This window comes from Gordonia zhenghanii, assembly GCF_021738965.1.
Lineage (GTDB): Bacteria > Actinomycetota > Actinomycetes > Mycobacteriales > Mycobacteriaceae > Gordonia > Gordonia zhenghanii.
In genome coordinates, this window is the sequence record NZ_JAKKOQ010000007.1 from 56,549 (window position 1) to 114,044 (window position 57,496).

Here is a 57,496-nt window from a genome sequence, read left to right on the forward strand (position 1 = left end):
CGTTCGTTGAATGCCCGGCTCGCCGCACCGGTTCTCCCGGGCGACACGCTGATCGTGCGCAGCGACGACGTCGACGGCGTGGTCTACTTCGACACCGTCGTCGGCGAGACGGCCGTGCTATTGAGCGGAACGGCCGAGTTCGGCTCGTGACGGAGCCGTGGATACTCACGACGGTGAGAGAACCGTGGCGGTCCCGCCGTTAGACGGAGCCCGGTTCGTCGCGGAGCTCTCGGTGACGAATAACTGATTTGTCTGTTTATTTCAGTGGGACGCACGGCGTGCCTGCGGACCGGCGTGACAATAATGGCTGGCCAACAGTGTTGCGAGGACTCTAGAAATCGCGAGTCCTCGCTGCGCTTTACTCTTCGTCGTCATCCGGGTTGAGCGCGGCTTCGATGCGTGTCCGCGCGCCTTCGAGGTGGGCGGTGCAGCGGGCGGCGAGGGCTTCGCCGCGTTCCCAGAGGGCGAGGGACTCGTCGAGGCCGAGGCCGCCGCGTTCCAGCGCGGTCACGACCTCGGACAGTTCGTTGCGAGCGTCTTCGTAGGCGAGTTCGTCGACGGGGGCGGGTTCGGTCATGGGTGGTCTCCTTCACGGATGGTCGCGTACACGGAGCCGTCGGCCACCCGGATGCGCACTGGCGCATCGGCGGGCAGTTCGTCGACGCTCGCGACCGCGTGCGGTTGGTCGATGTCGGTGCGCTGCACGACGGCGTAGCCGCGCGCCAATGTCTGCGCGGGTCCGAGGGTCGCGAGTCGCGAGGTGAGTTGCGAGTTGCGGTGCTCTTCGACGGTCACCAGATGTCGGACGCTGCGGCGGATGTCGACGAGGGCGGCGTCGACCCGCTCCTGCCGGCTGTCGATCATCGATAGCGGTCGTGCGAGCACGGGGCGGGCGAGTAGACCGTCGAGGACGCGCTGCTCGCGGTGGACCCAGTTGCGCAGGGCGTGCGCGCTGCGTTCGCGGAGTGACGCGATCGCCGCGAGTTCGGCGGTCACGTCCGGGACGACGCGTTTGGCGGCGTCGGTCGGGGTCGCGGCCCGCAGGTCGGCGACCAGGTCGAGCAGTGGACTGTCGGGTTCGTGACCGATCGCGCTGACCACCGGCGTCGAGCACGCCGACACCGCGCGCAGCAGCGTCTCGTCCGAGAACGGCAGCAGGTCTTCGACGCTGCCACCGCCGCGCGCGATGATGATGACCTGGACGCGCGGGTCGGCGTCCAACGCTTCGAGTGCGGTGATGATGGCTGGCACCGCCGTCGGTCCTTGCACCGGTGTATCCCGGATCTCGAAACGCACTGCTGTCCACCGCTGTTCGGCGACGGCGACGACGTCGCGTTGGGCGGCGCTCGCGCGTCCGCTGATCAGTCCGACGGTGTGCGGGAGAAAGGGGAGTGGCCGTTGGCGTCGGGCGTCGAACAGGCCTTCGGCGGCCAACAGTCCGCGAAGTCGTTCAATCCGCGCCAGCAGTTCGCCGATGCCGACCGGACGGATCTCGGTGATCCGCAACGACAGGGTGCCGCGTCCGGAATAGAAGTTCGGCCGTCCGCAGACGACGACGCGCGTGCCGTCCGTCAACGGGACGGGGCTGCGCCGCAACAGGTTCGGGTCGCAGGTCACCGAGATCGACATGTCGGCGGCCGGGTCACGCAGGGTGAGGAACGCCGTCCGAGTGCCCGGTCGGGCATTGATCTGGGTGAGCTGGCCCTCCACCCACACCTGCCCGAGCCGGTGGATCCACTCGCCGATCTTGAAGCTGAGCGTGCGCACCGGCCACGGCGCATCCGCCGAACTCGCCGGTGTCTGACCCGCTGACCCGGACGTCACTGGCCGGAGTCGGCCTTCTTCTGCTCACTGACGACGCGGTTGTCGATCATCGTCACGAACGGCGACCGGTTCCGGTTGTTCCGTTCGTACTCGGAGAGGACCTTCAGGTCGGCGAGCGCGAGCGTGCGGACCTTGGCGCGCAGCTGAGCGAGCGTCAGCGCGTCGTAGCCGAGGTCGGCGACGATCTGCGGGACCGGTCCGGTCGACGTGGCGGGCGTACCGGTCGGGCCGGGAGCGACGTCCGCGGTCGACGAGCTGTACAGCGCGAAGCGGCCCTCGGCAGTCGGTGTCTCAGCTTTCGCGGACTCTGCCTTGCCGGCAGATTTCGCGGCAGAAGCGGACTTGGCGGCCGGGGTGGCCTTCACGACTGATGTGTCTTTCGTGACAGTTGCGGGTTCGACGGCCTCGGTGGTCGCCGCCGCTACAGCCTTCACCGGGGTGGGATCGTCGTCCTCGTCGAATGTCGCCCACGCGGGCTCTTCTTCGGCCTTGTCGAAGATCGGCGCGAGCACGTCGTCGCCCTTGATGGCCAGTTCAGCGATGTTCTGCTGGAGACGCATGCCTGCCTGCAACGCGTTGCTGACCGCTGACATGGGCAGCGTGATGACTCGCGTCGGCAGTTTCCGGGTCTCCTCGACGGTCGTGGCCAGCAGACCGGCGACCACACGGGCGGGGTACGGAGGACGATTCATGTACTTAGCTTCTCACAGCCGTACGATTGGTGTTATGGCTGAATCGAAGCGTGTCCTCCTTGCCTCCCCGCGCGGCTACTGCGCGGGAGTCGATCGCGCCGTCGAGGCTGTGGAACGAGCACTCGACAAGCACGGCGCGCCCGTCTACGTCCGTAAAGAGATCGTCCACAACCGACATGTCGTCGACACCCTGACCGATCGCGGAGCGATCTTCGTCAATGAGACCGACGAGGTGCCCGAAGGCGCGATCGTCGTCTTCTCTGCGCACGGCGTGTCCCCGGAAGTGCATCGCACTGCTGCGGAGCGGAGTCTGCAGACCATCGACGCGACGTGCCCGCTGGTCACCAAGGTGCACCAGGAGGCCAAGCGTTTCGCGCGCGACGACTACGACATCGTCCTCGTCGGCCACGAAGGCCACGAAGAAGTCGAAGGCACCGCGGGCGAGGCTCCCGAACACATCCAGTTGGTCGACGGCCCGGACGCCGTCGACAACGTTGAGGTCCGTGACCCCGAGCGTGTCGTGTGGCTTTCGCAGACCACGCTCTCGGTGGACGAGACGATGCAGACCGTCAAGCGGCTGCGCGAGAAGTTCCCGAACTTGAACGATCCGCCGTCGGACGACATCTGCTACGCCACCCAGAACCGTCAGGTCGCGGTCAAGGCGATGGCGCCGAAATGCGATCTGGTGATCGTGGTCGGTTCGCAGAACTCCTCGAACTCGCAGCGCCTCGTCGAAGTGGCACTGCAGAACGGCGCGTCGGCGTCGTACCTCGTCGACTACGCCCGCGACATCGACCTCGCGTGGCTCGACGGCATCAGCACGATCGGCGTCACCTCGGGCGCCTCAGTCCCCGAGATCCTGGTGCGCGGCGTCATCGATCTCGTCGCCGAGCACGGTTTCGAAGACGTCGAGACGATCACGACCGCCGAGGAGACGTTGACGTTCGCCCTGCCGCGGGAGCTGCGGCCCGCGCGAAGCGCCAACTGACGGCGAGAGCGAGAGCGGCTAGCGCGACCGCGATCAGGATCCTTCCGGCGCCTCCCGCACCTTGATCCGGTGGTGCGGGTGCCGCGATCGCATGCCCGACAACGGGGTCGGGCCGAGTCGGCAGATGCGCGGTGAGGGCGGCGACAGGATCGACGACGCCGGCGCCGAGTGCGCCGTCGTGGCCACCCCCGTGGGCGGTCGCGACGATCCGTTCGATCACCTGCGCCGCCGACATCTCGGGGAACCGGGACCGGACCAGGGCGGCGACGCCTGCGACATACGGTGCGGCGTAACTGGTTCCGGCCAGCGGCACCGCGCCGTCGGCTCCGGCCAACGCGTACACCGGACGCGGGCCGTTGGCAGTCTGGGCGATGCTCACGACGTCGGTCCCAGGTGCGCCGACTGACACCCACGGCCCGCGCAGACTGAACGCCGCTGCCGTCCCGTCGGAGGCTTGGGCGGCGCCGACGGTGATCACGAGGGGAGCGAACCGCGCAGGTGTCGCGACCGTCGCCAACGCGGTGACCGGATCGGGATTCTGCTCCCGACAAGTCGTCGCGTCGGAGAGGTTGCCGGCCGCGACGACGACCACGATGTCCTTGGTCAACGCGTATTGCACGGCTCGGCCGACTGCGTCGTCGCCGAGTTCGCTCGCGGCAGGCAGGCATGCGGTCTCGGAGATGTTGACGACGTCCGCGCCCAGGTCGACGGCGCGAACCACGGCTTTGGCGAGCGTCGCGAGCGGCCCGTAGCCGACGCCGACTGTCGCATCGTCGCCGCGTGAGTTCTTCGCACGGAACGCGCCGCTCGACTGCCGGATGGAGATGATCCGCGCGGCGGGTGCGACGCCGACGAAACCGTCGCCGGGAGCGCTCCGTGCCGCGATGATGCCCGCGACGAGCGTGCCGTGGGCGTCGCAGTCGGACAAGCCGTCGCCGTCGGACACGTAGTCGCCGCCCGGCACGAGGCCGGGCAGTCGGCGATGCGGCGTGACTCCGGTGTCGATGACCGCGACGGTGACGCCGTCACCGCGACTGAACTGGTGGGCGGCCGCGACGTCGAGCAGGTCATGACCCGGCGGGACGTCCGTCGTCGACGCCGCGACTGGTCGTGCGCAGCGCGCATGCTGTTCGGTGGGCGTCATCGGGCCCAGGGGAGTGGCCGACGGCCTCGGGACCGCCAAGGCGATCGGCGGACAGCACGCCAGCAACAGGAGTGCGGCGACCGCCGCAGCAGCGATCCGCACGTCACAGCTCGCGGACGAGCCGATAGGCGTCGAGCACCCACAACAGCAGCGGAATCAGGGCGACGAGCACGCCGACCTGCACGATCTCGGCGGCACGTACCTGCAACGGCGAGAAGTCGCGCCCGGCGGCGACGGTTCCGACCAACAATGCCGCCGCACCGAGCGCGGCCGTCGTGCACATGACGACGACCGCCGTCGACGGGCCGACCGACGCCCATACAGCAGCGGCCGCGACCCCGGCGACCGTGCACGCTCCGCCCAGGATCAGGACGGTCGACTGCACACGATCGGTGTGCACCCGTCCGCGGACCAGGAGCGCGGCCGCTGCGACCGCGCAATACACGAGCACCATCGTGTCCCGTGCGCCGACGGCAGCTGTCACCGTCGCAGCGGCGACGATCCACACACCGACGCCTGCGAGCAGCCCGGTCAGGTACGACGCTGCCGCCGCCGTCGTCCTGGACAGTGTCGCGAGGTCGCCGAGCGCGAGGTCGGCGAGAGATCCGAGAGGATCGACCGGAACCGGGCCGAGGGCGTCGACACCGTCGACGACGGACCGGTGCGCCGTCGGATCTGCGGTCGGCGGCGCCGCGACCGGGACCGGAGGCAGCGGGAGACGGGCCAGGGCGATCGCGAGTCGTCCGGCCAGCGGTAGTGCGAGGACGCCGATCGCGGTGGACGTCGCCGCGATCGACAGGGTCGGAGCCGACCACATCGACGCGAGGCCGCCGGTGATCGCGGCTCCGACGCCGGTCGTCGCGATCGCGGTGTGGACGGCGGGCGCGGTGCCGGTCCCGCGGTGTCCGATCACGGCGAGCGTGGCCGCGGCGACTCCGGCGACCGCGATCGAGGCGGGCGCGCTGTCGCCGCCCGCCGACACTCCGGCCGCGGCCCCGAACACGCACGCCGCGATCGACAACGTCGCGCACAGTCGTGGGTCCACGCTCAACCTGCAAGCTGTCAACGCTGCACCGATGCAGACGACGGCCGCGACGCCGGTGAACAGCAGGGGAGCGAGCACATCGCCCGAGGTCGCCGCGACGACCGACGACGCCGCAGACACCACGGTCGCCAGCAGGACGCATGCGTACGCGGCCCAGCGTGCCGAGTCGGCTGTCCACTCGCTCCGGGACTCCCGCGTCAACGCCGCGACGCCTGCGGCGACGTCGTCGACCATCGCGCCGGGTGCGTCCGGGGAGTCGTCGGTCAGGACGAGGAGGTCGCCGTCGTGCACGTCGGCGTCCTGCAGCGTCCCGGTGATCGGGAGGGGCGGACCACCGATCTGAGCCAGCGTCCAGCACTGTCCGGTACCGCCCTCGACGTGCAAGAGAGCGCGTATGTCCGGGATCAGTGCTGCCAGTGGAACATCCGCAGGCGCGGCCACGTCGATTTGTGTGCGTCCCCCGACCACCGAGATCCGAACAGATCCAGTCACAACGGTCATTTCGCAAACCCTCCCCCGAGGTTCGGTGTACAACCAGTGCATCGCTGCGAGGCGATGGCGTCGAGATAATCACGTTCGGCGTCGCGCGGTGGGGGATTCGGGGGAATCGTGAACACTAAGGGTATTTCGACCGCACCGACGTGGTCGCCGAGTCGACCGCGGCGGTCGGATCGAAGCGGCCAAAGCGGCGGTGCGCACACGGTGTACTTCGTTCGTCGAATCAGTACGTGGTGCAGGAGCTCGCGAACGTTGGGCCGATCTGTCGATGATCGACCGATCCGGGTGCTCGTTTCGTCGACCACGATGTCGAGCATCGGACGCGGCCGGAAGACTTACAGCGACGGCGACGGTATTGCCATCAACTGGAAGTAGTCTGCGGTCAGCTATCGTCGCCCGCCTCGGGCGGGTAGTAAATGGCGAACGAACTTGAATCCGACTAGTGCTGGCGGCTGATGTGATCGCGAACGTCAGGACGCGCATAGTGCTTCTTGTCGAGTTGGTAAGGCAGGCAGGTCATACCACAGCTCGCAGCATGTCGACCGTCACGTTGATGCTCTACGTGCCGTGACTGCCATTCGGTCGGTGAACCTGCATTGCCGTCAAACTATAGGTTCAACAGCTTTGCCCTTTTGACGGCCACTTGATTCTGCTCACTTCTGGGGCTGTCGCTCGCTGCTTCCGATCCGGAACCAACGGTAGAACACGCCGCAGATGGCGAGCAGCGCAATCATTACGGCAGCGGTCTCGAAACCGGGGTGGGCTCCTCGCCGCGCCCAAACGAGTAATACCAGGGCGACGAACAGGACTGCCGCCCAGGCCCACCGCTCCATGGAGGCAAGCGGACGTGCCCTCGTGACGCCGATGACAACACCGATGAGGACGAGTGTGGTCACGCTCGCGAGCAAGTGCGCGAGAGCTCCCACTGCGAGCACCACGATCACGATGGCGACTGGGATGGTTGAGGCTCCGCCCCGGAGGAATGTCGTCATTCTTGTGGCACCTCGCCCGGCTCATCCCGTCCGTCAGCTGGCCAGTGTTCGACTAGTGTCGCGTGTCGTTAATTAGTTTATGGTTGCTGGGTTGAGATAATTAGCTATGGCGAATTCTCCGGCCCCTGCTTTGGAACTGCGCGATGGTGATGCGGACGAACTTGATCGACTCGTGAGGTCGACGTCGGCGGGGCTGGCGCGCCGGGCGCGGATCGTTTGCCTTGCTGCCGACGGGATGGCCAACATACGGATCAGTGAGGTCGTCGGGACGTCGGTACCGACCGTGCTCAAGTGGCGTGAGCGGTATCTTCATGACGGCCTCGACGGGCTCCTTGATGCCGAACGTCCTGGTCGACCACGGTATCTCGATCACGCCGAGGTCGTCTCGGCGACGTTGATGGCGCCGCCGAAGAAGTACGGAGTAACTCACTGGTCCTCGCGGTTGTTGGCTGGGCACCTCGGAGTCGGGAACGCCACGGTCGCGCGGGCGTGGCGCGAGTACGGCGTGCAGCCGTGGCGTTCTGGAACGTTCAAGTTCTCCACCGACCCGCAGCTCGTTGCCAAGGTCACCGATGTCGTCGGCCTGTATCTGGAGCCGCCAGAAAACGCGATCGTGTTGTGCGTGGACGAGAAGTCCCAGATCCAGGCGTTGGATCGGACCGCGCCGATGCTCCCGATGCAGCCCGGGCAGATCGAACGCCGCACCCATGACTACAAGCGGCACGGCACCACGACACTGTTCGCAGCCTTGGAGGTCGCGACCGGGCAGGTGACTGCGGCGGTCACACCGCGGCATCGCCACCAGGAGTTCTTGTCGTTTCTGAGGCAGATTGACCGCATCTACGGCGACCAGGAATTACACCTGGTGATGGATAACTACGCCACCCACAAGAAGGCCGAAGTCCGAGCCTGGCTCGACGAGCACCCGAACATACACGTCCACTTCACCCCGACCTCCGGGTCGTGGCTCAACCTCGTTGAGGTCTGGTTCGGCATCATCGACCGCCAAGCGATCCGGCGTGGTGTGTTCACTTCAGTCAAGGACCTCAACGCCAAGATCCGAGCCTTCATCAACGGCTGGAACGACCGCAAACACCCCTTCGTGTGGACTAAAACCACCGACGAGATACTGAAGAAAGCTCAACCGAAAACTAATTAACGACACGCGACACTAGGGGAGTGCCATAACGCTCGTGGTCTGCGGCCTGCTCCCATTCTTCAGCGGTCAGGAGGTCAGGCCGTTTCTCGCGCAGATATTGCGACAAGAAGGTGTGGCCTTGCCATGCGACAACTTGCAAGCCCTTCTCGGTGAAGTCTCCGAGGTCCGCGATCACGTCGGCGACAGTGACGGTTGGGCCGGTAGCTGCCCCGCTCGACGTCGTCGCGCCGCCGACCAGTGCGAGTGCGAGGAGGCTCCAGGATGCGATCTCAAGCTAATCCAGACAGAAGTTTGCGGGCTGATTCCAGCAGTTCGGGGTCCTGCGCCTGTCCCGCAGGGGATCCGAATTGCACTTCAGCGGAATCTGCGCGGAGCGTCCACACTTCGGGATCGTTGTGTTTCATGACTATAAATGCATACTCCCCGACCTCGGCGCAAAACTGAGGCTCAACCGGTGTTACAGAAAAAATCGGAGATCGATAGGCATTCGCTTCGTCCTCCATCTGTGATTCTGTGGACTTTGAATTCTGAAGACTGACTCTTACCCACGAGTCGAACGTCTTCTGCCCTTTCGTCCAAATCTTCGCATAGATTGCTGCGTCGGGATCCGGGTCGATAGAAACGATCAGGCCATCGACGAGACTACTTGGGAGGACTTTCCTGAGGTGATCTTCGGAGAGTCTTCCTTCTTGGCTCGTTGATGAATTCAGCTGCACGGTTGACCTCCAAGAACCGGGACTCTACCGCCTACGTTCCTATGGCGAGATGACTTCGAAGCTCTCAGTGAGTTTGGTCCAGAAACTACCATCGCCGCCCTTGAATAATGTGCACGAGTGGCTCGTCGTGGTTTTCCTCAAGTTTGAGGCGACATCGACGGTGTAGACCCAGTACGTGGCGCTCGGAGAGTTCTTGTCGACGACTTCGCCACTGTCCGTCCAGTTCATGAAATCGACCCGATCCGATGGCTCATAGAGTGGCCGAATCAAGACAGTGCACTCGCATACGGCGATCGCGTGACGGTCCAGCACGCCCTGCGTCGAAGTCGACGACGGTGCAGGACTGTCGTTGGGGCTCAGGGCCTTGCAGCGAGCGGTAGAGATGACGGCCAGCAGCAGGACGAATGTGTACGCGATTCTTCTGATGCGCTCCTTCATATGTCCCGTCTGTCCGCAGAAATTAGTCTACCCGGGCATTGAACTTGGTCGACGCAGAGTCGCCCTTTTCGAGACGATCCACCGCGACTCTATCGACTGCGGCGAACATTGGTATGTCAGTGACACTGGCCCTGTAATGAATGCTCCATTTGCCAGGGCCGCAATCTGTATCGTTCGAGTCGGCAACAATTGTGAGGACACGCCTGCGGCCCGCGCATGGTCAGATCTTCCTGGAGAGAGAAGCCACCGCGGTCCGCCACGGTGATTGCTTATTCATCTCTCGAACTCCTCGTCGTACTGGTCGATCGTTGCCGGCCCAGGCGGAAGGTCTCCGGCGACCTTCCATCGGATTTCGCTCAGGCCGACCGGGTGTTCGTAGCCTGGCTCTAATATTTCTGTGTGGATTAGATGGAGAGTAAATTCTTCCGGGCTTCCCGAGTACTCGCCGTCGTAGTTTCCTTTCCTGACGTCGTATCGCAGCCCCTGTGTGGTCGCCGCATTTCCTCCTGCGGCGAAGTTCTTAAATACTACGTACAACTCTGTGTCCGTGTTGTTTGCCCGAAGGATTTGTAGGTCTTGTCGATCAATGGAGCGTAGAATACGAACAACCTGTCGGGCAATACTAGTCCATTGTATGTCACTGAGGTCGCTTGTAGGTTGGAGGTCGCGGCTATCATGCTTGTGCTTTTCCATCATCAATTCCGCCCCTCCTCACGGCGCGCCGTTGATGCTTCGGATTTGATCTGAATTGTCGACCCGAGGATATCATCCACGATTCCCCGGATGGCGTTTTCGGGAGTGCATTTGCCTTCCTCGCTGCCGCACCCATCGAGGACGAAGATAGCCAGTAGTGTCGCGCCAAGTGAGCGGGTCAGCAGTACAGCCAATGGATCGTCGGCCGGTTAGGATCGTTTACCTTTGTAAATCTCATCTTCGAGGTAGTCGTAGGCCCAGTTGCATCCGTGGAGACAGTTGCGTGAGCGGTAGATTCGGATACCTCAACGAAATCGACAGACCGTAATTCACCGAGGGCGATCAACTGGGCGCGAATGCTGCTGACCTTCGGCCGTTTAGCGTTGCAGAGCATTCGGCCAAGACGTCCCTCCCCGTCTGCCGCGGCGGCGATGGTGAGCCGAGCCGATTCTGAGACGTTTGCGTATAGTCGGTGATGTTTCCACCTTGACCGCTAGGTGCGGGCGGGTCGCCATGTTATTCGGTCATCCCGCACGCTGCCGTGTCCCACATGATGGCGAATACCAAGAGCGCCCAAGGTGCGATTGACAGCGAGTCCGCCCTGTGTTCGGACATTACAGACCCGCGACGGCGAGCGGGGTATCTATTTCCGTAATTGTGTAGCGGTCGTCGATTTCCTCGACGACAAATACTCTCCGGAGCGACCCATTCACTCCGCCCACGGAAACATGGTGCTTACCGGCTGTGCGTTCAACCGCAATGTCGTGAACGTTCAACGCAGTGAAACGGTGTTTGTCCCGCTCCTCGTCCGTGTATCCATCAATCTCGGCTGCGCCGTACTTTTGTAATCGCTGGTCGAATTTCTCGGCAGACTTCACCGTTTGAAGTATCTGAGCCGAGTTGGTGAGATGCGGTATGCGATCGTATTTGGATTCGGCGACTGCGTTGAGAAACGATTGAACTGTCTCCCGGGTCCTGTCGTTGGTTTTGTGCCTTCTGGATCGGAGAAAACAGACCGCGACCAGCAGTGTGGGCCCCAGAATGGCGAGTCGTCGGGAGGGTGTCTGCATACGTCATACCTCCGAATATAAAGGGGGCGAGAGTCATCCCCAACCGGGAGCGGGGATGACTCTCTGTTTCGCGCGCCAGGGATTCAGTCGGGGGGACTAACTGTCCGGCGCACTTGCTGCCGCACAGGAGAGTACGGACAGCCAGATTGTAATATAACAGACCCGCGATATGGCGCGTCCGCACTACTAGGGTCATTTCGATTCTTGAGGGGGTAAAATGCTACTTGTCAGGTCTGTAAAGTCGCCGGTCCAAGTGGCGTCACCGATTCTTAGGGTCGCGTCCGTGAGTGTTTTGGAGTCCGCATCGAATTGAAGCCTCACGCGCTCCCTGCTACCAGGGTTCAGGGTGGCGATTGACGCGCAGCCGGTGTCGGGATGGTCACTCTGCCCGACGTGTAATGAGGCGCTGATTGTGCGGCCCTCGAAAACGTCCTCTGACTTGTTTGAAATTGTGATCGTGAGGCACGTCTGATCGCTTCCGTTCTGGGACGTACCGTATCCCAGCGCGGATACCCGTACGAACACCTCTTCAGCTAGGCGCTGTTCGCCGTGTACACTAACCGGACTATTGTTCACTGGTGAATCCTCCTAGGTTTCTGAGCATCCCGCCATTAGAAGTGCATGGTCGCGGACCGTGGATCTATCGCGTCGGACGTGCATGGTTTCCGCGCTCCGCCCCAGGTGCAATGAGTTCGGTCCAGAACCTACCTCCGCCGCCCTTGAACAGTGTGCACGAGTGGCTCGTCGTGGTTTTCCTCAAGTTTGAGGTGACATCGACGGTGTAGACCCAGTATGTGACACTCGGAGAGTTATTGTCGAAGGCTTCGCCACTGTCCGTCCAGTTCATGAAATCGACCCGATCGGATGGCTCATAGAGTGGCCGAATCAAGACAGGGCACTCGCGTACGGCGATCGCGTGACGGTCCAGCACGCCCTGCGTCGAAGTCGACGACGGTGCAGGAGTGTCGTTGGGGCTCAGGGCCTTGCAGCTAGCGATAGAGACGACGGCCAGCAGCAGGACGAATATGTACGCGATTCGTCTGATGCCCTCATTCATTTGTCCCTCCTATCCGTGGAACTCGCGCTTCAACGGGGTGCCTCGATTCTCCGGTCGCTGGCCCGCTCGACGTCGCTGCGACAACAAGTGCGAGCACCAGGTGAGGCCTCAAGATGCGATTGGCGGCGAGTTCGCCAAGTTATGCGAACACAGTAGCTGGAGCGCCGCCGATTCTCATGGACAGCGAGGGCCTCGACTGGAACACGATCTAACCAAGCTGCACGCCAAGCACTCCGAGTGGTGTCCTCGAGCAGGTGCTGCCGCCCAATCTCTATGGGCGGGTGACTCGTTCGCCATCTCCGGGCGACTGCAGCTGGCAGCAAACGTCACGCCGCTGCCTGGTCGCTCAACTTTCTGGCGGTGGCCTGCGACGACACGTTTCGGTAACACTACCGGTTTGCGGGAGTGTTGCTGTGGGTGTGTAATGGCGCGCAGGAGCAAAAGCTCCGGATAGACGGATCCACGACGTATGTCGCGGATTTGCGGGGAAGCGTTACAGACGCACATCACGAGAAACGGGGGACTCGTCGTGATTCGACGTATCACCACACCGCTGCTCCTACTTGCCATCGCCGCTGTCGCGATGGCATCAACCTTGTTTGCTGGGCCCGCAGAGGCCCGCACCCATCACACGCGTGAAGGTGTGGACATCACGCTGACCGCCAGCAAGTTGAACGTCCGCAAGGTCGCGCCGCTGGATGCATCCCCGCTATCGGGTGATGCGTTCCTGGCCTCGAACGTGCACGCGGCGCTTCAAGGCATCGAAGGCAAGACCGTCCGGGCCACCGTCGAGGTCGGCTACAAGGTCGGCTACCCGGTCTCGATCGCACCGAATGGGGTCAAGGTCACCGCCCACACTCCCGAACTCAAACTCTCGGGTGGGGTGAATGCCAAGATCGCGCCCGAGGTCACGATTTCGGGCTCCGGTGGCGGCGGCAAGATCGGTGAGATCGGTGCCGAAGCCGGTGCCGAAGCGACCGTGATTCCGTCCGCGGACATGGAATTCGAAGTCGGCGCAGGAAAGGTCACCAACGTGACCCTCGCGGAGATCGCACTGACTAAGCCGGTCGCGGACATCGTCTTGTCGGGCATCGAGATCAACACGTCGAACGCGATCGGTCCGATCGCAGTGCGCCCGTTCGCCAAGATCAGCGTCACCACCGACACCGGCGTGTACGTGTACTACGACCACGGCCCCACCAGCCGCATCTGAGCCGGGGCGACGATGAAACACCTGAACAGTATGATGACGAAGGTCCTCACTGGGCTGCTCGCACTCGTATCCACAATCGCACTGGTCGTTGTCCTCGCCCCGTCCGCGTCTGCAGAGACTCCTTCTGAGCGGTGCGCGCGCGAGACTTCCGCGTACAACGCCGCATGGGCATCGATCGGCAAGAAGCCGCCTGTCCCGTACAAGTGCGGAGGCAGCAACGAGCCGCCACCCACACTGTCGCCGGCGACACCCGAGGACGAACCCGACGAAACGGTGAAACCAACCACATCCACACCAGAGGGCGACGGTGACGGCCCTCGCGTGGAGGTGCCTACCGAACGCCGCGAGATCGAACATCCTGGATCCGGACAGCCAACGATCGGTCAGACGAATACTCCGAACGCCGGTCAGACGAGGACTCCGAACGCAGATAGTCCGGCGCAGAAGACCAGCGAAGTTCCGAGGACGTCAGCTGCCCGTCAATCGCCGGAGAAACGGGAGTTTGGCAAGAAGGCGGTTGCGGCAGAAGTGTCGCCCGCCGGTTGCGAGATCAACCTTGATAACCCACACGGCTCAAGCTCTGAGCCCGGCACCGTCGCGGGGAAAGGTCAGATTTACTGTGTCCGTCCAGTCGAGTCTCTTTGGATGCGGTTGAGGATCTGGGAAAACCGCTGGTATGGGTGGGATCGAATTACTGCAGGTAGGGAGGACGCTACTAACTCAGGGCAGAAGACGTTGAGACACCGCGTGAATAGTGACTTCTGCAACGTCGGCATGGACACCAGGACCACTGGCGATGGACGGTCTATCGAACTTGGCCGGACCTACGCTAATAGCGCGGATACTTCACTTGGAGGCCAGCGGCCGATTGAGATAAGCAGGTGTGGATGACTAGTAGGATGTCGTTGCGCGTTCTAGGGCTGGCGGTCATCCTCTTGGTTGGTGGCTGCAGTGGACAGACAGCCGGTGACGGCACGGGGGAATCGGTGGATTCGGTGATGGAACATCAAGAGCAAAGCGATCCTTTCGACAATTCGGTGCCCGATCCAATGCCCGAACGGCCGCCTGCCGTCTCGTTCTCTTGGGGGTCGCCCGCTGTGGAGCCAACGTTGACGGCCTGGCCGGATTCTCGCAGGGAGCCGGAGATCGTCACCTGGAATCCAGCTCCAAGCGTTTGGGACAAATCGCTCTATATCGCTGGGCGGTCGGCCCCGTATGAGGTGATAGTTTCCGCATACAACCAGGTCGATGCCCGTACTGGTCTACCTCGTGGCGAGATGCGTCGGGACAAATGTGGGCGAGGGAAGGCGTCGTGCCCAATAGTCCGGAATAGCGACGGAATCCGTGTAGACGTCGACAGTATTGTGCCAGACGACGCGGAATATGTTGCCATTCAGATGATTTGGATTGATCCCGCTATGTCGCAGGAATCCTCCGATGATCGATTCATGGTGCTAAGTATCCGGAAGTCGGTGGGATCCTGACTTCCGGAACCTGACCGGCATGACAACGCGCCCCGCAACCTACTCGGTTGCGGGGCGCGTTTCGTCGTTTCAGTGGAGAATCAGTCCATGCACATCATGACTGTCGCTGAGCTAATCTCTGAACTGCAGAAGTACCCCGGAGACCTTCCGGTCGTCGCCGCCGATCGGTGGGCGTACACAACGATCGCAATCGACCGCGGCGGAGTTGAATCGGTCGCAGACCATCGCACTGAGCAAGAGACCACACTGGACGACGCAGTCATCCTCTGATCGGACTACGTCGAGGTAAACCGGGTACCGCCAGTTGGCCGTGGTCCTATCCTCGGCTCATGTCGGAACAGAATCTCCCTTACATCCTCGAGCTAGCCGGGATGGCTGCAGCAAGCGATGACCCTCCGAGTATGACCGAGACCGCCGTGAAGAACGGGATCCCGCGCGATCAATTCGAGCGGGCAGTCACGATCATGCAGGAACAGCGGCTAGACGCAGAGTTCGTTCGCCAGCTCTACATCCTCGACGGCCAGGTTCGCGGGTACGTCGACATGGGCGACTCGCCGTCCATATGGATACTCGGGCAGGCCGCACACGCGCATTACGACCTGAGCTGACCTGCCGGCTTACGCTTGCCATTCGATGGTGATCGAGTCGGGGTTGAAGCCGTGGACGTGCCGCGCTGACCGGTGCAGGGTGACGACGGCGAGCGCGTCGATCGTCGCCTGGCAGACGGTCGATCTGTATCGCGTGGGGCTCGCGGCGGGGATGGAGCACGCGAGTGCCTATCGGATCTCCGCAAGAAAATCACGCTTCAAGATGCCGCTCGAAAGTCCGCACATCATTGCGTAGGGACGCATCAGCGGGTTAACAAATCTGTACCGTGGAGTCTTGGTTGAAGTCTTCGCCAGCAGGACAATCGGGGTGTTCGTGCTGAATCGCTTCAGGTGCGCGTTGAAGTCGGAGTTTTTGCGCGGAATACCGAGGATGAACGCCAGAGGATCGCACACATCTGAAGCGGTGAAGAACCCCATGCGGTCGGATTCAGCGACCGCGCAGGCGATCAATGTCTCCTCAAACGTTGCGTCGCTCCGCGCAGCAATAGTCGCGTTGTAGTACGCCTCGCGGATGCTCGGCTCGGCCTCGTCCTTTGCAACCATCAATGCGTCGAATACATCAGTGAACTCGATAGATTCGCGAGAATCCGCAATCGCGGTACGTCCAACGGCGCTGGCGAGAAGGTGCGTGTAGTAAGGAAAGCCCTCGGACAAGGTCGCGATTGAAGCAGCGGAGTTCTCAGTGATGGTGATCGGCACGCCGCTTCTCTCGCTATACGCAGCGAACCCCTCCTCCACGACTTCAGTCAGTTCCGCGTGGGTCATACGCGGCATGGATACCGGCATTAGGCACCGATCGACAGACGCGTGACCCGCTATGAGATCCGATACGTTGTCAGCGACGCCGACGAGGATCAAGGTGCAAGGCACGATGTCATCGGAGATCTGTTTGACGAGATCAGCGAGCTTTGCCCCGGCGGCAAGGACATCCATTCGGTCTAGCTCGTCGATGATTATCATGAGTCGAGCCTTGTCTGCCAACATTCCCAGCACTTGAGCCACAGCGTCCGGAGTTGGCTCGTCGAGAAAGGCGTCCTCCACACGGTCAATCACCTCGGTGGTGAGTAGTTCAGACAGATGAGGATTGGCCGCGAGGCCGATCTCGCGAGTCAGTCTGCCCGGCAGCTTTCGCCAAAGAGACACAAAGTCGTCCTCGGCGGTGCATGCAAGCCGGATACATACAGTCGTATCTGGGGCCATTGTGAGGTATGTGTCACGCAACATGTAGGACACAGAGGTCTTGCCGACGCCGCGCTCGCCAAAGATAATGGCGTGCTGGCCAGGCGCGCCCGCAACGGTGAGGAGTCGGGCGAGCTGATCTCGACGACCACGAAAGAGTCGCTGATCATCAGTGGGTGCAGCAGGCTTGAAGATCTCTGCCAGCATCGCGATCTTGGCCGCAAAGGCTTGTACGTCGGTCGTCACGAGGTTAGGTTATCGAACTCGTGAATAAAATATCGGTAGTCGATCTAACTTAGGGGTGTCGTATCGGTGCCGTGGCCGGTGTGCCCGAGGTAGGGGTAGCAACTTGTTCGTGGTAACCGTCCCTATCCCGCTTTTGTCGGCATGATCGCGATGATGGCGGTGACGGGCGGGCGCGCGGCGTTCGCGAACCCGTTGTTCCTGATGTTTCCGCTGATGATGGTGATGTCGATGGTCGGCATGGTGGCCTCCGGCGGCCGAGGTGGTCCGGCTTGAGCCGCCGAGGTCAATGAGGACCGCAAAGACTATCTCCGGCACCTGTCGACCCTGCGTGACACCGCGGACGAGTCGGCCACCGTCGCGATCGGGGTGTGGGCGGCGGGCGTGGTGCCGGTCCCGCGGTGTCCGATCATGGCGAGCGTGGCCGCGGCGACTCGGGCGACTTCGGCGACCGCGATCGAGGCGGGCGCGCTGTCGCCGCCCGCCGCCCGCCGACACTCCGGCCGCGGCCCCGAACCCGCACGCCGCGATCGACAACGTCGCGCACGGTGTCGCCGTCAGCGTGCAGTAGTGTGCGTATGTCTGGGATCGGTGCTGCCAGTGGAACATCGGCGGGTCCGGCCACGTCGACCTGTGTGCGTCCCCCGACCACCGAGATCCGAACGGATCCAGTCACAACGGTCATTTCGCAAACCCTCCCCCGAGGTTCGGTGTACAACCAGTGCATCGCTGCGAGGCGATGGCGTCGAGATAATCACGTTCGACGCCGCGCGGTGGGGGATTCGGGGGAATCGTGAACACTGACGGTATTTCGGCTGCACCGACGTGGGCGCCGACGGTCGGACATCGACGTCGGCCGCGGCCGGCACGCATTGCGCCGCCGCCGGGCGATCTGCACCTGGCGTCGCCACCCGAGTTGGCGCGGGGGGTGCCGCAGAACATGCTGTTGCGGCTGCTGCCTGCGGTGATGGTCGTGGCCGTCGTCGGCATGATCGCGATGATGGCGGTGACGGGCGGGCGCGCGGCGTTCGCGAACCCGTTGTTCCTGATGTTTCCGCTGATGATGGTGATGTCGATGGTCGGCATGGTGGCCTCCGGCGGCCGGGGCGGTCCTGCGCGCGCAGCAGAGGTCAACGAGGACCGCAAAGACTATCTCCGGCACCTGTCGACCCTGCGTGACACAGCCGACGAATCGGCGGCCGTCCAGCGCGCCGACGCCGAGCGCGATCACCCTGACCCACTGGCGATTCCGTCGTTGATCGGGACCGATCAGATGTGGGAGCGCCGCCCGTCCGACGACGATTTCGGCGACGTCCGCGTCGGACTCGGCGCGCACCGACTGGCAGGAGACCTCATTCCGCCGGAGACCGCGCCCGTGGAATCCGTCGAACCAGTCTCGGCCGTCGCGCTACGCAGATTTGTGCAGGCGAGGTCGGCAGTGCCCGGGCTCGCGACAGCCGTCTCGTTCCGTGGCTTCCCAGCGATCAGTGTGTCCGGTCCGCACGGTGACGTGCACGCGCTGATGCGGGCGATGGTGTGCAGACTCGTCGTGCAGCACGGGCCCGACCACATCGGGGTCGCCGCCGTGGTCGCCGATCCGGTTGCACCGCAGTGGGACTGGCTCAAATGGCTGCCCCACGTCGGGCATCCGGATCACGTGGACGGGCTGGGTCCGACGCGGATGATCTACCGAACGCTGGCCGCTCTGGAAGCCGACCTCGCCGACCACCTCGCCGACCGCGGGCGCTTCTCGCGCACCGACCCGTCGCCCGGACTGCGGCACCTGCTCGTGATCGTCGGCGACGGCGAGGTGACCGGCGACGAGGAGTTGACGATCGGCGCGGGACTCGACGGGGTGACCGTATTGGAGCTCGGGGCGACGGCCGATTCGCTCGCCACCCGCCGCGGACTGTCGTTGATCGTCGACGGCGCGAAGCTGTCGGCGCAGACGGCCGCGGGACTCGAAGAGTTCGCCGTCGCCGACGCGTGCGGACTCGCGACCGCCGAGGCCGTCGCGCGGGCACTCGCGCGATACCGACCGGCGTCGTTCGGCGCCCTCGCCGACCTCGAGATCTCCCTCACGGCACCCGACCCGGGACTGCCCCGACTCCTCGGCGTCGCCGATGCGGGCGCGTTCGACCCGGCCGTGGCTTGGCGTGGTCGCCGCGGCGCCGACCGGCTGCGCGTCCCGATCGGCTACACCGCCGACGGCACCCCCGTCGACCTCGACCTCAAAGAGAGCGCCCACGGCGGAATGGGGCCGCACGGGCTCTGCGTCGGCGCCACCGGATCGGGCAAGAGCGAACTATTGCGCACCCTGGTCCTCGGCCTGATCGCCACCCATTCGCCCGACGAACTCAACCTCGTCCTGGTCGACTTCAAGGGCGGTGCGACATTCCTCGGCCTCGAGTCCAACCACGTCGCCGCGGTCATCACCAACCTCGAACACGAACTCGAGATGGTCGACCGGATGGCCGACGCACTGTCCGGCGAACTGCACCGGCGTCAGGAACTCCTGCGTGCGGCAGGTAGTTTCGCGAACGTCACCGACTACGAGCGGGCGCGCACCGCCGGGGCCGATCTCGCGCCGCTGCCTGCGCTGGTCGTCGTAGTCGACGAGTTCTCCGAACTCCTCGCGCAGAAACCCGACTTCGCGGAGCTGTTCGTCGCGATCGGTCGGCTCGGCCGGTCGCTGCACATCCATCTGCTGCTCGCATCGCAGCGATTGGAGGAGGGCCGCCTTCGCGGACTCGACAGTCACCTGTCGTACCGGATCGGGCTGAAGACGTTCTCCGCCAACGAGTCCCGCACCGTCCTCGGTGTTCCGGACGCTTACCATCTGCCGAGCGAGCCGGGCGCGGCATACCTCAAATGCGACTCGTCGACGCCGGTCCGTTTCCGCACGTCGTACGTGTCCGGGCCGTACACGCCGCCGGTCGGCGCCACCGTCGACGACGGTCACGGACAGACGGGGGTGGTGCGCGTCTGGAACGCCGACACGGTCGTCGACCTGCCGACCGATGACGATCCGGGCGACCAGCCGGTCGACGTGATGGCTCCGACGGTCCTGCAGACCCTCGTCGCGCGCATCGACGGTCACGGAGCACCGCCGCACCCGGTGTGGCTGCCGCCGTTGGACGACTCGATCGGCCTCGACGCAGTTCTCGCCGAGACCGGCCGGGCGCCGGGCGGGCTGCGCACCGTGCTCGGCCTCGTCGACCGGCCTTACGACCAGCGGCGCGACCCGCTGATCGTCGACCTGTCGGGTGCGGCGGGCAATGCGGCGATCGTCGGCGGTCCCCGGTCGGGAAAGTCGACCGCGCTGTGCACATTGATCGCGGGCCTCGCCCTCGGCCACGATCCCACCCAGGTCAGCGTGTACTGCCTCGACTTCGGCGGTGGCGCGCTCGCGGCGATTGCCGGACTCCCGCATGTCGGCGGCGTCGCGCCGCGTAACCGGCCGGACGCGGTCCGTCGCACCGTCGCGGAAGTCGTCGGCGTTCTCACCGCGCGGGAGGCCGAGCTCACCGAAGGTGCTGGGAGTGGCGACGTGTTCCTGGTGATCGACGGTTTCGGCGTCCTGCGCAACGAGTTCGAAGAACTCGAAGATCAGGTGACCGACCTCGTCACGCGCGGCCTCGCCTACGGGGTCCACGTCGTCGTCGCAGCCGGTCGCTGGGCCGACATCCGTCCGGGCGTCAAAGACCTGCTCGGCTCGCGGATCGAACTGAAGCTCGGCGACGCGCTCGACTCCGAGATGGATCGTCGCGCCGCCGCACGGGTACCTGCCGACCGGCCCGGGCGCGGCATCACCGCCGACGGACTGCACCTGTTGATCGCGGCCCCGACCATCGACGGCTCGGCGACGACGCTCGTCGACACCGCCCTCGCGCGCCATCCCGACCTGCGGGCGCCCGCCGTCCGCACTCTCACGACCCGACTGTCGCCGGACGAGTTCGCCGCGCACGATCGGCCGACGAGCCCCGGGCAGGTCGCGATCGGGCTCGGGGAATCCGAGCTCGCGCCGTTCGTCGTCGACTTCGGCCGCGAAGCGCAGCTCCTCGTGTTCGGCGACGCAGAGTCGGGCAAGACCAACACGCTGCGCGTCCTCGTCGAGGGCCTCGTGGCGTCCGGCCCGGCGACCGAGGTCAAGATCGTGCTCGTCGACTACCGGCGCACCCTGCTCGGAGCCGTGACCGGTGAGCACCTCGCCGGTTACGCGACGTCGGCCCGCACCGCGGCGCCGATGATGGCCCAGCTCGCCGAGTTCCTCACCGCCCGACTGCCCGCCGACGACGTGGGCGCCGACGAGCTCGCCGACCGCTCCTGGTGGACCGGACCCGACGTCTACCTGGTGATCGACGACTACGACCTCGTCGCGGGCCCGACCGGGAATCCGCTCGCCCCGATCGCCGACCTTCTCGGACACGCCCGCGACATCGGGCTTCGCGTGATCCTCGCGCGGCGCTCGGGCGGCATCGGGCGCGCGCTGTTCGACCCGTTCATCGCCCGCATGCGTGACCTGTCGTGCGACGTCTTCCTCATGGCCGGCGACCCCGACGAGGGATACGTCGTCGGTCGACACCGCATGCAGCGGCTCGGAGCAGGTCGTGGCGAGTACGTCTCGCGCAGCCGTCGCGCCGAGGCCGTCCAGGTGGTCGCGCCGAACGAGGACGCGCAGTGAGCGGCGTGCTCGACCTCGCATACGGCGAGACGCATCAGGGAGTCGACATGCTGTTCGAGCACATCGACGAGCCAGGTCTCGGCATCCCGCTCGTCCTCGCTCCGGGGGTCGCGCAGGTCACGCACCCGTCGACGTGGGGCACTCGACGGATCACCGAGTTCCGACGACGCCTGGCCGCGGTCGGCGTCGACGCGACCCCGGTGCCGCGGGCCGTCGCCCTCGCGCGCAGTCACGCCGACGCGACCGTACGACGCTCCGCCGTGGTCGAGACCGCGGTGGCGCCGTCCACCGGCGGCCACTGGATGGTGCACCTCGTCGACAGGCGGGACGACGACTGGGCGATCACCCGGGTCGCCGTGACGCTGCCGTCCGACGTCGTCGACGATCCCGACTGGGCCGCCGTCGTCGCGGCCGCCGACATCGCCGTGGTCGACGGGCCGGACTCGACGTCGATCGACGATGCGATGCGGACGATCGCCGCTCCGCCGGGCGGGGTGGTCCGCGCCGACCGGGCTCTCGTCGCACGTCACGGTGGACGGACGGTGTCGGCGCGAGCCCTCCTCGCTGTCGCAGTCCCGCCGCCGCCCGCACCGTCGCCGCGCCCCAGGAAGCCGATCGTGGTCGGCCTCGCCGCGTGTCTGCTGGTCGGACTCGGATGGTTCCTCGTGCGGCCCGGGCCGTCGCCCGCCGAGTCGGCGGCCGCGCAACAAGTCGGAGGGGTGCAGGTGGACGTGCCTGCCGGGTGGCGCCGTTCGGATCTGTCGGATGATCGGCCCGCCGACGGAGTGGGCGAGCGCGCCGTGTTCGCCGACGCCGACGACGGCAGCCGGATCCTCGTCGTCGTGACGAGTCTGCGCGCCGGATCGACACGAACCAGCGTCGCGGAGAGCTTGGCCAACCGGCTCGCGCAGCGCGGCGACGACGCGGTCCTCGAATTCGCACCCGACACCGTGTTCGGCGGTCGACGCGTCATCTCCTATCGCGAGCGCCCGGCGTCCGGTCCGCCGATCGCCTGGTACATCGACGTCGACCGAGCGGTGCAGACGAGCATCGGCTGCCAGCAGGGGAGCAGCGGGGAGTCCGTCGACGTCGTCTGCGCGAGTGTGGTCGCGTCGGTGCGGCCTGTGTGAAAACCCCAGTTACGTTATGCGGGGAATCTCTGGCCGAGCCAATCCCCGATCTCGGCGGCGGCGAGGCTCGCTCCGGTCGGAGCACCAGGGCTCAACGGGCCTCCGAAATGAGTGCCAGCGACGCGCCGGTGGTCCACGTGGTCGGAGCCTAACGCGGCGACCATTGCGGCGGCATCCTCAGGAAAGCAAGCGGCGTCGCCGGTGAGTTCGACGAACAGTGACGGACTGTTGACGCCCGGCGCACATCGCAAGAAGTCCGCGTTGGTCGCGTTCGCAGACCACGTGGACAGCCAAGCCTCCGGGGTGACGAGTCGGCAGAAGCCGATGAGGCCGTAATTCGTGAGGTCCGGGCGCCGTCCGAACAACGAACCGTACGGACGGTCGTTCGGGTCGAGCGACAAGTCGGTGAACCGCAAGTCGGCATCTGTGCGATACACAGTCAGGACACGCGGTGCGAGTGACTCGCGCCGGTCGACTGGATCCCGCGAAGTGGTGAATCGGGCGCGGGCCTCATTTGCGCGATCAACGCGTGCACGGGCCTCCGCGTCGATCCGTGCGATTCGCTCCGCTTGAGCATCGCGGTATCGGGTCACGAACTCCGGAGAATAGGTCGATGAAGTACCCGGCTCCGCGAAGCCGTTCGCGGGAGCGAACGGATCCAGGTCGGGCCGGGCGGACAGCGGATCCGACTCCTCTGCCACGGATGGGTCGATGAGTCTCTGCAACAAGGCGCCTTGGCCGGGGTGTGGTGCCATGAACACCGCAGCGTCGGGCAGTGGCATATCCGCCGCGGCGAGATCGACACGTCGACCGGACGGTGCCGCCGTCAATCGGTCGGCTGGCGCGAGTCCCGCCTGTTCGTGGTAGAAGGCGAACAGGGTTCCTCCTCCGGAATGGCCGAGGGTCACGCGGTTTTCGAACCCGCGATCGCGCAGGAACACCTGGCCCGCGGCCGCGTCGAGTAGTGCTTGTTCGTGGATGAGATTGAGGTCGTTGTTAGTCGATCGTGTGCCTTGCGTCCACACGGCGTAGCCGCGCATGAGCAATTCCGGGACGAGCACATGATGTGTGACGTCCTGTCGAGGGTGCATCAGAGACACGACAGTCGTCGCGCCGGGGAGATTACGGAGTACACCGTGCACCTTTGCTCCGTCTGAGGTCGACAGCTCGTGGGCTGTCGTGACGGTCTCCTTCGGAATCTCGGCAGCCTCGATGTAGCGTCCGGCACCGAGTCGATCCTGAGTCATCGCTCCTCCAGACGCATCGCGTCCTTGTCCCATTGCGTGATTCGAGTATCGATCAAGCCGGCGACGCTGCTGTACCAGACGGCGTGCCTACAGCCGGTCGCCCGACGGTCGATGACGATCGTGTCCGGACCGCTGACTTTAAAGTATGGTCCGATTCGTTCGACGGTCACCGACTCGGTACGGGCCGCGACGTCGACCACCGGCCAGTTCTCCGGAACGTCGAGCACGAGCAGTGTGGTCATCGGTTTTCCACCCCCTGAGTACTCGTGGACTGAACAGATTCCCAGTCCTCTGCACGTTCGACGATCAACTCCGCCTTACGTACGAGCAGGGCGTCCATGGAAGGGGCCGGACCTGACACGACGTCGACCAATGCGTCGATGGTGAGGTTGGCGTCGAGATCTTCTTGAGGAGTGACTGGCCGCATCGCGCGCGTGATCTCGATCATGTACCCGTTGGGATCGTGTGTGTAGATCGATTCGATCGTCTCGTGCTGGATCTGCATCTCCACGGGCCATTCGCTGTCGTCGAGGCGACGGCGGTACTCCATCAAGTGTGCTTCGTTGTCGACATGTATCGCGAGGTGGCGGGATCTGATGAACCAGATCGGGACGTCCTCGGCGAACCGCGAGTAAGAGTCTCCTTGCGGTCCGCCGTCGAAGGGCTCCAGGCCGAAATAGTAGAAGAACGCGAGGCGGTCGTCGTTGCCGATGTCGAAGAAGAAGTGAATGAAGTCGGGGTGCTGGTCGGGCCCCCAGCCTGCGGCGCAGATGGAGTGGACTACCGGGAACCCGAGGGTGTCGCGGTAGAAGCGGACGGTCCCGGCCGGGTCGAAGGTCGGGTAGGCGACGTGGTCGACGCCGCGGACGAGATGCTGAGATTCGGACATATCTGTTCTCCTGTCATGAATGAGTGGGACTTGAGTGGACGTCGCCGCGGAGCAGAGTGCCTGCACCGGGGATCCCCGCGCGAAGACCGAGTGCCTGGAGGATGCTGTAGGCGCCAGCAGTCGCGGCCGAGACGACAGGTATGCCGAACTCTTGTTCTGCCGGTTCGACGAGGTCTAGCGACGGCATCTGGACACAGCAACTGATGACGAGTGCATCGACGTCGGTGAGGTCGAGAGACCGAGCCGCAGTCATGATCTGCTCGCCGGGAATGCAACCGACCTCGGTGTTGTCGGCCACCTCAAGGGCGCGCCAGTCGGCGATTTCGAGGCCCTCGGATTCCAGGTAGGCGACCACCTTCTTCGCGAGTGGCTTCATGTACGGCATCACCAAGCTCACCCGCTTCGAGCCCAAGGCGTCGAGCGCTTCGGTAAGTGCTCCCGCGCTCGACCGGATGCGGGCCGCAGAGCCACCTGCCGCAAGTTGCTCAGCGACCAGCGACTCGACGCGGTGATGCTCGCCAGGGCCGCCGACCATGATCGCAACAAGACACGCATACAGGATCACATCGGGCGACGCATCGCCGATCTCGACAATGCATCGTTCTCGTTGTGCGTTCATCGCGGCCAAGCCCTCTGGGGATACCTGCTGCATGCGCATTCGGGTGGAGTGAAACGAGAAGTCCGAAGCCGGGTGTGCGCCAAGGATTCGGGGCAACTCGGTCTCCACGGTGACGTTCGAACTGGGTACGACCAGTCCGATGCGGTGGGTAGTCATTGGGGCATGAGCCTTTCCGTGGCATCAATTAATCGTCTGTAGTGTCGAGTATTTGACTACACCGACATTAATGTCAAGGGCGAGGGCTGTCGGATCGTCGTGCGACCACCGCGCAGGTTTGGGCATCACCGCACCGTAGAAGCGTCTTTTCAAACAAACTTCGGCGAACTCCTTGACTTTTGTTGCGTGAACGTCGAATAATCGTCAGTAACGAAAAATTGGTGATTCGCATCACTACAGTGATGGGTATGGCAGAAGGAGATCAGGAGCACATGGCATACGTAATCGGCGTAGATGTCGGCGGCACGTTCACCGACGCCGTTCTGGATGGCGGGGATGGCACGGTGGTAGCTGGGAAGGCACCGTCCACGCCCCCTGACTACTCGACAGGTGTCATCGACGTACTCGGCGTCCTCGCGGAACAACTCGGGCAGCCCCTCGATGAAATGCTGGCGAACACGCACCACATAGCGCACGGCACGACGTCGTCACTCAACGCGCTCGTGATGAATCAGGTGCCCGACATCGGGTTCATCACCACCAAAGGGCATCGGGACTCGATTTACATAATGAACGTCGAAGGTCGGTATCTCGGGCGTTCCTCGGAGGAGCTGCAGGATCCCATCGGGCAGAGCAAGTCGCACGGTTTGATTCGTAAACGGCACGCCCTCGAAGTGACCGAACGTGTCGACCGGGACGGTCGCATCATCGTCTCGCTCGACGAGGACGAGGTGCGCTCGGCTGTCCGTGCACTCGTCGCCGACGGGATCACCGCGATCGCGGTGTCGCTGCTCTTCTCGTTCCGCAATCCCGCACACGAACAACGGATCCGCGAGATCGCACACGAGATCGACCCGGACATGTTCGTCGCGATCTCTAGCGAGGTGTCGCCCCGTATCCGCGAGTTCGCGCGTAACGCGACGACCATCATGAGTACGCAAGTCGGTCCAGGCCTGCGTGACTACCTCGGGGAACTCGAGTCCAAGCTGCGTGACCACAAGCTGACCGGTCCGCTGCTGGTGATGCAGAGCAACGGCGGCGCCATCGCTGCAGCCGAAGCGCCGGGCAATGCCATCTCGACTGTCGGCTCCGTCCTCACCGGGGGCGTCGTGGGCGCTGTCCAGCTCGGGCAGCAACTGGGCCACTCGAACATCATCGCTACCGATGCCGGTGGCACGACCTTCCTCGCCGGCCTCATCGTCGACGGCGACCCGGTCCGGTCGTCGTCGACGGTCATCAACCATCACCCGATCAACGTGCCGACTCTTGAGGTCCATGCGATCGGTTCCGGCGGCGGAGCCATCGCCTGGATCGATGCCGGCGGCAATCTGCAGATCGGGCCCCACAGTGCACAGGCAGTCCCCGGTCCGGCGTGCTACGGAAACGGCGGTATCGAGCCGACCAATACGGACGCCAATCTCGTCCTCGGGATCATCCCCGAACGTGGTCTCCTCGGCGGTCGACGCGCTCTCGACCTGGACCTGGCCCGCGAGGCGATCCGAGTTCGCATCGCTGAACCGCTCGGACTGTCGATCGAGGACGCCGCTGCCGCGATCTACGAGGTGCAGAACGCTCAGACCGGCGATCTTCTCCGCAAGACGGTCGTCGAGGCCGGTCACGACCCGCGTGACTTCATCGTGTACGCGTTCGGCGGCTCCGGTCCGGCTCACTGCGGGCGCTATGCACAAGAGATCGGCGTAATGAACGTCGTCGTACCGCTCGGCCAGGTGGCGTCCGCGTTCTCTGCATACGGACTGGCGTCGTCCGACATCGTGCTGGCCAAGGAGATGTCCGATCCGGCCGCCCTTCCACTCGATCCGGCCCGTGTCGAGTCGAACTTCGCGGCGCTTGAGTCCCAGGTCCGCGACATGCTCGATCGTCAAGGCCTGCATTTCGCGTCGATCGAGATCGAACGCGAGATCGACATGCGGTACACGATGCAGCTGGCCGAGGTCGCCACCCCGGTCCCGCGCGGTGCCATCACGGCGGAGATGCTCGCCGACGCCGAGAACGTATTCGAGCAGCGGTACGCCGGTCTCTACGGTAAGGACAGCGGTTTCCGTGAGGCCGGCGTCCAGGCCATCACGTACCGCGTCCGCGGAACGGGCGTTCTGCCCTTCTCCCCGGTCCTCCCTGAATTGGAAGAGGCGTCGATGACGGATGCGTCCGTCGCCCTTACTGGCGTCCGCAAGGTGTGCCTGGGTGTGCGTAACGGTTACGCGGACACCTCGATCTACGACTATTCGAAGCTCCGTGCCGGCCACGTCCTCCGCGGACCGGCGGTCATCGAAGTCCCCACCACCACTGTCGTGGTCCCGGACGACACCACCGGCACCATCGACCGGCTCGGCAACCTGCATCTCGCGGCCGATCAGGCATAGCGACTAAAGGAGATTTGAAATGACTGCACCGATTCCAGGCTCCGAGGTCTTCTCGAGCCGTCCACTCGACCCCGAGGCACTCAGTCGCGCAGTCGGCGCCAAAGTGCCGCTGCACACTGTGACCCAAGAACAGATCGACGCCGTCGATCCGCTCACCTACGAGGTGATACGCCACCGCCTGTGGTCGGTTACCGATGAAATGGGCGAAGCGCTGAAACGGATGTCCGGATCGCCGATCGTCACCGACGCGAACGACTTCGACTTCGCTGTCAGCGACGAGGTCGGACAGGAGGTTCAGGTCGGTCTCTACAACACGATGCTCGTCGGAGCTGTCGATCTCGCGATCTACTGGACCCTGCAGAACCGGTCCGACAATCCGGGCATCGAGGAGGGTGACATGTTCCTCTGCAACGATCCGTGGGTCGGCGGAGGTCTGCACCAGAGCGATGTGATCGTCTACCAGCCGATCTTCTACAACGGGGAACTCTTCAGCTGGACCAGCGCCATCTGTCACGAACCGGACCTCGGCGGATCAGGGCTCGGTTCGTTCGATCCTTCTGCGAAAGACGTGTTCTCCGAGTCGCTGCCGACGCCGCCGATCAAGGTGGTCCGCGACTACGTCCTGCAGCGCGACGTCGCGGATGCGTGGACCCGCCGCTCACGTGTACCGATGCTCGTCGGGCTCGACCTGCGTGCCAAGATCGGCGCCAATACAGTCGGTCGCAACCGTCTCCTCGCCGTTATCGAGCAGTACGGTGCGGACACGGTCAAGGCCGTGATGAAGCGCATGATGAACGACGCGGAGTCCCGTCTGCGCACCAAACTAACTTCGCTGCCGGACGGTACGTGGAAAGCCACCGGCTACCAGGATCAGGCCTCGACGGACGATCGCGACTTGCACAAGATCACCGTCGCAATGACGAAGGCTGACGATCACCTCGCGTTCGATTTCACCGGCACCGATGCGCAGACAGGCGTCATCAACTGCACGTACGCGGGCATGCGCGGCGGAGTGATGCTAGCGCTACTACCGATTCTCGCCAGCGATATCCCATGGTCTGCAGGCGGTCTGATGCGCTGCTTCGATCTCATCTCAGAAGAGGGAACGATCAACAACGCGACGTTCCCGGCAGCCGTCAGTCGCGGCCCGATCGGCCCCGCCTGGCTCACGGGCAACCTGATCGCCGAGTGCCTGGCGCAGATGCTCGACCAGGACATCGAACTCGGTAAGAACGTTCAGGCGTCGTGCTGCGGCACGTGGGACACTGCGGTCGTCGCAGGCCTCGACGAGCGCGGTGAACAGCCGGTGCCGTTCCTGAACATCATGATGGAGCCGATGGCCGGTGGATACGGTGCGCGGCCGATCGCTGACGGCATGGACACCGGCGGTCTGTTCTGTATCCCGATGGGGCGCATCCCCGACACCGAGATGACGGAGTTCCTGTACCCGTTGCTCACCTTGTGGCGGCGTGAGGAGCCCGACTCCGGTGGTCCAGGCCGTATGCGCGGCGGCGTCAGTGCATCACTGGCAGTCACCCCGTACGGCAGCAGCGTTCCCATGGGCTTGGTCCTCGCATCGGCGGGCAAGGCCGTCTCGCAGAACGGCGGCCTCGCCGGGGGACTGCCCGGCAATACCGGCTTGGAGATCTTGGCCAGGGAATCGTCCATTCAAGACCTGCTCGCGTCAGGGACACTGCCCGCGAACCTGGAGGAGATCGCCGGATCTCAACAGATCGGCGCCTGCTACGCGGAGAGCTACCTCGCACCCGGCGACGTGCTGTTCATGCACTGGCAGGGCGGCGGCGGATACGGCGACCCGCTCCGACGTGACCCCGCGTCAGTTGCCGCCGATGTCGTCAACGGCAAGGTGACTGTCGATGGAGCACGGGTGAACTACGGCGTCATCGTCGACGGAGAGGAAGTCGACGATGACGCGACCGTGCAGCGTCGCGCAGACCTGTTAGCGCAGCGACGTGATCGATCGCATGTTCCGGATTCTCCGGACACCCGCGTCGATCTGTCCTCCGCTCGCCGCATCGACGACAATCTCGCGCAACTCACGGTCGGCGGAGTCAAGATGATCGCCTGTGCCCACTGCGGTCAGATCCTCGGCGACACGGACTCCGGTCAGTTGACTCTCGCGCACTATGAGGGTCCGTCGAGTGACGTCGGGCCACAAGTGATCTCGGCGCCGGAGGAGTACGTCGATGCCGAGATCGTCTTCCGGCAACAGTGCTGCCCCGGATGTTTCACCGCCGTGTATTCGGGCATCGTCCCGACCGATCACCCGGACCACATCGGTGAACTGACCAGCCTGCTGCCCGCTGCACCGACCACCTAGGAGTTTGACGTGACGGCATTCGACTGGGGTGGCCGCCTCGTGCCATACCCTGCTGACAGTGCGGCCGCCTACCGCACGAGCGGAGAGTGGAGCGATCTTCCGACCGGCCGGAGACTTCATGAGAGCGCAAGCCGATACCCGGACCGCACTGCGGTGATCACCGCGGAAGGCTCGCTGACCTACCGCGAACTCGACGAGCGGACCGACCAGATCGCGGCCGCATTTGGTGGCCGCGGGCTACGGCCGAACGATCCCGTGATATTTCAGGTGACGAACCGCTTGGCGACGGTTCTCGCCTGGTACGGCTGCCTCAAGGCCGGACTGATCCCGGTCGCGACGCTCGCGCAACACCGTATGCACGAGATCGGGCACATCGCTGGGAAGGTCCGCGCGGTGGCGCACATCGTCGAAGTCGGACTGTCGTTCGACTTGGTGGGCTTCGCTCGCGAGGTCGCTGAACAGCAGCCGACCATGGCGCACTTGTTCACGGTGCGCGACCTCGACGGCGTATCGGATCCTGAGCGGATCGAGGACCTCGGCACGGATATCGATCCTGTGCTCGCTCGAACGTTCGTCGAGGAGGTGGAAGCACGGATCGATCCGGCAGACGTCGTCGCGTTCCAACTCTCCGGCGGTACTACCGGAGTGCCCAAAGTGATCCCGAGGATTCACGCCGAATACTGGAACAACGGGTTGGCGTACGCGAAGGCGCTCGGGTGGACCGAGGAGTCTCGGGTCGGGCATCTGATCCCGATCATTCACAACGCTGGAGTCTCGTGTGCACTGCATGCGGCGCATTCCGTCGGTGCGGCACTGGTCCTAGCGAACCCGGAGCACGTCGCGGCGTTCGCTCTGATGGCTGATGTCGCAGTCACCGAGTTACTCATCGGACACGGTCACTACCGGGCGGTGCAGTCGAAGGACTTCGACCCGCTCCTCGCCACTCTTCGACACGTGGTGCTGTCGGGAGCGAAGGTGTCGGCAGATCTGTTCGCGCGGATGGAGGGGCACGGCGACCGTTGGGTCGGGCAGCTGTTCGGTATGTCGGAGGGCATGTTCACGGTATCTCCCCTCAATTCGCCCGCCGAGTTCCGGTCGTCAACTGTCGGGTGGTGCATTGCGTCGTCTGACGAGATTCGGATACTCGACCCGAGCAGTGAAGATCAGGTAGCGGTCGGGGAGGTCGGCGAGCTGTGCTGCCGTGGTCCCTACACGATCCGGGGATACTTCGACGCCCCCGATCACAACGCCACCGCCTTCACCTCAGACGGGTTCTATCGGACCGGTGATCTGGCGGCGATTCGGCTGGACGGTGCTCGCCCGAACCTGTCGATCGAAGGACGGATCAAAGACCTCATCAATAGAGGTGGCGAGAAGGTCAACGCCGAAGAGGTCGAGGTTCTGCTCATGCGGCATTCCGGAATCGCGGCCGCGGCCGTCGTCGCCATGCCCGACGAGCGTCTCGGCGAGAAAGCGTGCGCGTTCCTCGTCGCAGACGACACCGGAGTCGAACTGTCGATGGAACGGGTCCAGGCCCACCTGGACAGCCTCGGTGTCGCCAAATACAAGTGGCCCGAAAAGCTGGTCTGGTTGGCGGAACTGCCGACCACCAACGTGGGGAAGATCAATAAGAAGAGCTTGCGCGCCGACGCTGTCGCAATGCTCCAAGCAGAAGGAGTCCTATCGTGAGACTCGCCTCGATCGCAGTCCTCGGCGGCGGGCCAGGTGGCCTGTACGCAGCGCGGCTGCTCAAGATCAGCAACCCCGACGCTCGAGTAACGGTGTACGAGCAGGGGGACCCCGACAAGACCTTCGGGTTCGGGGTCGGCCTCGCGTCGCGAACTCAGCGAAACCTGCGGCTCGCGGACGAGGACTCGCTCGAGGCGATCGTCGCCGAATCGCACCCGCACGAGATGTCGATGAAGGTCGGTGACTCACACGTTCGGCTGGCGCATGGCGAACTGCTGGCGATCGGGAGAGCGACGCTCCTGTCGGTCCTGCAGCGATTCGCGAAGGACGCCGGCGTCGAATTGAAGTTCGGGAAGCGTGTCACCTTCGAGGACGTCAACGCGGACCTCATCGTCGCGGCGGACGGTATCAACAGTGCCACCCGCACCGAGATGGCCCACGAGTTCGGCCCGCATGTCACCCAAGGGGAAGGCCTGTATCTATGGTGTGGAACCGACTTCGCGCTGGAGAGTGCTGTCTTCACACCGGCGACCACGGAGCACGGCACGTTCGTCGCGCACGCGTATCCGTACACCGACGACGGAAGCACCTTCCTCATCGAGACGGACGAACAGACATGGCGCCGTGCGGGATTCGATGTGTCGACGAAGGAGACGCCCTTCGGGGAGAGCGATCAGACTTCGCTGGACTACCTGCGGGAGGCGTTCGCCGACCCGCTCCAAGGCCATCGGCTGATAGGTAATCGAACGAAGTGGACTCAGTTTCGAACGGTGCGCTGCGACTCGTGGCACACGCGGAACATCGTCCTGCTCGGCGACGCTGCGCACACGGCGCACTATTCGATCGGTTCGGGGACCAAACTCGCGATGGAGGATGCGATCGTCCTCGATCGAGCGTTGGCCGAGAACGACGATCTCGATTCGGCGTTCGCGGCGTATGAGGAAGCGCGCATGCCAGCCGTCGCTCACCTCCAGGCGATAGCCGAGCGCTCGATGGCCTGGTGGGACATGTTTCCAGAGCGGATGAATCTGCCTGTCGAGCAGTTGATGATCGCGTATATGACCAGGGCGGGGAAGGTCTCGCTGGAGAGGTTTGCCGAGTCGGCGGGGGAGGTCGTGAAGGCGGGTGCTGCTGCCTATGCTGGGTGTGCGCTCGATGAGGTTCCCCCACCTGCGAATCTGAACGAGTGGGCGCTGGGCCGACCGTCGGCAGGGAGGTCGGGCCGTATCGCCGACACCAGCCTGCGCGATGCGGACGGTACGACGACTCTCGAGATCACGGACCGTCCGTGGAGCGCAGACGTGAGCAGACTCCTGGCGGACCTTCCGGCGTCGTCGACGTTCTGGCTGACCGGTGCCGATGATCGCGAGTCGACACTCGATCGCCTCGACGTGGCCGAGCGGATCCGAATTCGCAGCGGCGCGGTCGTCGTCGTCGACGTCCCCGAACAGTTCCGTTCCGACGGGGTGGCCGGTGCCGTCAGTGAACGGGTCGATCTCATCTCGTTCACATCGTGAGGGATAATCGGGCCTCATGACCACTAATGGTGCTGATCAGGACGGTGTGGCGAGTGCCGGGGAGACCTCGACTCCTCGCCGTCGCGGCCGCCCGCGTGTCCGCCGCGAACTGGTGGAACGGGAGATCAAGGAGAACGCGGCGAGGCTCTTCGCGGAGAAGGGGGTTGCAGGTACCACCCTGCAGGACATCGCGGAAGCAACCGGTCTCACCCGCCAGGCGGTCTACCACTACGTAGCGAACAAAGACGATCTGTTCGCACAACTCGTCAATGAGATCGCGGACGAGCCGGCCCAATTGATGCATCAGGTCAACGAGATGGATCAATTGGGACCGCGCGAGAAGCTACAGCGAATGGCCGACCTACTCGCGGTTCAGCAGATGCGGAACGGTGACCGGTTCCGCCTCATGATCAGGTCTGAGTCGGACCTTCCCGAGGCGCTCGCACAGACCTACTCCGCGAGCCGCCGTGCCGTACTGAAGGAACTGATCACCGTCATCCGCGATGGAATCGGTGCGGGGGTTTTCCGCTCGGTCGATCCGCGCACGGCGGCCCTCGGCATCGTCGGCATGCTCAACTGGATCGCTTGGTGGCATCGGCCAGGTGACGACGAACGTGCTGTCGCCGCAGAACTCAGCGATATGGCCGTCCGCTCGGTCCTCGCCGACCAACCGTCGACATCGGTACCCAGTGTCCCGCGACTGATCCGCAGCATGCGCCAGGAACTCGACCAACTCGACCGCATGCTCGGGAGCGGCTCCGACTCCTGACGGGCCGGAGTCGTACCCTGGCTCTCATGACCACCACGACGTTCGGCCCCGACACCGGCGACCTGACCCTGCACACCGGCGTGGCCGGCAAGGCGTCGCGTACCGGCCACCGCCTGACCATCGGGTTCACCGACTGGTCCGCCACCGTCGACGGCGACGTGCCGTCGCAGGTGACCGTCCGCGTCGGCGTCCCCACCCTGCAGATCGTCTCCGGCGAAGGCGGGCTCACCCCGATGTCCGCGCCCGAACGGGGCGTCGCGCGCGGCAATGCCTTGAAGTCGCTGAAGGCCGACGACTTCGGCGAGATCACCTTCGTCTCGACCGACGTCAACGCGGACGGCGACGGCTACCGCGTCGACGGAACTCTCACCCTCGCGGGGAAATCACGCGATCACAGCGTCGTCGTCGCACCGGTGGGCGCCGGCGCCGACCGCCACGTCGTGGGGGAGACCACGGTCCGCCACTCCGACTTCGGCATCAAGCAGTACTCGGCGATGATGGGCGCGTTGAAAGTCGCCGACGAGGTGACCGTGCGGCTGGATCTCTCGGTCCCGGAGTAGGTGGCGGTGGGCGGGGGGGGGGGGGGGGGGGGGGGGGGGGGGGGCCCCCCCCCGGGGGGGCGGGGGGGGGGGGGGTGGGGGGGGGGGGGGGGGGGCGCGCCCCCCACACACAACCGTCGGGGGGGTGGTGTTTTTTGTTTCCCCCCCCCCCCCCCCCCCCCCCCCCCCACCCCTCCACGCCCGACACCCGTTTTGACCTGCACCGCCGCCGCCCCGTACTCTGGATCGCTGGCAGCGTGTGTAAAGCGCCCCCGGGTCCCTACTGGTCGCCGGGAATTTGCGTGCACGTCCCGCCTGACCAGCAACGAACGATCAAGTGAGGACCTACCGTGGCTACTTACAGCCCCAAGGCCGGTGACGTCACACGCACGTGGCACGTCATCGACGCCACCGATGTGGTGCTCGGCCGCCTCGCCGTGCAGAGCGCGAACCTGCTCCGCGGCAAGCACAAGCCGACCTACGCCCCGCACGTCGACGGCGGCGACTACGTCGTCATCATCAACGCTGAAAAGGTCGCTATCAGCGGCAACAAGCTGGACGACAAGCGCATCTACCACCACTCGGGTCACCCGGGCGGGCTGAAGTCGCGCTCCGTCGGTGAGGTCCTCGAGACCCGCCCGGATCGTCTCGTGGAGAAGGCTGTCAAGGGCATGATCCCGAAGAACAAGCTCGGTGACCAGATCGCCGCCAAGCTGAAGGTCTACGCAGGCCCGAACCACCCGCACGCGGCTCAGCAGCCCGTCCCCTTCGAGATCAAGCAGGTTTCCCAGTGAGCGAGAACGAGAACGTCGAGGTCGTCGCCGACGAGGAGATCGTCCTCGCCGACGGTGCATACACCTCTGAGTCGACCGAAGAGACCGCAGCCGAGTCAGCTCCGACCCGTGGACCCGTCGTCCTGGATCACCCGATCCAGACCGTCGGTCGCCGCAAGGAGGCGGTCGTCCGCGTCCGCCTGGTCGCAGGCACGGGTGACTTCACCCTCAACGGCCGCACCCTCGAGGACTACTTCCCCAACAAGGTCCACCAGCAGCTCATCAAGGCTCCGCTGGTGACCGTCGAGCGCACCGAGGCGTTCGACGTCCACGCTCGCCTCGTCGGTGGCGGCCCGTCGGGTCAGGCAGGCGCACTGCGTCTGGCTATCGCCCGCGGCCTCATCGAGGTCAGCCCCGAGGACCGCGCGGCCCTCAAGAAGGCTGGCTTCCTGACGCGTGACGCGCGTGCCGTCGAGCGTAAGAAGTACGGCTTGAAGAAGGCACGCAAGGCTTCGCAGTACAGCAAGCGCTGAGCGACTTCGCTACTGTGGCACGCCTTTTCGGCACCGACGGCGTCCGAGGCCGGGCCAACGACCAGCTCACTGCAGAGCTGGCGTTGCGCCTGGCTTCGGCCGCCGTTTCTGTTCTCGGTGCACATGCGAACTCCCGGTCCACCGACGCGGCGCAAGCCAGGCCACGGGTCGTGGTCGGTCGAGACCCCCGAGCTTCCGGCGAACTGCTCGAGTCCGCGCTCTGCGCGGGTCTCGCGGCCGCCGGTGCGGACGCGATCCGGGTCGGCGTCGTGCCGACGCCTGCGGTCGCGTTCCTGACAGCGGACTACAACGCCGACTTCGGCGTGATGATCTCCGCGTCCCATAATCCGATGCCGGACAACGGCATCAAGTTCTTCGCGGCAGGCGGCCACAAGCTGGCCGACCATGTCGAGGACGCGATCGAAGCGGTGATGGACGCTTCGGTGCCGCGTCCGACCGGTGCGGGAGTCGGGCGTCTGCATGACGCTCCCGACGCCGAAGCCCGGTACCTGAGTCACCTCGCGCGGTCGGTCGACGGCTCGCTCGAAGGTCTGACGATCGTGGTCGACGGCGCGAACGGCGCCGCGTCGACGGTCGGTCCGCACGCCTACGAGGCGGCGGGTGCGACGGTCATCGCGATCAACTGCGATCCCGACGGACTCAACATCAACGACCGCTGCGGTTCGACGCACCTCGACGTGCTGCAGGCCGCCGTCCTCGAGCACGGAGCCGATTTCGGTCTCGCGCATGACGGCGACGCCGACCGTTGCCTCGCGGTCGACTCGACGGGCGCCGTCGTCGACGGCGACAAGATCATGGCGATCCTCGCGCTCGACATGCATGAGCGCGGCGAGCTCACCGACGGCGTGCTGGTCGCGACCGTGATGAGCAATCTCGGCCTCCACATCGCGATGCGCCACGCCGGCATCGAGATGAAGGTGACCGGTGTCGGCGACCGCTACGTCCTCGAAGAACTCCGCAAGGGCGGCTACGCGTTGGGCGGCGAGCAGTCGGGGCACATCGTGATCCCGGCAGCGGGCACCACCGGCGACGGCGTGCTCACCGGGCTGCGTCTCGGAGCCCGGGTCGCGTCGACCGGCAAACGCCTCGCCGATCTCGCGAACGTCGTCACCGTTCTCCCGCAGGAGCTCATCAACGTTCCTGTCAGCGACAAGCACGCAGTGTCGTCGGCGAGCGCCGTACGGGACGCCGTGTCGATCGCCGAGCGCGAACTCAACGGGTCGGGCCGAATCCTGTTGCGTCCCTCGGGAACCGAACAGCTCGTCCGCGTGATGGTCGAAGCGGGTACCCCCGAGGACGCCCGCGGCATCGCCGAGCGAGTGGCCGCGGTAGTCGCCGACATCTGACGGGACGTCGTCTAGATCCGACACGCCCGGCGGGCGCCTCGTGGAACCGCGCCGTCGTCTGCTGCGTCAAAAGAGTATGAGGCAGATGGCGGGCGTCCACGTCGACTCTGACGGATTGATCGACCATACGGTGCGGCGAGCGACGCTCGCGTCGGATGCGGGGGACTGCGTCGCGGAACTGCGCGCAGGCGGGTTCGGCGCGTGGTGGCGAGACGGTCGGGACACCGGACTCGACGCTCGTCTGGCTGCTCTCGCCGACCGCCTCGAACACGCCGCCACCGGGGTCGACGATGCCGCGGGGCGGGTCCGACGCCATGCCGCCGAACTGTCGTCTGCGGACGACGCCGTCGCGCACGGACTCCGGAGCGGGCAATGATCGACGACCTGATCTCGATCCTCGACGTCGGGGCGGGAATGGGGCTCATCACCTACGACGCGGCTGTCGTCCGTGCACCGCACCACGACGTCGAGGCGTTCGACGCCGACGCCCTCGCCTCAGACGCTGTGCGCCTGCGGATGACGGTGGACCGTCTCGCCCCCGCAGCATCGACGGGAGTCTCGTTCGGGGAGCTGTGGTCGGGCCGGAGCGGCGACGCCGCGGGCGTCGTCCTCGCGTCGGCGACAGCGGGGGTGGACGCGGCCGTCGCCGAGATCCACGAGACGGCGACGGCTCTCGACACAGCGGCCTCGACGGTCGTCGACGTCGTCGGGCGGTACGCACGCGCCATGGAGACGGTCTGCGACCGGACGGTCGCGGGCACTGACGTCGATGCTCTGCAGGCCGCCGTTGCGGCGGGGTCGGTGGCACGTGACGACGTACGGGCCGAACTGATCGCACGCATCGAGTACGCGGACGCCGTCGGCCGCACCGTGACCCACGCGTTAGCCGATGTGGTGAGCGCTGTGACGAGCGACGCCGCGACGTCGGCGGGCGAACTCGTTCTGGCAGGCGGGCGATGAGCGCAGCCGGCCGGATCGCACGGACCGCCGACGCTGCGGCCGATGCACTCGACGACGCCGAACGCCGCTATCTGCTTCGACAACACACGCGCACCACGAACCCCTGTGCCATCGCTACCAACGACGACACGGTGATCGCGCCGCTTCTCGGACCGGCGATCGGGCGGCGTGCCCGGCGATGATCGCCCGGACTGAATCGTCCGCATCGACCCGACGGGCCGTGTCAGCGGGGTGCCCGGACGTCGGCGGGTTAGGGTAGGAACCGTGTTCGGGAAGAAACTGGTGGCTCCGCCGCCCGACAAACTGATGGCAGAACTCACTCGACGTGGACCCAACAAGGTGGACCGCGGCGACCTCCGCATCGTCGGAATGAGTGGCCAGATCTTCGGGCCGCGTACCGGGAATAAGCTGCCCGCTGTGGCGCTCGCGCACGACTGGCTCGCATCGAGTCCGCGGTACCGCGACCTCGTCTACCACCTCGCATCGTGGGGGATCGTCGTCGCTCTCCCGGACAGCCAGGACGGCGTCTTCCCATCGGACATCGAGCTCGCCACCGACCTGCGCGCGGCCGTCACCGTGCTGCGCAGCGTCCGCCTCGGCAACGGCGCCATCTCCGTCGACCCGCACCGCGTCGGCGTCGCGGGGCACGGCTTCGGCGCGGCCGCCGCGGTCCGTGCAGCGGCGGACACCGTCCTGTTGGGCCGTCCGCCGGTCGAACCGCGTTCGCTCACCGCACTGTTCCCGGCGCCGACCACGGCCGACCTGCTGCCGACCGCCAAGACGGTCACCGCGCAGTCGCTCGTGCTCGCCGCGGGCGGACAGCTCGACTCGATGACCGGAAACGCGCTCGCGCTGGCAGAGTCGCTCGGCGGCGATGTGGTGTTACGCACCATCGAGGACGCCGACAACCGCGGCCTGCTCGAGAAGCGCGGCATCAAGTCGCTCCTCGGCGTCAACGGCGCGGACAAGGCCACCCACCGCGCGGTCCGCGCCCAGCTCACGGGGTATCTCCTGCACACGCTGGGTGGCGACGACCGGTACGCGGCGTTCTCCGATTCGGACAAGACGATGGGCGAAGCAGTCGCCACATCGGCCGACGACGCCGAGCCCGCCGCGCTGGACCACCTGTCACAACTCCTGGGAGCGAAGCCTCCCAAGGAGTAGCCGGTACTCTTTTGAGTCATGTGCGGAATCGTTGGATACGTCGGCGCCCGTCCCGCGTTGGACATCGTCGTGGACGCTTTGCGTCGGATGGAGTACCGAGGCTACGACTCGGCCGGAGTCGCCATTCTGGACGGTGACGGAGGCCTGGCAGTCGAGAAGAAGGCCGGCAGGCTGGAGAACCTCGACAAGCAGATCGCCGAGGTCGGAGCCGACTCGCTGCGCGGCTCCACCGGCATCGGCCACACGCGGTGGGCGACGCACGGCAAGCCGACCGACCGCAACGCCCATCCGCATGTGAGCGCGGACGGCAAGCTCGCCGTCGTCCACAACGGCATCATCGAGAACTACTCGCCGCTGCGCGCCGAACTCGAGAACGCAGGCGTCGAGTTCCTGTCGGAGACCGACACCGAGACCGCCGCGCACCTGCTCGAACGCGAATACACCTCCGGTGACAACGCGGGCGACTTCGTGGCGAGCGCCTACGCGACCCTGCGTCGCCTCGAAGGCGCGTTCACGCTCGTGTTCACGCACTCCGACCATCCGGGCACGATCGTCGCGGCGCGTCGTTCCACCCCGCTCGTCGTGGGCGTCGGCGACGGCGAGATGTTCGTCGCGTCGGACGTGACCGCGTTCATCGAGCACACGCGCGACGCCGTGGAGCTCGGGCAGGACGAGGTCGTCGTCATCACCGCCGACAGCTACACGATCACCGACTTCGACGGCGCCGCGACCGGCGGCACCCCGTTCCACATCGACTGGGACCTCGCCGCCGCCGAGAAGGGCGGCTACGACTACTTCATGCTCAAGGAGATCGCCGAGCAGCCCGAAGCACTCCAGAGCACCATGTCGGGGCATCTGCAGGACGGTCGCATCGTCCTGGACGAGCAGCGTCTGACCGACCAGGATCTGCGCGACGTCGACAAGGTCTTCGTCGTCGCCTGCGGTACGGCGTACCACGCAGGCCTGATCGCCAAGTACGCGATCGAGCACTGGACGCGCCTGCCCGTCGAAGTGGAGCTCGCCAGCGAATTCCGTTACCGCGACCCGGTTCTGGGTCGGTCGACGCTCGTCGTCGCGATCAGCCAGTCGGGCGAGACGGCGGACACCCTCGAGGCGGTCCGCCACGCCAAGGACCAGAAGGCGCGCGTCCTCGCGATCTGCAACACCAACGGAGCCCAGATCCCGCGCGAGTCCGACGCAGTGCTGTACACGCACGCCGGCCCGGAGATCGGCGTCGCGTCCACCAAGTGCTTCCTCGCGCAGATCGCCGCCGCCTACCTGGTCGGGCTGGCTCTCGCGCAGGCGCTCGGCACCAAGTACCAGGACGAGGTGATCCGCGAGTTCACTGAGCTCGAGCAGATCCCGGCAGCGGTCAGCACCGTCCTGGAGCAGATGGAGCCGGTCCGCGAGTTGGCCCGCGAGTTCGCGTCGAGCGACACGGTCCTGTTCCTGGGCCGTCACGTGGGCTACCCGGTGGCGCTCGAGGGCGCGTTGAAGCTCAAGGAGCTCGCGTACATCCACGCCGAGGGATTCGCTGCCGGCGAGCTCAAGCACGGTCCGATCGCGCTGATCGAGGACGGTCTCCCGGTGATCATCGTGATGCCGTCGCCGACCGGTCGCGCGCTGCTGCACTCCAAGATGGTCAGCAACATCCGCGAGATCCAGGCGCGCGGTGCCACGACCATCGTGATCGCCGAACCCGACGACGAGGCCGCGGCCGCCGTCGCCGACCACCTGATCCCGATCCCGGCGACGCCGACGCTCCTGCAGCCGCTGGTGTCCACGGTGCCGTTGCAGGTGTTCGCCGCGACCGTCGCGCAATCGCGCGGGTACGACGTCGACAAGCCGCGAAACCTGGCCAAGTCGGTCACCGTCGAGTAGCGATGGCGAACCCGTCGTGATCGGATACCACACCGCGGACGCGATCCGGGACGCTGAACGCGCCACCGGACCGCTGCTGACCGACGGTGTGCTGATGGCGCGGGCCGCCTACGGTCTCGCGTCGACCGTCCTCGACGAACTGCGACGACGCTGCGGCCACGTCTACGGCACCACCGTGGTGCTCGTGGTCGGCGCAGGCGACAACGGCGGCGATGCCCTCTACGCGGCCCGGCACCTGCGTCGACGCGGGGTCCGGGTACGTGCCGTCCTCACCGCGCCCGAGCGGGCACACGCCGGCGGCCTCGCCGACTTCCGGGCGGCGGGCGGAACCCTGACCGACACCGCGGCCGACGCCGACCTCGTGGTGGACGCGATCGTCGGCCTCGGCGGGCATGGTCCGCTGCGTGAGCCCGCCGCGACCGTCATGGCCGACGTCGCATCGGCACGCGTCCCCGTCGTGGCCGTCGACGTTCCGTCCGGCGTGGACCCGGACACCGGGAAGGTCCACACCCCGTCGGTACGTGCGGACGCGACCGTCACGTTCTCGCTGCGCCGTCTCGCGCACCTGTACGCGGCGCCGTCGTGCGGGGAGATCACGGTGCGCGACATCGGGATTCCCGAACCCGAGCGCCCAGAACTCGTCTCTCCGTCCGACGTCGAGACCGCCGACGCGTGGCCGCTGCCCGGACCGACTGACGACAAGTACTCGCAAGGCGTCGTCGGCATCATCGCCGGTTCGACGCGGTATCCGGGCGCCGCGGTGCTCGCCACGACCGCCGCCATCGCGGCAACCTCGGGCCTGACGCGGTACGTCGGCCCGGCGGCTGAACATGTCCTCGCACACCGCCCCGAGGCGGTCGCCGTCACCGATTTCGCCGACGCCGGACGAGTGCAGGCCTGGGTGTTCGGTCCCGGCGCCGGCACCGATGATGCGGCGGCGGACCTGCTGAGTCGTGTCTTCGCCGACGATGTGCCGGTTCTCGTCGATGCGGACGGGCTGACCGTCCTCGCTGGCGACGCCGCGCTCCGGGACATGGTCCGGTCCCGATCGGCGCCCGTTCTGCTGACTCCGCACGCCGGTGAGTTCGCGCGGCTCGTCCGCGCTGTGGGCAGCGCGGCCGCCGACCTTCTCGACACAGACCGTCTCGCGGCGGTCCGAATTCTGGCCGCTGACCTGGGCGCGACGATCCTGCTCAAGGGTCGTGTCACGCTCGTCGCCGACCCCGACGGCGAGACGTGGGCCACGGACGCGGGCTCGTCCTGGGCGGCCACCGCCGGGTCGGGCGACGTCCTGTCGGGCATCGCCGGAGCACTTCTCGCCGCAGGTCGAGCGCCACGCGAGGCCGGAACGTTTGCGGCGCGGTTGCATGCGCGCGCCGCCGCGCTGGCGAGCGGTGGAGCACCGATCGGAGCGTCCGACCTCGTCGCAGCGGTCGCGCCAGCGCTGCGCGAACTGATGCATTTGCGACAATAGAAGTGATGACCACTGCAAATCTGATCGCCACCGTCGACCTCGACGCCATCGCGCACAACGTGGGAGTTCTCCGCGAGCGTTCCGGCGCCGGGGTCATCGCCGTGGTCAAGGCCGACGGATACGGACACGGCGCACTGCCGGTGGCCCGCACCGCCCTGACCGCGGGTGCGCAGTCGCTGGGCACCGCGAGCATCCGCGAGGCTCGGGAACTGCGGGCAGGCGGACTCACCGGACACATCACCGCGTGGCTGCACCGGCCCGACGCCGACTTCGCCGGGGCCGTCGCCGACGGCATCGACATCGCCGTCTCGTCTCGACGTCAGCTGGCAGCGGTGCTCGACGCGGCCCGCGCCGCAGGGACGCGCGCGATCGTGTCGGTGAAGGTCGACACCGGGCTCGGTCGCAGCGGCGTCGCCCGCGAGGAGTGGGACGACGCCGCCGCCGACATCGCGCGCGCCGTCGCCGACGGGGCCGTCGAACTCCACGGCGTGATGTGCCACTTGGCATTCGGCGACGAACCCGACCATCCGCACAACGATCTCCAGGCACAGCGGCTCGACGCGGCCGTCGCCGACCTCACCAGGCTCGGTGCGCCGCCCGCGGTGGTGCACATGTCCAATTCGCCTGCCGCCCTTACTCGCCCGGACCTCTCGCGTGATCTGGTTCGTCCGGGCATCGCGATGTACGGCTACTCGCCGATCCCGTCGATGGGCGACTTCGGTCTGATCCCGGCGATGACTCTGGAGTCCCAGGTCACGATGGTCAAGAAGGCCGACTCGGGGCAGGGCGTCTCTTACAACCACACCTGGCATGCGCCGTCGGACACCGTGATCGGTGTGATCCCGGCTGGATACGCCGACGGCGTGCCGCGGATGCTGTCCGGCAAGCTGCAGGTCCACATCGGCGACCGGCTGTTCCCGAACGTCGGCCGCATCTGCATGGATCAACTGGTGGTCGACCTCGGGCCCGACGGCGGGGGCGTTCGCGAAGGCGATCGCGCCGTGCTGTTCGGACCCGCGTCCGCAGCCGGCGGCGCGCCGGTGCCGACTGCCACCGACTGGGCCGACGCGCTCGGCACCATCGACTACGAGATCGTCTCGCGGATCGGTTCACGACCGGAGCGCCGCTACACAGGGGGACCGGCTGCCGCGCAGCCGGAGTGTGCAGCGGCGGGCCACACTCAGGGGGATGCACATGGATGAACGCAGCGAACGGGTTCGACCGGCATGGCGATCGGGGCTCGCGCAGGTCGGCACGCTCGGCAAAGACGTGGCCGGCGGTGTGGTGCGGCGCCGCCGCGTCCGCCGGACCACCGGGATCGATCCGCACCGTGACGTCGACTTCACCGCGATGTACCGCGACGAGGCGTCAACCGTGACCGCCGACGACGGTGTCGCTCTCGCGGTCCGCTCGGTGACCACCGGACCGGAGATCGACGCGGACGGACAGTCGTGGGGACGCACGTCGACCCCCGAACTCACGGTGATCTTCGTCCACGGCTTCACGCTGCGGATGGCGTCCTGGCACTTCCAGCGGTACGGCCTCGCGCAACGGTGGGCCGACCGCCGCATCAAGATGGTGTTCTTCGACCAGCGCGGGCACGGCGCCAGCGATCTGGTGTCGCGTCCCAGTTCGACGATGGCGCAGCTCGGTGACGACCTCGACGCCGTCATCCGAGCCATGGCGCCGACCGGGCCGGTGATCCTCGTCGGGCATTCGATGGGCGGCATGTCGATCATGTCGCTCGCCCGCAGGCACTCGAACCTGTTCGGCCACCGCGGGCGCATCGCGGGCGTCGGCCTCGTGTCGACGGCGGTCCGCGGGATCACCGAGACCGGGCTCGGCGAAGGTCTGAACAATCCGATCGTCGACGCCCTGCGACTCTCGGTCCGCTACGTTCCGCGCGCCGTCCAAGCCGGACGCGGATTCACCCGCCGCGCAGTGGAACCCGTGCTCATCGCGGCGAGCTTCGGACCCGACTACTACAGTCCCGCCGCGGGCCGCGCCGTGGAGAAGATGATCCAGAACACCCACATCGGCACTATGGTGAACTTCCTCAAGGCGTTGGAGAGCCACGACGAGTCGACGGCGCTGCCCGTCCTCGCACAGGTGCCGACCGTCGTCATCGCCGGCGACTACGACCGCCTGACACCGCTGCCCAACTCGCTGCGCATGTACGCCGAACTCGGAGCCGACTCGCGGTTGGTCGTCGCCGAGGGGTGCGGACACATGCTCCCGATCGAGGCGCCCGACCTGGTCGACGACGGCATCGACGACCTCGTGTCGCGCTCGCGCCTCGCGTTGGGACGACCATTGACCCCCGCACGCAGTCGCACGCGTAAGCGGACCACCGAATCGGTCGGGCAGGCAGGCGATGACTGACCGACTCGGCGGGAGCCGCGATCTGCCCGACACCGCCGACACCGAAGCGTTGGGGCGCGAACTCGCCGCAGACCTGCGGGCGGGCGACCTGGTGATCCTCGACGGTCCGCTCGGCGCGGGGAAGACCGCCCTCACCCGCGGGATCGGCGCCGGTCTGGGCGTCACCGGGCGCGTGTCGTCGCCGACGTTCATCATCGCCCGCCAGCACGCGTCCGGCGGCGACGGACGGCCCGGCATGATCCACGTCGACGCGTATCGTCTCGCCGACGCGAACGGGACCGCGACCCTCGACGACCTCGACGCGCTCGACCTCGACACCGATCTCGCCGACAGCGTGGTGGTCGTCGAGTGGGGCGAAGGCGTCGCCGAACGACTGACCGACGAACATCTGCTGGTGCGACTGCGCCGCGACGACGATTCCGAGACACGGCGCGCCGTGTGGGAGTGGGTGAGCACATGAGCGGTGAGCGGACCGTTCTGACGCGAACGGTATTGGCGATCGACACGGCCACCGAGACGGTCGTCACCGGGGTGGTGCGGTTGCCGGCCGTCGGCGCCCCGACGACGCTCGCCGAGCGCACCGTCCACGACCACCGTCGGCACGCCGAGATTCTGACGACCCTCATCAGCGAGGTGCTCGACGAGGCATCGGTCGCCGGAGCCGACCTCGACGCCGTGGTCGTCGGCGTGGGTCCCGGACCGTTCACCGGCCTGCGGGTGGGACTCGCGACGGCGTCGGCGTACGGCGACGCGCTCGGCCTGCCGGTATACGGCGTCTGCTCACTCGATGCGCTCGCCGCCGTCGCCGACGGTGCGTCCGCGCTCGTGGTGACCGACGCGCGTCGCCGCGAGGTCTATTGGGCGCGGTACTCCGTCGGACAGCGGGTCGCGGGCCCGGAGGTCGCGGCACCCGCGACAGTCGCCGAGGCCGTCGCGCAGGAGCCTGTCGCCCTCGTGGTGGGGCCGCCGACGTTCACCGAACCGATCGCCGCAGGCCGCGTACCGGAGATCGGCGCCACCTATCCGACGGTCGACGCCCTCGCCGCCGCGGCGTTCCCCGACATCGCAGGCGGCACCGCTCCGGGTCCGCTGGAGCCGATGTACCTGCGTCGTCCCGACGCCGTCGAGTTGAAGGACCAGCGTCGCAAGTCGCTGTTGCCGGTGACCGACGGTGCCTGATAACCGCATCAGTGCGCTGACGCCGTCCGATCTGCCGCGCTGCGCGGAGCTCGAAGCGCAGATGTTCGCGGGCGACTCGCCGTGGCCGCTCGCCGGCTTCGTCGCCGAGCTGCGCGCCGACCACAACCAGTACTTCGCCGCGCGCGCAGACGACGGGACGCTCGTCGGCTACGCGGGCGTCAGCGTGCTCGGTCGGGTCGGGGACCGCGAATGCGAGGTCCACACGATCGCCGTCGACCCGGAGTACCAAGGCCACGGATACGGACGGGACTTGCTCGCCGCGCTGCTCGACGTCGCCGACCGAGAGGACGCGGCCGTGTTCCTCGAAGTCCGCACCGACAACGCGACCGCGATCGCGCTGTACGAACGCAACGGCTTCACGGTCGCCGGGACTCGGCGCAACTACTATCAGCCCTCCGGCGCGGACGCCTACACGATGGTGCGTCCGCCCGCGGGGGAGCAGCCCGCGAAGGAGGACCACTCGTGATCGTGATGGGCATCGAGAGTTCGTGCGACGAGACCGGCGTCGGCGTCGTCGACTGGGACGGCGAGACGGCGACCCTGTTGGCCGACGAGGTGGCCTCCAGCGTCGACGAGCACGCCCGGTACGGCGGCGTCGTCCCCGAAGTGGCGTCGCGCGCCCACCTGCAGGCGATGGTGCCGACCATGACGCGGGCCCGCGAAGCCGCCGGGATCGACCGGCCCGACGCGATCGCCGTGACCATCGGACCGGGCTTGGCCGGCGCGCTCCTGGTCGGTGTCGCCGCGGCCAAGGCGTACGCGCTCGCGTGGGACGTTCCGCTGTACGCGGTGAACCACCTCGGCGGCCATGTCGCCGTCGACACCCTCGAACACGGGCCGATGCCGTCGTCCGTCGCGCTGCTCGTCTCGGGCGGTCACACCCACCTGCTCGGCATCGACGACTTGTCGCAGCCGATCGTCGAGATGGGGACCACCGTCGACGACGCGGCAGGCGAGGCGTTCGACAAGGTGGCCCGACTGTTGGACCTCGGCTACCCGGGCGGTCCGGCGCTCGACGCCGCCGCGCAAGAGGGCGACCCGACGGCCATCGGGTTCCCGCGCGGCATGACCGGCCCCCGCGACGCCCCGTACGACTTCTCCTTCTCCGGCCTCAAGACCGCAGTGGCGCGTTTCGTGGAGCGCGAGGTCCGCGACGGCCGCGAGGTGTCGGTGCCCGATGTCGCGGCGTCGTTCCAGGAAGCTGTCGCAGATGTCTTGACTGCCAAGGCGATCCGTGCGTGCCAGGCGCGTGAGGTGAGCACCCTGGTGCTCGGCGGCGGTGCGACCGCCAACTCGCGGATCCGGTCGCTGGCGCAGGAGCGGACCGCAAAAGCAGGCATCGACCTGCGCGTTCCCAAACCGCGACTGTGCACCGACAACGGAGTCATGGTCGCGACGCTCGGCGCCCACGTGATCGGCGGCGGGGCTCCGGCGTCGCCGTTGACCGTGGCCACCGACCCCGGCATGTCGGTACAGATCAGCAAACTGTGACCGAAACTACCGCCAGGTGTTGAGAGCTGGCACTCGCATGGGTAGAGTGCTAGTTGGCTCTGGCGCTCCCGCCGCGGCACCCGCGACGACGTGGTGGTGCGCCTTCAAGAGCCGCGAACGTTATTCAATACACGAATGCAAAGGAATGACATCGTGGCGAGCGTGAACATCAAGCCGCTTGAAGACAAGATCCTTGTCCAGACCGTCGAAGCAGAGACCACCACTGCTTCTGGCCTGGTCATCCCCGATTCCGCCAAGGAAAAGCCCTCTGAGGGCAAGATTGTGGCAGTCGGACCGGGTCGCGTCAACGAGCAGGGCAACCGCGTCCCCGTCGACGTCGCCGAGGGCGACGTCGTCATCTACAGCAAGTACGGCGGCACCGAGGTCAAGTACGCCGGCGAGGATTACCTGATCCTCTCGGCCCGCGACATCCTCGCAGTGGTCAGCTGACCCCAGCTTCACAACGACGACGCCCCGCCGGTTTCCGGCGGGGCGTCGTCGTTGTCATCTGCTTACCGCTGGCCGAGCTTCTTCTGCCGGTCGAGCGCCTTTTGCCGGTCGAGCGAAGTCGAGACCCCCACCGCTGGTCGAGCGCTACTTACCGCTGGTCGAGCGGAGTCGAGACCACTACCGCCGGTCGACCCCCACGGCCGGTCGAGCGAAGTCGAGACCCCCTACGAAGCCCGACCCATCCGACGCTCCGGTGTACGCCGACGCATCAGGTTGCGCTCGGCCTCGGTGAGGCCGCCCCAGATGCCGTAGGGCTCGTCGACGGCCAGTGCGTGCGAGCGGCACTGCGTCAGCACGGGGCACTCGGCGCACACCTGCTTGGCGAGACGCTCACGCTGGGCGCGGGCCTGGCCGCGTTCGCCCTCGGGGTGGAAGAAGACTGAAGAATCGAGTCCGCGGCAGCTGCCGTGCATCTGCCAGTCCCAGAAATCGGAGTTCGGTCCGGGCAGTCGGTCGAGTGTGGTGATCAATCTGATGCTCCTACTTCTCGTACAAGACTCTGTCGTCTGTGCTCACGGTAGGGCGCTAATGAAAAGTGAGTCAAACGTCGATTGGCAGGGTTTTCCTCGTTGTTTAAGTGGTTCTCGGTGAACGATTGGGGTGTATTGAACCTCACGGTTTCTGGGTACGAGAACTGTCGTGTATTAGGGCTCCGACTGGCGCGTCTATCCGGCGCTGACCTGCATCGATATGGTCTTCATGGGTGTATGCCGTAGCGTGCTGGTCGCGTTCGGTGGCCGCGTCGACGACTACTCGGCAGACGGTCAAAGATGAATGATAGGCAAAGCGCGGGTAACCGTCGGTGGTGAGAGTCCACCGAATGATCACCTGTAGTTACGTGAATTTAATTATTCGCGTCGACGATATTCAAGTGAAAGGCGGCCAATGGGCTCGACGATTTCTCCGTGGTGGTCGAGCGCGCCGTGGTGGCCTGCACCGCAGTCTGCTCCCGACGGCGCCTCAGCGTGGGCGACGGCGGTCGATCTCGGTGCTCGTGGGTACGCGGCCGCCGCGCGGACTGAGTTGGACGACCTCGTCCGTGAGACGAGAGATCCGCGGGTGGCGTCGCTCGCTCTGTCTACTCGTGCGTCGCTCGTCCGTCAGGCCGGCGGTCATGCGGCGGCTCGCGCGGACGACGGACGCGCCTGTCGCCTTGTCGCCGAGCGTGCGCGAGACGCCGACGACCACTGGGCGTTCGCCGCGTGGCTCGACGGTCTGATCGGGCTCGCCGCCGACGGCCTCGGTGTCGGCGACTTCGGCGCTTCCCGCGCGCTGCTGGCGCGGGCAGGCGGAGTGCTCGCCGATCGGGAGGGTCGGGCAGGGGAGTGGATTACCGACGGACGGGTCCGTCTCCGGCACGCCTGGGTCGAGACTGAACTCGCCCTCTTCTCCGGTGACACGCCCGGGGCGGTCGAACCGCGGCAGCGTGCGCTCGACGTGGCCGTCGACGCGCCGTCGCCGCGGCACGTGATCAAGACCGAACTCATCGGCGCTGCCGTCACCGCCGCACACGGCGACACCCGGACAGCAGCGGCGATCGCCGTCGACTGTGAGAACCGTTGCAACACCTGGGGGTTGCTGCCGTTGCAGTGGGCTGCGGCGACGATGCTCGCCGGGGTCGGGCCCGACCCGGACGACGCTGCAGGTCGCGCGCGTGAGGCCGCCGATCGACTCGCCGCGCGGGGCATGCCCGTCACTCCGGCGGCATGACCATCGACCCGGGGTCGATACAGTGGTCGGGTGAATCTCGGGGAACGACCACCAGCCGACGGCGGCGTGACCCGAGACGTCCTTTTTTATCAACCCGTAACACTTCGAGACTCGATTGACGATGAAACTGACAGGTGATGCGTTGGGCCAGGCGGTCCGTGCGGCCGCTTCAGGCGACCGCGAAGCGCTCAGCTCAGTGCTCGAAAGTGTGCGGGAACCAGTCCTGCGTTACTGCCGAGCGCGGATGGGTGCCGGTGAACGGCATCTGTTCTCCGCTGACGATGTGGCTCAGGAGGTGTTGATGGCTGTGATGACGGCGTTGCCCCGGTATCAAGACCAGGGACGACCATTCATGGCTTTCGTGTACGGCATCGCCTCCCACAAGGTGGCCGACGCCATGCGCTCGGCCTCCCGAATCAAGGCTGACCCGGTCGACGAGATCCCCGAGAGAGTCGACTTCTCGAACGGTCCCGAACAGTCCGCGCTCGACTCGGACGCCGGCCGCCAGATGCGCCTGCTCCTGGAACAGTTGCCAGAGAAGCAGCGCGAGATCCTGGTGCTGCGTCTCGTCGTCGGACTGTCGGCCGAGGAGACCGCGGACATGGTCGATTCGAGCCCTGGCGCAGTCCGCGTCGCTCAGCACCGTGCGCTTACGAAACTCAAAAAACTCGTCACACAGGGAGGTGGGCGTCGATGAACCGCTGGCGTGATCAGCACGACTCCCACGACGGTGAGCCCGTCGATCTCGGCGCCGTCGGTCACGACGACGCATTCATCAGCGATCTGGGCATCGGCCGTCCGACACCTGTCGCCGACGATTCCGAGTACCAACTCGCCGCCATGATCACTTCGTGGCGGATGGATGCGCTCAGCGCGCCGATCCCCGCGGAGCCGACGCTCGCGCAGGTCGACGCAGCCGTCGCTGTGCAGCGTGGTCGCGGCTCGATGTCGCGCCGTCTGCGCATCGTCTCGGGCGCTGCCGCGATCCTCGCCGTCTTCGGCGCAGGCCTCATGGTGATGTCCGAGGGCGCCGAGCCCGGCGACCCGCTGTGGAGCGTCAAGCAGGTCGTCTTCTCCGAGCAGGCCAAGCAGACGCAGGCCCGCGTGAACGTCGAAGACAACCTCGATGCTGCGAAGGCCGCGTACGAGGCAGGCGACGAGCAGATGGCGCGCACGTACATCGCTCGCGCCGAGGCAGAGCTCGGTCCTATTGGCGACGCCAACATGATCGCGAATCTGCGTGACCGGATCGCCGATCTGCGTCACGACGAGGATCCGGGCTCGGGCGACAAGGCTCGTGCCACTGTCCTTGAGGCTCCGACGTCGGACTCCACGGCTCCGACGACGACCGACGAGTCGACGTCGACGACGCCGTCCGACAAGCCGACCGACCCGTCGACCAAGCCGACGTCTCCGTCGAGTCCGTCCACGTCGCCTTCGAAGCCGACCACGACGAGCCCGTCAGAGACGAAGTCCACGACGTCGCCCCGGCCCACCGGGACCGCCTCGATGACTCTCCAGATCGAGCCCCCGCGCTAGTTCCTCTGCTGCTGGTCGAGCGGAGTCGAGACCGCCGGTCGAGCTCCGCCCGCCGGTCGAGCGGACCCGAGACCCTCACGCTGGTCGAACGGACCCGAGACCCTCACGCTGGTCGAGCGAAGTCGAGGCCCTCACGCCGGTCGAGCTACTCACGCCGGTCGAGCGAAGTCGAGGCCCCCACGCTGGTCGAGCGGAGTCGAGACCCCTACAACCGCGGTTCGTTGTACCGAAAAACGGCGTCGGTGTATCCGCGGCAGTAGTCCCAGGTGACGTAGTCCTCGGGGTGCGGGTCGACGGCGGGCTCGTGCGGTCGGACGCTGCCGTCGCGCAGGAGCTGATTCAGGTTGGCGCGGAGCATGTCCCAGTCGTGATAGTGGTCTTCGCGGCAGTCTTCGCAGATGACGACGAGGCCGAGGACGCCGCGCGGCGCGAGCAGACGCTCGTAGACGTCGAGGTCGGCGAGATCCTCGTGGACGGCTTCGCGCTCGACGTCGTCCAACGGGATGCCCGGTTCGAGATCCTCGAGTCCCGCGGCAGGATCGCTCGGGTCATCGGCGAACGGGTCCGGCGGAAGTCCGGGGAAATGGTCATGCACAGCTCCACCGTAGCCGATGAAAGGCCCCGGATGGCGCACCGTCTGGTACTCGGTACGATGGTCAGATGACGCGCGTGAGCACTGGTGGAGACAACCCGACCAAAGTTGCGATGTTGGGACTGACGTTCGATGACGTCCTGCTGCTTCCGGCGGCGTCGGACATCGTCCCGAACGCGGTGAGCACCGAGTCGAAGCTGACTCGGGAGATCTCGCTTCGGGTGCCTCTGGTCTCGTCCGCGATGGACACGGTGACCGAGGCTCGGATGGCGATCGCGATGGCGCGAGCCGGCGGTATGGGCGTTCTGCACCGCAACCTGTCGATCGGCGATCAGGCTGCCGCCGTCGAGACCGTGAAGCGGTCGGAGGCGGGCATGGTGACCAACCCGGTCACGGCGCTGCCGACGGATTCGCTCGCCGAGGTCGACGCGAAGTGCGCGCGGTACCGGATCTCCGGTCTGCCCGTGGTCGACGAGGCCGGCGACCTGGTCGGCATCATCACGAACCGCGACATGCGGTTCGAGGTGGACCAGAACACTCCGGTGGTCGACGTGATGACGAAGGCTCCGCTGATCACCGCGCAGGAGGGCGTCTCGGCCGAGGCCGCGCTCGGTCTGCTGCGGCGTCACAAGATCGAAAAGCTGCCGATCGTCGACGGCGAAGGTCGTCTCACCGGTCTGATCACGGTCAAAGACTTCGTGAAGACCGAGCAGCACCCGTACGCCACCAAGGACAACGATGGCCGACTCCTCGTCGGCGCCGCAGTCGGTGCGGGCGAGGAGGCCTGGGCGCGGTCGATGGCGCTCGCCGACGCGGGAGCCGACGTCCTCGTCGTCGACAGCGCGCACGGCCACTCGCGCGGCGTCCTGGAGATGATCGCGAAGCTGAAGGCCGAGTTCGGCGGGCGCGTGCAGCTCGTCGGCGGCAACGTCGCCACCCGTGAGGGCGCGCAGGCTCTGATCGACGCCGGTGTGGACGCGGTCAAGGTCGGCGTCGGCCCGGGCTCGATCTGCACGACGCGCGTCGTCGCCGGTGTTGGAGCCCCGCAGATCACCGCGATCATGGAGGCCGCCGCAGCCGGCAAGGCCGCCGGTGTCCCGGTGATCGCCGACGGCGGTCTGCAGTACTCGGGCGACGTCGCGAAGGCGCTGGCCGCCGGTGCGTCGACGGCGATGCTCGGCTCGCTGCTCGCAGGCACCGCTGAGTCGCCGGGTGAGCTGATCCTGGTGAACGGCAAGCAGTTCAAGAGCTACCGCGGCATGGGATCGCTCGGTGCGATGCAGGGTCGCGGCCAGGGCAAGTCGTACTCCAAGGACCGCTACTTCCAGGACGACGTCCTCGCCGAAGACAAGCTGGTCCCGGAGGGCATCGAGGGACGCGTGCCGTTCCGCGGCCCGCTCGGCCAGGTGATCCACCAACTCGACGGCGGTCTCCGTGCCGCGATGGGCTACACCGGGTCGCGGACCATCGAGGAGCTGAATGAGGCGCAGTTCGTGCAGATCACGGCTGCCGGTCTCAAGGAGTCGCACCCGCACGACATCACATTGACGGCCGAGGCGCCCAACTATTACTCCCGCTAGCTTGCTGATCGGCATTCGCCGACCACTGGATTCACTCCCTAAGGAAGGGCGCTACGTTGCGTGACCTCGTCGAGTTCGGCATGGGCCGGACGGCTCGTCGTACTTATGAGCTGGAAGACATCTCGATCGTCCCGTCCCGTCGGACGCGGTCGTCGAAGAACGTCTCGACCTCATGGCAGATCGACGCCTACCGGTTCGATTCGCCGATCTTGAACCATCCGACGGACGCGCTCGGGTCGCCCGAGGCCGTCATCGAGATGGGGCGTCTGGGTGCGCTCGGTGTCCTCAACGGTGAAGGGCTGTGGGCTCGCCACGCGAACCCCGAGGAGAAGATCGCCGAACTCGTCGACATCGCCGAGAACGATCCGGATCCGGCAGCGGCCGTCCGTCACCTGCAGAAGCTGCACGCGGCGCCCGTCAATCCTGACCTATTGGCCCAGGTCGTCGCGCAGATCCGCGAGGCAGGCGTGACCACAGCGGTGCGCGTCAGCCCGCAGAACGCACCCGAGCTGGCTCCCGGCATCATCGCCGCCGGAGCCGAACTGCTCGTCGTGCACGGCACCATCATCTCCGCCGAGCACGTCGTCCTGGTGGACCGCGGAACCGACGACGGTCTCGTCGCCGAGCCGTTGAACCTGAAGACGTTCATCTCCGACCTCGACATCCCGGTGATCGCAGGCGCCGTCCACGACCACCGCACGGCGCTGCACCTGATGCGGACCGGTGCCGCAGGCGTGATCGTCGGCTACGGCTCGGCCGAAGGCGCCACCACGACCGGCGAGGTGCTCGGCATCGGTGTCCCGATGGCCACCGCGATCGCCGACGCCGCTGCCGCTCGCCGCGACTACCTGGACGAGACCGGCGGCCGCTACGTGCACGTCATCGCCGACGGCGACATCCACATGTCCGGCGACCTCGCCAAGGCCGTCGCCTGCGGCGCAGACGCTGCCGTTCTCGGCACCCCGCTCGCCACTGCAGCGTCGGCCCCGGGCCGCGGCTGGTACTGGCCGTCGGCTGCCGCGCACCCGAGCACGCCGCGCGGCGCGCTCCTCCAGGTGGCCGAGGAGTCCGAGCGCTCGTCGCTCGACGTCGTCCTCAACGGCCCGTCCGACGACCCCGACGGCCTCCTGAACTTCGTCGGCGGTCTCCGCCGTTCGATGGCCAAGGCCGGCTACTCCGACCTCAAGGAATTCCAAAAGGTCGGCCTGTCCGTCCGCGCATAGTCGAGCTTCGTCCTTCTTGCTGATCGAGCGGAGTCGAGATCCCTTCCTTTTTTGCTGATCGAGCGGAGTCGAGATCTCGAGCCCCCACACGTCGATCGAGCGGAGTCGAGATCCCTTCCGCGGTCTCGACTCCGCTCGACCAGCACGGGACGCTCCGCCCGACGAGCGAAACATAACGCCGTTGATCGAGCCTCCACCCCGTTGATCGAGCGGAGTCGAGATCCGCCCGAACTTAGCCCACACTAACTATCAATACTGTGACAATGGTCATTAGTATGCTCTCTTATGGAGCAGACTGATTTCGACGTTCTCATCATCGGATCCGGTTTCGGCGGCAGCGTCAGTGCATTGCGGCTGGTCGAGAAGGGGTACCGCGTCGGCGTGATCGAGGCGGGACGACGGTTCGAGGACGATCAGTTCGCCAAGACCAGCTGGCGTCTCAACAGGTGGTTCTGGGCTCCGAAGTTCGGTCTGTACGGGATCCAACGCATCCACGTGCTCAAGGACGTGCTGATCATGGCGGGCGCGGGCGTCGGCGGCGGTTCGCTCAACTACGCGAACACGCTGTACAAGCCGAGCACGCCGTTCTTCACGGACCCGCAGTGGAATCACATCACCGACTGGGACGCCGAGCTGTCGCCGCACTACGAGCAGGCTCGTCGCATGCTGGGCGTCGTCACCAACCCGACGTTCACCAACTCCGATGTGATCATCAAGGAAGTCGCCGAGGACATGGGTGTCGGCGACACGTTCGGACCCACTCCGGTCGGCGTCTTCTTCGGCGAGAAGACCGGCGGCCAGGGGAGCCCGGGCCAGACGGTCCCTGACCCGTACTTCGGCGGCGCAGGCCCGGACCGCACCGCGTGCACCGAGTGCGGCGCGTGCATGACCGGCTGTCGGGTGGGCGCCAAGAACACGTTGATGAAGAACTACCTCGGTCTCGCTGAGCGCAATGGGGCGCAGATCATCGACCGCACCACGGTCGACGGTCTCGTGCAGAAGGCCGACGGCTCGTGGACGGTCAGCACGCACGGCTCGTCGTCGTGGGGACCGTTCGGAGCGCGACGTCGGACGTTCACGGCCGGCCAGGTGATCGTTGCGGCGGGCACGTTCAACACGCAGAAGCTGATGCACGCGGCCAAGGGGTCGACGCTGCCGGACCTGTCGGACTCGCTCGGGGTGCTGACGCGCACCAACTCGGAGTCGATCATGGGCGCGATGGCGGCCAAGTACGACGCGAGCCGCGACTTCTCCGAGGGCGTCGCGATCACGTCGTCGTTTTATCCGCAGGAGGACACGCACGTCGAGCCGGTTCGTTACGGCAAGGGCTCCAATGCGATCGCGTACCTGCAGACGATGATGACCGAGGGCGGCAGCGTCCCGAACCGGGTCGGTCAGTTCCTCAAGGCGGTCATCAAGAACCCGTTGAATCTGGTCCGTCTCCTGTGGGTCCGTAAGTGGAGCCAGCGCACCGTCATCGCGTTGGTGATGCAGAACAGCAACAACTCGCTGACCACGTTTGTCCGCAAGCGCGGGCCGTTCAAGTACGTGACGAGCAAGCAGGGGCACGGCGAGCCGAACCCGACGTGGATCCCGAAGGGCAACGAGGCGACGGCGCGGATCGCGTCGAAGCTGCCGAACGGTCTGGCCGGCGGCACGTGGGGCGATGTCGTCAACATGCCGATGACAGCGCACTACCTCGGCGGCTGCGTGATCTCCGACAGTCCGGAGTCCGGCGTCATCGACCCGTACCACCGTGTGTGGAACTACCCGACGCTGCACGTCACGGATGGCGCCGCGATCACCGCGAACCTGGGTGTGAACCCGTCGCTGTCGATCTGCGCGCAGGCCGAGCGCGCCATCTCGATGTGGCCGAACAAGGGGCACGTCGACGCCCGCCCCGACCAGGGCGCCGACTACATTCGCGTCGCTCCGGTTCCCCCGGAGTCGCCCGTCGTCCCCGAAAGCGCTCCCGGTGCCCTGCGTCTCTCGATCACCCCGGTTTCGACTCCGCTCAACCAGCAGTAGCCGTTTGCAGTTGGTCGAGCGGAGTCGAAACCCCCGCCCCCAAACCCCGGCGACTATCGTTACGCCAATGAGTGGAGAGTGGCGT

General features: G+C 66.1%; 55 protein-coding genes and 1 pseudogene (2 of these 56 cut by a window edge). 38 read left to right on the plus strand and 18 right to left on the minus strand.

The window, feature by feature from the left end; genetic code table 11:
* On the plus strand, nucleotides 1-150 hold the 3' portion of the coding sequence (locus L5G32_RS08955) for a MaoC/PaaZ C-terminal domain-containing protein (RefSeq protein WP_237010694.1). It extends 654 nt beyond the left edge of the window; only the last 150 of its 804 coding nucleotides appear in the window; its start codon lies off the left edge, out of view; its stop codon occupies nucleotides 148-150.
* A gap of 208 nt (nucleotides 151-358) precedes the next feature.
* Here the strand turns inward: L5G32_RS08955 and L5G32_RS08960 are convergent, their stop codons facing one another.
* Genes L5G32_RS08960 through L5G32_RS08970 form a run of 3 tightly spaced genes read right to left on the minus strand, consistent with a single transcriptional unit; the run spans nucleotide 359 to nucleotide 2,516 of the window.
* Entirely contained in the window at nucleotides 359-577 is a 219-nt protein-coding gene (locus L5G32_RS08960) for an exodeoxyribonuclease VII small subunit (protein WP_237010695.1), read from the minus strand.
* The gene (gene xseA, locus L5G32_RS08965) at nucleotides 574-1,824 is read right to left on the minus strand and encodes an exodeoxyribonuclease VII large subunit (protein ID WP_237010696.1); all 1,251 of its coding nucleotides are present in this window, start codon (nucleotides 1,822-1,824) and stop codon (nucleotides 574-576) included. Before xseA ends, L5G32_RS08960 begins: the two co-directional genes overlap by 4 nt.
* Nucleotides 1,821-2,516, minus strand: coding sequence for a lipid droplet-associated protein (locus L5G32_RS08970; protein ID WP_237010697.1), 696 nt, complete (start codon nucleotides 2,514-2,516; stop codon nucleotides 1,821-1,823). The genes xseA and L5G32_RS08970 overlap by 4 nt, the downstream gene beginning before the upstream one ends.
* Here L5G32_RS08970 and L5G32_RS08975 point away from each other — a divergent pair.
* Nucleotides 2,515-3,504, plus strand: coding sequence for a 4-hydroxy-3-methylbut-2-enyl diphosphate reductase (locus L5G32_RS08975; protein WP_372491665.1), 990 nt, complete (start codon nucleotides 2,515-2,517; stop codon nucleotides 3,502-3,504). The two genes, L5G32_RS08970 and L5G32_RS08975, sit on opposite strands and share 2 nt — an antisense overlap.
* Here L5G32_RS08975 and mycP read toward each other — a convergent pair.
* From mycP to L5G32_RS08990, 3 genes are all read right to left on the minus strand, one after another.
* Nucleotides 3,434-4,750 (minus strand): type VII secretion-associated serine protease mycosin, encoded by a 1,317-nt coding sequence (gene mycP / locus L5G32_RS08980; protein ID WP_237010699.1) that lies wholly within the window; start codon nucleotides 4,748-4,750, stop codon nucleotides 3,434-3,436. The two genes, L5G32_RS08975 and mycP, sit on opposite strands and share 71 nt — an antisense overlap.
* A 1-nt stretch (nucleotide 4,751) precedes the next feature.
* On the minus strand, nucleotides 4,752-6,194 hold the full coding sequence (gene eccD, locus L5G32_RS08985; protein WP_237010700.1) for a type VII secretion integral membrane protein EccD: 1,443 nt from the start codon (nucleotides 6,192-6,194) through the stop codon (nucleotides 4,752-4,754).
* A gap of 650 nt (nucleotides 6,195-6,844) precedes the next feature.
* Nucleotides 6,845-7,183 (minus strand): hypothetical protein, encoded by a 339-nt coding sequence (locus L5G32_RS08990; protein WP_237010701.1) that lies wholly within the window; start codon nucleotides 7,181-7,183, stop codon nucleotides 6,845-6,847.
* Nucleotides 7,184-7,289: 106 nt separating this feature from the next.
* On the opposite strand from L5G32_RS08990, the gene L5G32_RS08995 reads away from it, so the two are divergent.
* Nucleotides 7,290-8,342, plus strand: coding sequence for an IS630 family transposase (locus L5G32_RS08995; RefSeq protein ID WP_237010702.1), 1,053 nt, complete (start codon nucleotides 7,290-7,292; stop codon nucleotides 8,340-8,342).
* Here L5G32_RS08995 and L5G32_RS09000 read toward each other — a convergent pair.
* The 5 genes from L5G32_RS09000 to L5G32_RS09020 form a co-directional block, all read right to left on the minus strand.
* Nucleotides 8,335-8,517: a hypothetical protein gene (locus tag L5G32_RS09000; RefSeq protein WP_237010703.1), complete on the minus strand. Its 183-nt coding sequence runs from the start codon at nucleotides 8,515-8,517 to the stop codon at nucleotides 8,335-8,337. The two genes, L5G32_RS08995 and L5G32_RS09000, sit on opposite strands and share 8 nt — an antisense overlap.
* A 94-nt stretch (nucleotides 8,518-8,611) precedes the next feature.
* Nucleotides 8,612-9,058, minus strand: coding sequence for a hypothetical protein (locus tag L5G32_RS09005; protein WP_237010704.1), 447 nt, complete (start codon nucleotides 9,056-9,058; stop codon nucleotides 8,612-8,614).
* A 39-nt stretch (nucleotides 9,059-9,097) separates the two neighbouring features.
* On the minus strand, nucleotides 9,098-9,496 hold the full coding sequence (locus L5G32_RS09010; RefSeq protein WP_237010705.1) for a hypothetical protein: 399 nt from the start codon (nucleotides 9,494-9,496) through the stop codon (nucleotides 9,098-9,100).
* Nucleotides 9,497-9,769: 273 nt separating this feature from the next.
* Nucleotides 9,770-10,192: a hypothetical protein gene (locus L5G32_RS09015; RefSeq protein WP_237010706.1), complete on the minus strand. Its 423-nt coding sequence runs from the start codon at nucleotides 10,190-10,192 to the stop codon at nucleotides 9,770-9,772.
* 611 nt (nucleotides 10,193-10,803) lie between these two features.
* Nucleotides 10,804-11,259: a hypothetical protein gene (locus L5G32_RS09020; protein WP_237010707.1), complete on the minus strand. Its 456-nt coding sequence runs from the start codon at nucleotides 11,257-11,259 to the stop codon at nucleotides 10,804-10,806.
* Between the two features lie 1,586 nt (nucleotides 11,260-12,845).
* Between L5G32_RS09020 and L5G32_RS09025 the strand changes: the two genes are divergently transcribed.
* From L5G32_RS09025 to L5G32_RS09035, 3 genes are all read left to right on the plus strand, one after another.
* Nucleotides 12,846-13,529, plus strand: a complete 684-nt coding sequence (locus tag L5G32_RS09025; RefSeq protein WP_237010708.1) for an MspA family porin — start codon at nucleotides 12,846-12,848, stop codon at nucleotides 13,527-13,529.
* Nucleotides 13,530-15,100: 1,571 nt separating this feature from the next.
* Nucleotides 15,101-15,283 carry a hypothetical protein gene (locus L5G32_RS09030; RefSeq protein WP_237010709.1) on the plus strand — a complete coding sequence of 61 codons (183 nt, stop codon included), beginning with the start codon at nucleotides 15,101-15,103 and terminating at the stop codon, nucleotides 15,281-15,283.
* 131 nt (nucleotides 15,284-15,414) lie between these two features.
* Nucleotides 15,415-15,621, plus strand: a complete 207-nt coding sequence (locus tag L5G32_RS09035) for a hypothetical protein (RefSeq protein ID WP_237010710.1) — start codon at nucleotides 15,415-15,417, stop codon at nucleotides 15,619-15,621.
* A 168-nt stretch (nucleotides 15,622-15,789) separates the two neighbouring features.
* On the opposite strand, the gene L5G32_RS09040 is transcribed toward L5G32_RS09035, so the two are convergent.
* Nucleotides 15,790-17,046, minus strand: a complete 1,257-nt coding sequence (locus tag L5G32_RS09040) for an ATP-binding protein (protein ID WP_237010711.1) — start codon at nucleotides 17,044-17,046, stop codon at nucleotides 15,790-15,792.
* Between the two features lie 129 nt (nucleotides 17,047-17,175).
* Between L5G32_RS09040 and L5G32_RS19450 the strand changes: the two are divergent.
* The 3 genes and pseudogenes from L5G32_RS19450 to L5G32_RS19370 form a co-directional block, all read left to right on the plus strand.
* Nucleotides 17,176-17,394: pseudogene (locus L5G32_RS19450) on the plus strand (hypothetical protein); the annotation flags it as partial.
* Nucleotides 17,395-17,836: 442 nt separating this feature from the next.
* On the plus strand, nucleotides 17,837-21,727 hold the full coding sequence (gene eccCa / locus L5G32_RS09045; protein WP_372491666.1) for a type VII secretion protein EccCa: 3,891 nt from the start codon (nucleotides 17,837-17,839) through the stop codon (nucleotides 21,725-21,727).
* Entirely contained in the window at nucleotides 21,724-22,857 is a 1,134-nt protein-coding gene (locus tag L5G32_RS19370) for a type VII secretion-associated protein (protein WP_237010712.1), read from the plus strand. Before eccCa ends, L5G32_RS19370 begins: the two co-directional genes overlap by 4 nt.
* Nucleotides 22,858-22,871: 14 nt before the next feature.
* On the opposite strand, the gene L5G32_RS09055 is transcribed toward L5G32_RS19370, so the two are convergent.
* From L5G32_RS09055 to L5G32_RS09070, 4 genes are read right to left on the minus strand one after another with little or no spacing between them, the layout of a single operon-like run.
* A complete protein-coding gene (locus tag L5G32_RS09055) occupies nucleotides 22,872-24,104 on the minus strand; it encodes an alpha/beta hydrolase (RefSeq protein WP_237010713.1) in 1,233 nt (410 codons plus the stop codon).
* Complete coding sequence (locus L5G32_RS09060; protein WP_237010714.1) at nucleotides 24,101-24,346, minus strand: hypothetical protein; 246 nt, start codon at nucleotides 24,344-24,346, stop codon at nucleotides 24,101-24,103. The genes L5G32_RS09055 and L5G32_RS09060 overlap by 4 nt, the downstream gene beginning before the upstream one ends.
* Nucleotides 24,343-24,993 (minus strand): VOC family protein, encoded by a 651-nt coding sequence (locus L5G32_RS09065; protein WP_237010715.1) that lies wholly within the window; start codon nucleotides 24,991-24,993, stop codon nucleotides 24,343-24,345. Before L5G32_RS09065 ends, L5G32_RS09060 begins: the two co-directional genes overlap by 4 nt.
* 13 nt (nucleotides 24,994-25,006) lie before the next feature.
* Nucleotides 25,007-25,768, minus strand: coding sequence for a maleate cis-trans isomerase family protein (locus L5G32_RS09070; RefSeq protein WP_237010716.1), 762 nt, complete (start codon nucleotides 25,766-25,768; stop codon nucleotides 25,007-25,009).
* A gap of 272 nt (nucleotides 25,769-26,040) precedes the next feature.
* On the opposite strand from L5G32_RS09070, the gene L5G32_RS09075 reads away from it, so the two are divergent.
* The 22 genes from L5G32_RS09075 to groES all read left to right on the plus strand — a co-directional run bounded on the left by L5G32_RS09075 (nucleotide 26,041) and on the right by groES (nucleotide 48,679).
* Nucleotides 26,041-28,149: a hydantoinase/oxoprolinase family protein gene (locus L5G32_RS09075; RefSeq protein WP_237010931.1), complete on the plus strand. Its 2,109-nt coding sequence runs from the start codon at nucleotides 26,041-26,043 to the stop codon at nucleotides 28,147-28,149.
* Nucleotides 28,150-28,168: 19 nt separating this feature from the next.
* Nucleotides 28,169-30,490 (plus strand): hydantoinase B/oxoprolinase family protein, encoded by a 2,322-nt coding sequence (locus L5G32_RS09080; RefSeq protein WP_237010717.1) that lies wholly within the window; start codon nucleotides 28,169-28,171, stop codon nucleotides 30,488-30,490.
* A 9-nt stretch (nucleotides 30,491-30,499) separates the two neighbouring features.
* Nucleotides 30,500-32,179, plus strand: a complete 1,680-nt coding sequence (locus L5G32_RS09085) for a (2,3-dihydroxybenzoyl)adenylate synthase (RefSeq protein WP_237010718.1) — start codon at nucleotides 30,500-30,502, stop codon at nucleotides 32,177-32,179.
* Nucleotides 32,176-33,696 carry an FAD-dependent monooxygenase gene (locus tag L5G32_RS09090; RefSeq protein ID WP_237010719.1) on the plus strand — a complete coding sequence of 507 codons (1,521 nt, stop codon included), beginning with the start codon at nucleotides 32,176-32,178 and terminating at the stop codon, nucleotides 33,694-33,696. Before L5G32_RS09085 ends, L5G32_RS09090 begins: the two co-directional genes overlap by 4 nt.
* A 16-nt stretch (nucleotides 33,697-33,712) precedes the next feature.
* A complete protein-coding gene (locus L5G32_RS09095) occupies nucleotides 33,713-34,465 on the plus strand; it encodes a TetR/AcrR family transcriptional regulator (RefSeq protein ID WP_237010720.1) in 753 nt (250 codons plus the stop codon).
* 26 nt (nucleotides 34,466-34,491) lie between these two features.
* On the plus strand, nucleotides 34,492-35,025 hold the full coding sequence (locus L5G32_RS09100; RefSeq protein ID WP_237010721.1) for a YceI family protein: 534 nt from the start codon (nucleotides 34,492-34,494) through the stop codon (nucleotides 35,023-35,025).
* Between the two features lie 329 nt (nucleotides 35,026-35,354).
* Nucleotides 35,355-35,798, plus strand: coding sequence for a 50S ribosomal protein L13 (rplM, locus tag L5G32_RS09105; protein ID WP_237010722.1), 444 nt, complete (start codon nucleotides 35,355-35,357; stop codon nucleotides 35,796-35,798).
* 38 nt (nucleotides 35,799-35,836) lie between these two features.
* Nucleotides 35,837-36,310: a 30S ribosomal protein S9 gene (gene rpsI / locus L5G32_RS09110; protein WP_372491677.1), complete on the plus strand. Its 474-nt coding sequence runs from the start codon at nucleotides 35,837-35,839 to the stop codon at nucleotides 36,308-36,310.
* Between the two features lie 14 nt (nucleotides 36,311-36,324).
* The gene (glmM, locus tag L5G32_RS09115; RefSeq protein WP_237010724.1) at nucleotides 36,325-37,677 is read left to right on the plus strand and encodes a phosphoglucosamine mutase; all 1,353 of its coding nucleotides are present in this window, start codon (nucleotides 36,325-36,327) and stop codon (nucleotides 37,675-37,677) included.
* 76 nt (nucleotides 37,678-37,753) lie between these two features.
* Nucleotides 37,754-38,053: a hypothetical protein gene (locus L5G32_RS09120; protein WP_237010725.1), complete on the plus strand. Its 300-nt coding sequence runs from the start codon at nucleotides 37,754-37,756 to the stop codon at nucleotides 38,051-38,053.
* Nucleotides 38,050-38,637 carry a hypothetical protein gene (locus tag L5G32_RS09125; protein ID WP_237010726.1) on the plus strand — a complete coding sequence of 196 codons (588 nt, stop codon included), beginning with the start codon at nucleotides 38,050-38,052 and terminating at the stop codon, nucleotides 38,635-38,637. Before L5G32_RS09120 ends, L5G32_RS09125 begins: the two co-directional genes overlap by 4 nt.
* Nucleotides 38,634-38,819 (plus strand): hypothetical protein, encoded by a 186-nt coding sequence (locus L5G32_RS09130; protein WP_237010727.1) that lies wholly within the window; start codon nucleotides 38,634-38,636, stop codon nucleotides 38,817-38,819. The genes L5G32_RS09125 and L5G32_RS09130 overlap by 4 nt, the downstream gene beginning before the upstream one ends.
* Before the next feature lie 82 nt (nucleotides 38,820-38,901).
* The gene (locus L5G32_RS09135) at nucleotides 38,902-39,801 is read left to right on the plus strand and encodes a dienelactone hydrolase family protein (protein WP_237010728.1); all 900 of its coding nucleotides are present in this window, start codon (nucleotides 38,902-38,904) and stop codon (nucleotides 39,799-39,801) included.
* Nucleotides 39,802-39,819: 18 nt separating this feature from the next.
* Nucleotides 39,820-41,682 (plus strand): glutamine--fructose-6-phosphate transaminase (isomerizing), encoded by a 1,863-nt coding sequence (glmS, locus tag L5G32_RS09140; RefSeq protein ID WP_237010729.1) that lies wholly within the window; start codon nucleotides 39,820-39,822, stop codon nucleotides 41,680-41,682.
* A 16-nt stretch (nucleotides 41,683-41,698) separates the two neighbouring features.
* A complete protein-coding gene (locus L5G32_RS09145) occupies nucleotides 41,699-43,156 on the plus strand; it encodes an NAD(P)H-hydrate dehydratase (protein WP_237010730.1) in 1,458 nt (485 codons plus the stop codon).
* 5 nt (nucleotides 43,157-43,161) lie between these two features.
* Complete coding sequence (gene alr, locus L5G32_RS09150) at nucleotides 43,162-44,358, plus strand: alanine racemase (protein WP_237010731.1); 1,197 nt, start codon at nucleotides 43,162-43,164, stop codon at nucleotides 44,356-44,358.
* Nucleotides 44,351-45,538, plus strand: coding sequence for an alpha/beta fold hydrolase (locus L5G32_RS09155; protein ID WP_237010732.1), 1,188 nt, complete (start codon nucleotides 44,351-44,353; stop codon nucleotides 45,536-45,538). Before alr ends, L5G32_RS09155 begins: the two co-directional genes overlap by 8 nt.
* Nucleotides 45,531-45,998: a tRNA (adenosine(37)-N6)-threonylcarbamoyltransferase complex ATPase subunit type 1 TsaE gene (tsaE, locus tag L5G32_RS09160; RefSeq protein ID WP_237010733.1), complete on the plus strand. Its 468-nt coding sequence runs from the start codon at nucleotides 45,531-45,533 to the stop codon at nucleotides 45,996-45,998. The genes L5G32_RS09155 and tsaE overlap by 8 nt, the downstream gene beginning before the upstream one ends.
* Nucleotides 45,995-46,717: a tRNA (adenosine(37)-N6)-threonylcarbamoyltransferase complex dimerization subunit type 1 TsaB gene (gene tsaB / locus L5G32_RS09165; RefSeq protein WP_237010734.1), complete on the plus strand. Its 723-nt coding sequence runs from the start codon at nucleotides 45,995-45,997 to the stop codon at nucleotides 46,715-46,717. Before tsaE ends, tsaB begins: the two co-directional genes overlap by 4 nt.
* On the plus strand, nucleotides 46,710-47,204 hold the full coding sequence (rimI, locus tag L5G32_RS09170) for a ribosomal protein S18-alanine N-acetyltransferase (RefSeq protein ID WP_308192026.1): 495 nt from the start codon (nucleotides 46,710-46,712) through the stop codon (nucleotides 47,202-47,204). The genes tsaB and rimI overlap by 8 nt, the downstream gene beginning before the upstream one ends.
* The gene (tsaD, locus tag L5G32_RS09175) at nucleotides 47,201-48,229 is read left to right on the plus strand and encodes a tRNA (adenosine(37)-N6)-threonylcarbamoyltransferase complex transferase subunit TsaD (protein WP_237010735.1); all 1,029 of its coding nucleotides are present in this window, start codon (nucleotides 47,201-47,203) and stop codon (nucleotides 48,227-48,229) included. The genes rimI and tsaD overlap by 4 nt, the downstream gene beginning before the upstream one ends.
* Before the next feature lie 153 nt (nucleotides 48,230-48,382).
* Nucleotides 48,383-48,679, plus strand: a complete 297-nt coding sequence (gene groES / locus L5G32_RS09180; protein ID WP_237010736.1) for a co-chaperone GroES — start codon at nucleotides 48,383-48,385, stop codon at nucleotides 48,677-48,679.
* A 224-nt stretch (nucleotides 48,680-48,903) separates the two neighbouring features.
* On the opposite strand, the gene L5G32_RS09185 is transcribed toward groES, so the two are convergent.
* A complete protein-coding gene (locus L5G32_RS09185) occupies nucleotides 48,904-49,152 on the minus strand; it encodes a WhiB family transcriptional regulator (protein ID WP_265738875.1) in 249 nt (82 codons plus the stop codon).
* 472 nt (nucleotides 49,153-49,624) lie between these two features.
* On the opposite strand from L5G32_RS09185, the gene L5G32_RS09190 reads away from it, so the two are divergent.
* The 3 genes from L5G32_RS09190 (at nucleotide 49,625) to L5G32_RS09200 (ending at nucleotide 51,988) form a co-directional block, all read left to right on the plus strand.
* Nucleotides 49,625-50,449 carry a hypothetical protein gene (locus tag L5G32_RS09190; RefSeq protein ID WP_237010737.1) on the plus strand — a complete coding sequence of 275 codons (825 nt, stop codon included), beginning with the start codon at nucleotides 49,625-49,627 and terminating at the stop codon, nucleotides 50,447-50,449.
* A 121-nt stretch (nucleotides 50,450-50,570) separates the two neighbouring features.
* Nucleotides 50,571-51,146: a sigma-70 family RNA polymerase sigma factor gene (locus tag L5G32_RS09195; RefSeq protein ID WP_237010738.1), complete on the plus strand. Its 576-nt coding sequence runs from the start codon at nucleotides 50,571-50,573 to the stop codon at nucleotides 51,144-51,146.
* On the plus strand, nucleotides 51,143-51,988 hold the full coding sequence (locus L5G32_RS09200; protein ID WP_237010739.1) for an anti-sigma-D factor RsdA: 846 nt from the start codon (nucleotides 51,143-51,145) through the stop codon (nucleotides 51,986-51,988). Before L5G32_RS09195 ends, L5G32_RS09200 begins: the two co-directional genes overlap by 4 nt.
* 205 nt (nucleotides 51,989-52,193) lie before the next feature.
* On the opposite strand, the gene L5G32_RS09205 is transcribed toward L5G32_RS09200, so the two are convergent.
* Entirely contained in the window at nucleotides 52,194-52,583 is a 390-nt protein-coding gene (locus tag L5G32_RS09205; protein WP_237010740.1) for a DUF5319 domain-containing protein, read from the minus strand.
* Between the two features lie 65 nt (nucleotides 52,584-52,648).
* On the opposite strand from L5G32_RS09205, the gene guaB reads away from it, so the two are divergent.
* From guaB to L5G32_RS09225, 4 genes are all read left to right on the plus strand, one after another.
* Entirely contained in the window at nucleotides 52,649-54,160 is a 1,512-nt protein-coding gene (guaB, locus tag L5G32_RS09210; RefSeq protein ID WP_237010741.1) for an IMP dehydrogenase, read from the plus strand.
* 56 nt (nucleotides 54,161-54,216) lie between these two features.
* Nucleotides 54,217-55,383, plus strand: a complete 1,167-nt coding sequence (locus L5G32_RS09215) for a GuaB3 family IMP dehydrogenase-related protein (RefSeq protein ID WP_237010742.1) — start codon at nucleotides 54,217-54,219, stop codon at nucleotides 55,381-55,383.
* A 285-nt stretch (nucleotides 55,384-55,668) separates the two neighbouring features.
* Nucleotides 55,669-57,411 carry a GMC family oxidoreductase gene (locus tag L5G32_RS09220; RefSeq protein ID WP_237010743.1) on the plus strand — a complete coding sequence of 581 codons (1,743 nt, stop codon included), beginning with the start codon at nucleotides 55,669-55,671 and terminating at the stop codon, nucleotides 57,409-57,411.
* A gap of 67 nt (nucleotides 57,412-57,478) precedes the next feature.
* On the plus strand, nucleotides 57,479-57,496 hold the beginning of the coding sequence (locus tag L5G32_RS09225) for a DUF1801 domain-containing protein (protein ID WP_237010744.1). The gene runs 324 nt beyond the window's last position; the window shows 18 of its 342 coding nt (coding positions 1-18); it begins with the start codon at nucleotides 57,479-57,481; the stop codon falls past the right edge of the window.

Bases quoted from the DNA above. Each gene is read 5' to 3' on its own strand.
- L5G32_RS08960 (WP_237010695.1), bottom strand. From the start codon at position 577: ATGACCGAACCCGCCCCCGTCGACGAACTCGCCTACGAAGACGCTCGC.
- L5G32_RS08975 (WP_372491665.1), top strand. From the start codon at position 2,515: ATGTACTTAGCTTCTCACAGCCGTACGATTGGTGTTATGGCTGAATCG.
- L5G32_RS08970 (WP_237010697.1), bottom strand. From the start codon at position 2,516: ATGAATCGTCCTCCGTACCCCGCCCGTGTGGTCGCCGGTCTGCTGGCC.
- eccD (WP_237010700.1), bottom strand. From the start codon at position 6,194: ATGACCGTTGTGACTGGATCTGTTCGGATCTCGGTGGTCGGGGGACGC.
- L5G32_RS08990 (WP_237010701.1), bottom strand. From the start codon at position 7,183: ATGACGACATTCCTCCGGGGCGGAGCCTCAACCATCCCAGTCGCCATC.
- L5G32_RS08995 (WP_237010702.1), top strand. From the start codon at position 7,290: ATGGCGAATTCTCCGGCCCCTGCTTTGGAACTGCGCGATGGTGATGCG.
- L5G32_RS09010 (WP_237010705.1), bottom strand. From the start codon at position 9,496: ATGAAGGAGCGCATCAGAAGAATCGCGTACACATTCGTCCTGCTGCTG.
- L5G32_RS09015 (WP_237010706.1), bottom strand. From the start codon at position 10,192: ATGATGGAAAAGCACAAGCATGATAGCCGCGACCTCCAACCTACAAGC.
- L5G32_RS09020 (WP_237010707.1), bottom strand. From the start codon at position 11,259: ATGCAGACACCCTCCCGACGACTCGCCATTCTGGGGCCCACACTGCTG.
- L5G32_RS09030 (WP_237010709.1), top strand. From the start codon at position 15,101: ATGCACATCATGACTGTCGCTGAGCTAATCTCTGAACTGCAGAAGTAC.
- L5G32_RS09035 (WP_237010710.1), top strand. From the start codon at position 15,415: ATGACCGAGACCGCCGTGAAGAACGGGATCCCGCGCGATCAATTCGAG.
- L5G32_RS09055 (WP_237010713.1), bottom strand. From the start codon at position 24,104: ATGACTCAGGATCGACTCGGTGCCGGACGCTACATCGAGGCTGCCGAG.
- L5G32_RS09060 (WP_237010714.1), bottom strand. From the start codon at position 24,346: ATGACCACACTGCTCGTGCTCGACGTTCCGGAGAACTGGCCGGTGGTC.
- L5G32_RS09065 (WP_237010715.1), bottom strand. From the start codon at position 24,993: ATGTCCGAATCTCAGCATCTCGTCCGCGGCGTCGACCACGTCGCCTAC.
- L5G32_RS09070 (WP_237010716.1), bottom strand. From the start codon at position 25,768: ATGACTACCCACCGCATCGGACTGGTCGTACCCAGTTCGAACGTCACC.
- L5G32_RS09075 (WP_237010931.1), top strand. From the start codon at position 26,041: ATGGCATACGTAATCGGCGTAGATGTCGGCGGCACGTTCACCGACGCC.
- L5G32_RS09080 (WP_237010717.1), top strand. From the start codon at position 28,169: ATGACTGCACCGATTCCAGGCTCCGAGGTCTTCTCGAGCCGTCCACTC.
- L5G32_RS09095 (WP_237010720.1), top strand. From the start codon at position 33,713: ATGACCACTAATGGTGCTGATCAGGACGGTGTGGCGAGTGCCGGGGAG.
- L5G32_RS09100 (WP_237010721.1), top strand. From the start codon at position 34,492: ATGACCACCACGACGTTCGGCCCCGACACCGGCGACCTGACCCTGCAC.
- L5G32_RS09120 (WP_237010725.1), top strand. From the start codon at position 37,754: ATGAGGCAGATGGCGGGCGTCCACGTCGACTCTGACGGATTGATCGAC.
- L5G32_RS09125 (WP_237010726.1), top strand. From the start codon at position 38,050: ATGATCGACGACCTGATCTCGATCCTCGACGTCGGGGCGGGAATGGGG.
- L5G32_RS09130 (WP_237010727.1), top strand. From the start codon at position 38,634: ATGAGCGCAGCCGGCCGGATCGCACGGACCGCCGACGCTGCGGCCGAT.
- glmS (WP_237010729.1), top strand. From the start codon at position 39,820: ATGTGCGGAATCGTTGGATACGTCGGCGCCCGTCCCGCGTTGGACATC.
- alr (WP_237010731.1), top strand. From the start codon at position 43,162: ATGACCACTGCAAATCTGATCGCCACCGTCGACCTCGACGCCATCGCG.
- L5G32_RS09155 (WP_237010732.1), top strand. From the start codon at position 44,351: ATGGATGAACGCAGCGAACGGGTTCGACCGGCATGGCGATCGGGGCTC.
- tsaE (WP_237010733.1), top strand. From the start codon at position 45,531: ATGACTGACCGACTCGGCGGGAGCCGCGATCTGCCCGACACCGCCGAC.
- tsaB (WP_237010734.1), top strand. From the start codon at position 45,995: ATGAGCGGTGAGCGGACCGTTCTGACGCGAACGGTATTGGCGATCGAC.
- L5G32_RS09185 (WP_265738875.1), bottom strand. From the start codon at position 49,152: ATGCACGGCAGCTGCCGCGGACTCGATTCTTCAGTCTTCTTCCACCCC.
- L5G32_RS09190 (WP_237010737.1), top strand. From the start codon at position 49,625: ATGGGCTCGACGATTTCTCCGTGGTGGTCGAGCGCGCCGTGGTGGCCT.
- L5G32_RS09195 (WP_237010738.1), top strand. From the start codon at position 50,571: ATGAAACTGACAGGTGATGCGTTGGGCCAGGCGGTCCGTGCGGCCGCT.
- L5G32_RS09200 (WP_237010739.1), top strand. From the start codon at position 51,143: ATGAACCGCTGGCGTGATCAGCACGACTCCCACGACGGTGAGCCCGTC.
- guaB (WP_237010741.1), top strand. From the start codon at position 52,649: ATGACGCGCGTGAGCACTGGTGGAGACAACCCGACCAAAGTTGCGATG.
- L5G32_RS09220 (WP_237010743.1), top strand. From the start codon at position 55,669: ATGGAGCAGACTGATTTCGACGTTCTCATCATCGGATCCGGTTTCGGC.